Source organism: Streptomyces caeni (assembly GCF_042678285.1).
Lineage (GTDB): Bacteria > Actinomycetota > Actinomycetes > Streptomycetales > Streptomycetaceae > Streptomyces > Streptomyces caeni.
In genome coordinates this window covers 1-55,562 of sequence record NZ_JBHUDX010000008.1, presented here as the reverse complement: position 1 = coordinate 55,562, position 55,562 = coordinate 1, and the positions used below count along the sequence as shown (strand labels likewise).

Below are 55,562 nucleotides of genomic sequence, written 5' to 3'. Positions count from 1 at the left end.
TGGGCCGTGAGGGTCAACAGTCGGGCCTGCTCGGTGCGTTCCGCGGCGGCCGGGGCCGGTCCTCCGGGCCGCTGGGCTGCCGTGCCCTGGTCGTCGGACTGCTCCTCCAGGGCCTGGGCGAAGGCGCTCGCCCGCCGGTGCGCCGATACGTTCGCGATCACTGGCGGCACCTCCTCTCGTCATGACGGTCGACTCCCCAGGGGGCCTGAGGGTTGCACGCCCCGACCACGTCCACACGATCGAGTGATCGGGGGCCGTCGGGGAGTGACCGCAGGGAGCCTGTATCCCGCACAACGAGCGGCTCGGCACTTGGGTTACGGACGACGGATGATCGGACCACGAAGTCAACCGACCTGTACTTTGGGTGAGTTGAATGTCGCGGAGCGTATGCGCCGCATATGCGATCCGGTGTGGCCGTGACGGCCGGGGTGGCCGTGGTGGGCCGCGTCAGCGGGCGTCTTCGGGCAGGAGCCGGGCGAGGGTGCGGACCGCCCGGTACTGGAGGGTCTTGATCGCGCCCTCGTTCTTGCCCATCACCCGGGCGGTCTCGGCGACGGAGAGACCCTGCAGGAAACGCAGCGTCACGCATTCCTGTTGCTGTGGGTTGAGCCGGCGCACGGCGTCGAGCAGCGCGGCGTTGGAGAGGGACTCGAGGACGGAGTCCTCCGGGGAGCGCTCGACCTCGTTGGCGTCGAGCATCTCCCCGGTGGTCACCTCCAGCCGGAAACGGCTGGACTTGAAGTGGTCGGCGACCAGGTTGCGGGCGATGGTGACGAGCCAGGCACCGAAGTCACGCCCCTGCCAGGTGAAGGTCCCGATCCGCCGCAGGGCGCGCAGAAAGGTCTCGCTGGTGAGGTCCTCGGCGGTCGCCCTGCCTCCCACCCGGTAGTAGATGTAGCGGTACACGGTGTCGCTGTACTGGTCGTACAGGCGCCCGAAGGCTTCGGCCTCGCCGGCCTGGGCGCGCTCCACGAGGTCCATCATGCGGGCGCTGTCACTGTCCGCGGCCGGGCGGCGTGCGGTGGTGGCGGCCGAGGCGGGGCGGCCCCGCCTGCCGCCGACCGCGGCGCTGCCGTCCGCCAGTGCGTAGCACGGGCCGACGGGGGCAGCGGTGGCGAAGGCGGGGACGGCGTACGCGGTGGGGACGAAGCCTCGCAACAGGTCGTGGACCGTTGCGCGCAGCGTAGCCAGGCCCGAGGCGTCAACCCCGACGTGTGGGTACACGAGACTCCCAGAGGCAGAGCTTCCATCACGTGCAGTGCGGAACCATTCACCCGTCGTGGCGACGGAGGGGTACCGGTATGCGTCTGAGGAGAATAACGCTTAGTACAGGCAGCATTACACCCGGTTGCTCAAATCACCGATTACGTCGCTTCTGTAACCGATTGACGCTCGCTCAAATGCCGCACAATGACAACTTGTTGACCGAATCGGTCCGCCTTCCGGCTGGGAACGGGGCGTGTTGTGGCCGGGTGGACACGAGGGGAGTGGTGGGGAGAAGGAGGGGTGGGGCGCGTGGAATGCGCCGCCCTCCAGGCCGGGCGCACCGCGGTCACGCTGGGTGACGGAACGGCGGGTTGACCGGCGTGGTCGCCGGTGCACGGTTTGGTCACGAACCGGCAACGGTTGGTCCGGTCCCGGCCCGGCCGGCCCGGATGCCCGGCTGGGATCCGCGGCGCGTGCGGGATCAGCGGCGCCGGCGGTACAGGGTGATGGCCGCCGCCGTGCCGCCGGCCACCGCGCCGACGCCGGCCGCGGCCGGCAGTCCGACCTTCGCCGCCTTGCGGGCCGTGCGGTAGTCGCGCAGGCGCCAGTCGCAGTCGCGGGCGTGCTTGCGGAGCTTGGCGTCCGGGTTGATCGCGTACGGGTGCCCCACCAGCGACAGCATCGGGATGTCGTTGTGGGAGTCGCTGTAGGCCGCGCACCGGGACAGGTCCAGGCCCTCCGCCGTGGCCAGGGCGCGTACCGCCTCCGCCTTGGCGGGGCCGTGCAGCGGTTCGCCGACGAGCCTGCCGGTGTAGATGCCGTCCACCGACTCCGCCACCGTGCCCAGGGCCCCGGTCAGGCCGAGGCGGCGGGCGATCACCGTGGCGATCTCGACCGGCGCGGCGGTGACCAGCCACACCTTCTGGCCCGCGTCCAGGTGGGCCTGGGCCAGCGCCCGGGTGCCCGGCCAGATGCGTTCGGCCATGTACTCGTCGTAGATCTCCTCGCCGATCGACATCAGCTCGGCGACACGGTGGCCCTTCACGATCGACAGCGCCGAGTCCCGCGCGTCCTGCATGTGCTCGGGGTCCTCGACCCCGGCCAGCCGGAACCACGCCTGCTGCCAGGCGAACTTCGCCAGGTCCCGGGTCTCGAAGAACTTGCGCTTGTACAGGCCCCGGCCGAAGTGGAACAGCGCTGCGCCCTGCATGACGGTGTTGTCCAGGTCGAAGAACGCGGCGGCCCTGTCGTCGCCGAGCACCGGGAACTGGGGTTCCTGGTCGGAGACCTCCTGGGGGGCGGTGTCCTGGGAGGACTTGCGCGCCGCCTCGGCCGAGGCCTCGCCTGCCAACACGCTCCGCGCCGTGGCGGAGCGCCTACGGGGAGTGAGCCATCCTAGAGCGGCCATGACGCGAGCATAGCCATTCAGTTCGGGGCTTCCGGTCCTGAGAGGTTTGCAGGCCGTGAACTCTCCGGGGCCGTGTCGTTAAAGAAGTCACTCCGCGGGCGTGTCGCCGGGGCGTCGTCGGCGGTCGCCGGGTTATGGCGCCCGGGCGCCCTTCGGGCCCGCTGGAGCGAGAATGGCCGGCATGAGTCCCATCTTTCGGCGGAAGAACCCCCAGGACCGGCTTGTCACCCTGATCGGCAAGCCCGGGTGCCATCTGTGCGACGACGCGCAGGCCGTCGTCGAGAGGGTCTGCGGCGACCTCGGTGTTTCCTGGGAGAAGAAGGACATCACCGAGGACCAGGAGCTCCACCGGCGGTACTGGGAGCAGATCCCGGTGGTGCTGATCGACGGCGAGCAGCACACGTTCTGGCGCGTGAACGAGGAACGCCTGCGCAAAGCCCTCGCGTAGGGCCCGTCGAGGTCTCCCGCGCGGGGTCCTCCGGATTCCACGTGGCGAACACAACACGCCGGAGGGAGGGGCCGGTCATGACCCCGAATCGATACCTGACCGACCAGTCCAAGTGGTCTGGAAAGTCGCCTAGGATCGACGGCAACTGGTCTCGGGGGCATGGATGTTGAGAGGAGGGGGCGGCCTTGCCCCCAAGAGAAGAGGAACGATGGCGGCCGTGCGCCGGTTCCCTGCGGATGCGCCGGGGGCGCGTGACCCCGGTCACGTTGGCCGGGCAAATCGGACACCATCTTTGTGCACGCGTTCACAAAGACATAGCCTGCATTCGACGGGGCGGTCTGGGGACGTGTGACCGCCTGCAGCCCCGCTCTACCCGCAGGAGCACCGTGGCAACTGGCCGAACTCACCGACCGGCGACCCGTAGCCGAGGGATCCCCGAGGCCACCGTCGCCAGGCTTCCGCTGTACCTCCGAGCCCTGACCGCGCTGTCGGAGCGCTCGGTCCCCACGGTCTCCTCCGAGGAGCTGGCCGCGGCCGCCGGGGTCAATTCCGCCAAGCTGCGGAAGGACTTCTCCTACCTCGGCTCGTACGGGACCCGGGGCGTGGGCTACGACGTCGAGTACCTCGTCTACCAGATCTCCCGCGAACTGGGCCTGACCCAGGACTGGCCGGTCGTGATCGTCGGTATCGGTAACCTCGGCGCGGCGCTGGCCAACTACGGCGGGTTCGCCTCCCGCGGCTTCCGGGTCGCGGCACTGATCGACGCCGATCCCGCGCTCACGGGCAAGGCGGTCGCCGGCATCCCGGTCCAGCACACCGACGACCTGGAAAAGATCATCAAGGACAACGGCGTGTCCATCGGTGTCATCGCCACTCCCGCCGGGGCCGCCCAGCAGGTCTGCGACCGGCTCGTGGCGGCGGGCGTGTCCTCCATCCTGAACTTCGCGCCGACCGTGCTGAACGTCCCGGACGGCGTCGACGTGCGCAAGGTCGACCTCTCCATCGAGCTGCAGATCCTCGCCTTCCACGAGCAGCGCAAGGCCGGAGAGGAAGCCATGGCCGAGGCCCTGCCGGCCGTCGCCGTGGTCAAGGACTCCTCCGACCAGGGGCCCGACGGGGACGTTCCCGCCGTGATGCCGGCATGAGCCTCCTCGTCGTCGGGCTGAGCCACCGCAGCGCTCCGGTCAGCCTCCTGGAACGGGCCGCGCTGGCCGAGGACGCCCAGGCCAAACTCCTCCACGACACGGTCGCCGTCGAGCCGGCCACCGAGGCCGCGGTGCTCGCCACCTGCAACCGGATCGAGCTGTACGCCGACGTGGACAAGTTCCATGCGGGCGTCGCCGAGCTGTCCACGCTGCTCGCCCGGCACAGCGGCGTGGGCCTCGACGAGCTCACCCCCTATCTGTACGTGCACTACGAGGACCGGGCCGTCCACCACCTGTTCTCGGTGGCCTGCGGACTGGACTCGATGGTCGTCGGCGAGGGCCAGATCCTCGGCCAGATCAAGGAGTCCCTGGCCACCGCGCAGGAGCTGCACACCGCCGGACGGCTGCTGAACGACCTGTTCCAGCAGTCCCTGCGGGTCGGCAAGCGCGCCCACTCCGAGACGGGTATCGACCGGGCCGGGCAGTCCCTGGTCACCTTCGGTCTGGAGCAGCTGTCCTCCGGGGCGCCGGTCGGGGACTGGGCCAAGGGCAAGCGCGCCCTCGTGATCGGTGCCGGCTCCATGTCCTCGCTGGCCGCCGCGACCCTCGCGCGCGCCGGGGTCGCCGAGGTCGTGATCGCCAACCGCACGCTGGAGCGTGCCGAGCGCCTCGCGCAGATCCTGACGGAGACGGACGACACGGACGTGTCGGCACGTGCGGTACCGATGGAGACGGTGCCGCACGAGCTGACACGTGCCGACGTCGCGGTGTCCTGCACGGGCGCCACCGGCCTGGTCCTCACGGCCGAGGCGGTCACGGAGGCGGTCGAGGGCCGTATGGGCGGCCCGGTCACCCCCGCGGTCCGGTCCGTTCCGGCCCCGGCCACCAGGTCCGCCCGTACGGCCGGCCCGTCCCCCGTACGGGACGAGCCCGCGTCGGCCGGCCTCGGCGGCGAGGACGGCTGCCCCCTCGACGTGGCGGCCGTTCAGGGCACGGCCGGCTTCTCGGTGGCGGGCGAGGCGGCGGTCGCCGGAATGGCGACCACCGAACTGGAGCAGCACGCGGTGTGGGTGGACAAGGGCGCCGTGGAGGAGCGCGGCGGCCGCGCGGCCGCCGTCGGCGCTGCCGTGCTCGACCCGGAGGCCGAGGCCGAGGTCATCAGCGCGCTCGTGGCGACGGTCGCCACGAGCGGCCGGATCCCGGAGCGGCGCCGCCCCGAGCAGGCCGTGGAGATCCCCCGCCCCGCGCCCGTCCTGTCGCTCCTCGACCTCGCGATGCCGCGGGACATCGACGCCGCCGTGCACCGGCTGCTCGGGGTCCGCCTCGTCGACATCGAGTCGCTCGCCGAGGCGTCCGCGGACGCTCCGATGGCCACCGACGTCGACCAGGTGCGACGGATCGTCGCCGACGAGGTCGCCGCCTTCGGCGCCGCCCAGCGCGCCGCGCACATCACGCCGACCGTGGTCGCGCTGCGTACCATGGCCGCCGACGTGGTGGCGAACGAGATCGCCCGCCTGGAGGGCCGGCTGCCGGGGCTGGACCACAAGCACCGCGCCGAGATCACGCAGACCGTGCGGCGCGTCGTCGACAAGCTGCTGCACGCGCCGACCGTACGGGTCAAGCAGCTGGCGGCCGAACCCGGCGGCGCCGGGTACGCGGACGCCCTGCGCACCCTGTTCGACCTCGACCCCGAGACGGTCGCCTCCGTCTCCCGGGCCGACGACACCAAGCGCACCGAGAACACCGAGAACGCCGAGAACCGAGGGCGAGCATGAGTGAGCAGGCACTGAGGCTGGGGACCAGGCGCAGCAAGCTGGCCATGGCCCAGTCCGGGCAGGTCGCGGACGCCGTGAGCCGGCTGACCGGACGGCCCGTGGAGCTCGTGGAGATCACCACCTACGGTGACACGTCCCGCGAGCACCTCGCGCGGATCGGTGGCACCGGTGTGTTCGTGACGGCCCTGCGCGACGCGCTGCTGCGCGGCGAGGTGGACTTCGCGGTGCACTCCCTCAAGGACCTGCCCACCGCGCAGCCCGAGGAGCTGGCGCTGGCCGCGGTGCCGGTGCGCGAGGATCCGCGGGACGTGATCGTCGCGCGGGACGCCCTGAAGCTCACCGACCTGCCCCGCGGCGCCCGCATCGGCACCGGGTCGCCGCGCCGCATGGCGCAGCTGAACGCGTACGCGCGCGGCCACGGCCTCGACATCGAGACGGTCCCGATCCGCGGCAACGTCGACACCCGCATCGGATACGTCCGCAGCGGCGAACTGGACGCGGTGGTCCTCGCCGCGGCCGGGCTCAACCGCATCGGGCGGATCGAGGAGGTGACCGACTTCCTGTCGGTCGACACGGTTTTGCCGGCTCCCGGCCAGGGGGCCCTCGCGATCGAGTGCAGGGCGGGGAACACCGCCCAGGATGCCGCGCTCATCGCCGCGCTCGCCGGGCTCGACGACCCGTTCACACGGGTCGCCGTGACCGCCGAGCGGTCCCTGCTCGCCGCCCTGGAGGCCGGTTGCAGCGCCCCCGTGGGCGCGCTGGCCGACCTTCCCCCATTCTCGGCTCCGCTCGAGCGGGGGGACCTCCAGGCCGACGGGCAGATTGTCAAGGAAATGCGCCTGCGCGGCGTCGTCGGCACGCCCGACGGCCAGACGCTGGTGCAGCTGTCCACCACCGGTCCCGTGCCCGAGACGCACGACCAGGCAATGGCGCTCGGTCGCGAACTCGCCGCCGAGATGCTCGCCAAGGGCGCGGCCGGTCTGATGGGGGAGCGAGCACATTGAGCCCCACCACCCTTCCAGTCGGCCTTGAACACGGGCACGTCACCTTCCTCGGTGCCGGACCCGGGGATCCGGGACTGCTGACACTGCGCGCCGTGGAGGCGCTGGCGCACGCTGATGTCCTCGTCGGTGAGCACGAGGTGCTCGACGTGGTGCGCACGCACGCCAGAGTGGGCGCCGCCTTCGTCCGCACGGACCTGGACCCTTCCACGGGTACGTTTCCGGGCGTGGGCACGCCTCAGCTGGCGGTTGTCGACGGCGCGTCAACAACCGCTGGTGCCCCCGCAATGAGGGATGCAGCACATCTTGTCATGGAGGCCGTACGGGGCGGCAAGCGGGTCGTCCGTGCGGTGTGCGGGGACCCCGGCCTGGACGCGTACGCGGCGGAGGAGATGCTGGCGTGCGCCGCCGAGGGCATTCCGTTCGAGGTGGTGCCGGGCGTCGCGGCCGCCGTGGGCGTGCCCGCGTACGCGGGTGTGCCGCTGCGGGACGCGCAGGGCGCGGACGTACGGTTCGTGGACGCGCGGACCGCCTCGGACCGCTGCTGGACCGAGGTCGGCGCCTCCGACGGCACGGTCGTGGTCTCCACGACCCTCGACTCGGTGGCGGCGGCCGCCGGGGAGCTGGTGGCCGCGGGCCGCAAGCCGGACACCCCGATGACGGTGACCGTCGCCGGGACGACGACGCGGCAGCGCACCTGGACCGCGACCCTCGGCTCCATCGCGCAGACGCTGAAGCAGGCGAAGGTGCTGCCCTCGCCCGAGGGCGGCCGGCCGGTGATAGCCGTCGTCGGCGAGCGTTCCGCCACCTCCCGGCGGGACCAGCTGTCGTGGTTCGAGAGCAAGCCGCTGTTCGGCTGGAAGGTCCTCGTCCCGCGGACCAAGGAGCAGGCCGCGTCGCTCTCCGACCAGCTGTGCTCGTACGGGGCCGTGCCGCACGAGGTGCCGACGATCGCCGTCGAGCCGCCGCGCACGCCCCAGCAGATGGAACGTGCCGTCAAGGGCCTGGTGACGGGCCGCTACGAGTGGATCGCGTTCACGTCGGTCAACGCGGTACGGGCGGTCCGGGAGAAGTTCGAGGAGTACGGGCTCGACGCGCGCGCCTTCGCGGGCATCAAGGTGGCCGCGGTGGGCGAGCAGACGGCGAAGGCGCTGGTGGCCTTCGGCGTGAAGCCGGACCTGATGCCGTCGGGGGAGCAGTCCGCCGCCGGCCTGCTGGACGACTGGCCGCCGTACGACCCGGTGTTCGACCCGATCGACCGTGTCTTCCTGCCGCGCGCCGACATCGCCACGGAGACCCTGGTGGCCGGCCTCATCGAGCTGGGCTGGGAGGTCGACGACGTCACGGCGTACCGCACCGTCCGAGCCTCGCCGCCGCCGGCAGAGACCCGTGAGGCGATCAAGGGCGGCGGCTTCGACGCGGTCCTGTTCACGTCGTCGTCCACGGTCCGCAACCTGGTGGGCATCGCGGGCAAGCCGCACAACGTGACGGTGATCGCGTGCATCGGCCCGGCCACGGCGAAGACGGCGGAGGAGCACGGCCTGCGGGTGGACGTCATGGCCCCGGAGCCGTCGGTCCACAAGCTGGCGGAGGCCCTGGCGGACTTCGGCCTGCGCCGCCGCGCCGCGGCCCTGGCGGCCGGCGACGCGGTGACCCGTCCGAGCGAGCGGCGGCCGGGGGCGCGGAGGCGGCGGTCCACGACCTGAGCCACGCGGAGGGCCGGACAGCAGGTCTCAGGGGTGTCCCCGGGCGCGGGGCGCCCCTGAGACCTGTCCGCGGCGCGCGGCGTCGGTCGCGGATCGCTTCGCCGCGGGTTCTCCTTCGCAAGTGGAGGGTCTTGGGCCAACGCCCGGCTCGGCGTCCCTGGTGACGGCCGCCCGAGCCGGCCCAAACCCTCCACTTGACGGCCGCGGCGTCAGCGTTCTGACGCGTAGGGCAGGAAGGCGGCCCAGGCGGTGGGGGCGAGGGGGAGGCGGGGGCCGTGGGGGTTCTTGGAGTCGCGGACGAGGATGCGGTCGGGGGCGGCTGCCACCTCGACGCAGTCGGGACCGTCAGCTGTGCTGTAGCTGCTCTTTATCCACTCCACGCCGGTGTCTGCTGCTCCTGATGTCTTGGGCGTCATGTCTGCGTCTCTCCCAGTACTTTTTCGATGAAGGCCAAGGACTCCCGGGGGCTGAGAGCCTGGGCGCGGATGACTCCGTAGCGGATGTCCAGGACCGTCGTCTCTTTGGGGCTCGTCATCACACGACTGCTGAGGGGTGCCTCGCTGAAGGCGATCGTGGTCCCGTCGTTGAGCTTGAGCAGCCTGAACGAGCCGTCCGTCCCCGAGTTCTCCTCACGGTCGAGAGGCAGGACCTGGAGGTCTACGTTGCGCAGCTGCGCCACCTCCAAAACTCGTTCGAGTTGCTGTCGCATGACCATCTTTCCCCCGATGGGGCGCCGAAGCGTCGACTCGCATTGGACGAAACTGAAGACTCGCCGTCCTGTCACGGGACCGAGGATTTCCTGGCGGGCCAGGCGCGCGGTGACCTGCTGTTCCACCTCTTCCTCGGCGAACGCCGGCCGACGGGCGTTGAAGATCGCCCGCGCGTACTCCTCCGTCTGCAACAGCCCATGGATGACCGAGTTGTTGTAGGCACACAGCTCGACCGCCTCCGCCTCCAGCTTCTTCAGGTCCCGCACCTTCTTGGGGTACCGAGCCTCCGCCACGTCCCCCTTCATCGCCGCGATCTTGCCTTCCGCGCCCAGGACCTGGTCCGCCGCGTCCAGGTACTCGGGCCGGGGAATGCGCCGGCCCCGTTCCACGGACGAGACCAGTTCCTCCCCGTACCCGATGGCCGACCCGAACTCCGCCTGGGTCATGCCGGCGGCCTCCCGCCACAGCTTCAACTGCCGCGCGACGGTCCTCATCACCGCCCCGGCCTCGTCGTCCTCCAGCCCCGCATCCCAGTCGCTCACGTCGCCACCGCCCTCCACCACGCCGCCCGTGTCCAACGTCGATCGCCCGGCGCGCGTCACCCCGTACACCCCGGACAAAGGCCGGATCACACCTGGACATCCGCCATCCGCACGGGCACCGGGCCTTCACAGGCTATGCGCGCGCGGCCACGCTGTGTGACGTGACGGACCGAATCACCCGAACCAGCAGTTCCGCTACCGCACCGGCCTCCGGCGCCCCGCCGCGCCAGTTCTCCGTGCCGCTCTCCGCCACCCGCCGCGGAGCCCGCCTGGCCCGGCTCCTGGCGACGGAGCAACTGCGCTCGTGGGAGCTGCCCCTCGACCCTGCCCGGCTCGTCGTCGCCGAATTCGCCGCCAACGCCGCCGTGCACGGCCGGATCCCCGGGCGGAGCTTCCGCCTGACCCTCCTCGTCACCGCGTCCTCGGTGCTGCGCATCGAAGTCGCCGACACCCGGGGCGACCGGTTGCCCACCCGCATCCATGCCACCGGTGGCCCCCTTGCCGCGTCCGGCTACGGGCTTTTGCTGGTCGAGGAGTTGGCGGACCGCTGGGGCGTGCGGTGCGGGCCGGTGCCGTGCAAGAGCGTATGGGCGGAGATCGATCTCGCCGGGGTCATGGACGGGCGGCGTACAGGCCCCGGTTGACGGCGCGCGTATGGCAGAGAGGAACGCATCATCGCCCGTCCCGGACCGCGAGCCGGGCGGCTCGAACGGGGAGAAAGGTGCGTACCCGATGACGGTCGGGCTCCTCTCCACGATTGCCGCCGTGTTCTACGGGGGCACGGTCTCGATCCTCGCTCTCACCGCGACCTTCGCCCGCGCTGCACACTGCGGCGTGAGGCGCGCAGCACTCTTGCCGTCCTGGTGCCGGGCAGGACGGTGGAGCCGCAGCAGGCAGACGGCGTGGCAGTGGGCTCCGACCGCTGGGTCCCCGACCGGGCCGGACACGAGGGGCGGCCCCGGGGCCGACGCACCGTCGGCAAAAGGACTCCCGGGGCGGGCGTAGCGTAGAGGGCATGACGAAGTACGGATCCTTCCCCGGTGCGCGTCCCCGCCGGCTGCGCACAACCCCCGTCATGCGCCGCATGGTGGCCGAGACGCGGCTGCACCCGGCCGACTTCATCCTCCCCGCCTTCGTACGGGAGGGCGTCAGCGAGCCCGTGCCGATCGCGGCCATGCCCGGCGTGGTGCAGCACACCCGCGACAGCCTGAAGAAGGCCGCGCTGGAGGCCGTGGAGGCCGGGGTGTCCGGGATCATGCTCTTCGGTGTGCCCGAGGAGTCGAAGAAGGACGCCGCCGGGACGCCGGGCACCGATCCGGAGGGGATCCTGCAGGTCGCCATCCGCGACGTGCGCGCCGAGGTCGGTGACGACCTGCTCGTCATGTCCGACCTGTGCCTGGACGAGACCACGGAGCACGGGCACTGCGGTGTGCTCGACGCGAAGGGGCGGGTCGACAACGACGCCACGCTGGAGCGGTACGCGGAGATGGCGCAGGTGCAGGCCGACGCGGGCGCCCATGTCGTCGGGCCCAGCGGCATGATGGACGGCCAGGTCGGTGTCGTCCGGGACGCGCTGGACCAGATCGGGCGGGAGGACGTCGCGATCCTCGCCTACACCGCCAAGTACTCCTCGGCCTTCTACGGGCCGTTCCGGGAGGCCGTCGCCTCGTCTCTGAAGGGTGACCGCAAGACCTACCAGCAGGACCCGGCCAACTGGCGGGAGTCCCTGCGGGAGCTCGCCCTCGACCTGGAGGAGGGCGCCGACATGGTGATGGTCAAGCCGGCGGGACCCTACCTCGACGTCCTCGCCCGGGTCGCCGACGCCGTGGACGTGCCGGTGGCCGCGTACCAGATCTCCGGCGAGTACTCGATGATCGAGGCCGCGGCCGAGAAGGGCTGGGTCGACCGCGACCGCGCGATCATGGAGACCCTGACCGGCATCAAGCGGGCCGGCGCCCGCAGCATCCTCACCTACTGGGCCGTCGAGGCCGCGCGGAAGCTGCGCTGACGGGGGCCTTCCGAGGCCGCGCGGAAGCTGCGCTGACGGGGCGTCCCATGCCGCGCGGGCGGCACGCGGGGCGCCCTTGCCCTGTGCCTCCCGGATCGCCGGCTCGCCGTCCTTCCGTGTGAGCACCGTCCGCCGTCTTCCGCGGACGGGTCTATGCGCGTAGCCTCCCTGGAGTGTCATGACCTCGCCAAGCCACCCTGCCCGTGAGGATTCCCCATGCCCCATGACCTCCAGACCGGCCACGCCCCGCGGCGACGCCCCGGCCGCGTCCGCCGTTTCCTCGCCGCGGCGACCGGGTTGCCGGCCGCCGCGCTCTCCCTGGTCCTGGCCCTTCCGTCCCCCTCATCCGCCGCACCGGCCGCACGCCCGGCACCGGTGGTGGCGACCCACCCCGACGCCGACCACGCCGGCTCCGGGGTGCGGAAGCACGAAGGCGGTACCGGCGGCTCCGCTCCCACCCTCGCCGCCGCATCCACCCTGGCCGCCGCGCCCCAGGGGCTCGACGTGAGCGGCCACCAGGGCACCGTGGACTGGACCGCGGTGAAGAACGACGGCGCCGCCTTCGCCTATGTGAAGGCCACCGAGGGCACCACCTACACCAGCCCGTACTTCAGCGGGCAGTACAGCGGCTCCTACAACGCCGGGCTGATCCGCGGCGCCTACCACTTCGCCCTCCCGGGGAACTCCGGCGGCAGCGCCCAGGCCGACTGGTTCGTGGACCACGGCGGCGGCTGGAGCGCGGACGGCAAGACCCTGCCACCGGCCCTCGACATCGAGTACAACCCCTACGGCGCCACCTGCTACGGGCTCAGCCAGAGCGCCATGGTGTCCTGGATCCGGGCGTTCAGCGACCGGGTGCACACCCGGACCGGCCGGTACCCGACGATCTACACCACCACCAACTGGTGGAGCACCTGCACCGGCAACGACAGCAGCTTCGGCGCCACCAACCCGCTGTGGCTGGCCCGCTACTCCACCAGCCCCGGCACCATGCCCGCCGGCTGGTCCGCCCAGACCATCTGGCAGTACTCCGACTCCGGAACCTTCCCCGGGGACCAGGACGTCTTCAACGGCACCTACTCCGACCTCCAGGCGTTCGCCCTCGGCACCGGCGGCACGCCGCCCCCGGCCGCCGGCTGGCCGACCGTGAAGCAGGGGCAGACCGGCGAGCGGGTGCGGACGGTGCAGTACCTGCTCAACGCGCAGGGCGCATCGCTGACCGTGGACGGCTCCTTCGGTCCGGCCACCGACAGCGCGGTCCGCTCCTTCCAGTCCGCCCACAGCCTCACCGTGGACGGCATCGTCGGAGCCAACACCTGGCAGGCGCTGGTCGTCACCGTGCGCCAGGGCGACTCCGGCTCCGCCGTCACGGCGCTGCAGCGGCAACTCAACGCGCACGGCGCATCGTTGACCGTGGACGGCTCCTTCGGTCCGGCCACCGACAGCGCGGTCCGCTCCTTCCAGTCCGCCCACAGCCTCACCGTGGACGGCATCGCCGGTCCCATGACCTGGCAGGCGCTGGTCGCCTGAGAGGGACGCGCCCGCGTGGTGGACGGTCCGCGTGTTCCGGGCCCGCGGTGATCGGCCGCCCACCGCGCGGCGCGGCCGCCCCGGCGCCCGGGCGGGGTCCGTTCGCCGGAGAAGAGGCGACCGGGGTGCGTGGTCACGTCTCCTGAACCGGCGCGGCGTCGGCCGTGACTGCCGGGAGCGGGTGGGCGACGGGGCCGGAAGCCCGGGCCGCAGTCGCCCGCCGATGGCCGTCCGAGCCGCGGGCCGCCGTACCGTCACGGGTGGACGCGCCGGGACGGGGCCTGGAGGCCGGGTCGTGCTCAGCCATCTCACCGACGACCTGAACCCGGAGAACATCCGCGCCCTCCAGCGCACGCTCGCTAAGCGCGGTGCGCCCTTCGTGCTGCGCTCCAAGGAGCAGGTAGCCCGGTTCTTCACCGGCACCCCGGGGCTCACGCTGGACGAGCCGGGCGTCGTCCCGGTCCACCACTGGCACCCGGACGGCGCGGCGCCCGTGCCCCAGCCGGTGGACCCGGAGTACCTCGCCACCCTCGACGGCATCGACAAGATCCGCTACCGCGCCGCGTTTGACGTCACCGACGCCGACATCAACGTGTACGGGGCCGTGGGCCGCAAGGAGCAGGCGGCCCGGTACCGCTGCCGACAGGCCGGGGCGCGAGCCTCGGCCTGTCGGCAGCGGTACCGGGCCCCCTCACCGCTCTGTGCCGAACCACAGCTCCGCGAGAATGTCGAGGCGCGGCTCGGACGGGGCGGGGAGCTCGCTCAAGTACCAGGGCAGATCGCTGTAGACGTGCAGCAGCGCGTACGCGAGCAGTTGGTACGGGTCGTACGGGGCGCGCCCGTACGCCGCGTGGAAGCGGCGGAACTGACGCGGGTCGGCGCGGGTCACGAACAGGCCGACGCTCGCGAAGTCGTACGCCGGGTCGCCGATCATCGCCGGCTCGAAGTCGAACAGCCCTGTCAGCCGGCGGCCGTCGCGCATGTCGATCGTCAGGTGCTCGCGCATGAACTCGGTGTGCAACAGCGCGAGTTCGGTGGACACGGGCAGGGCAACGGAGTCCAGGAAGCCGGGGATCTGGCTCAGCCAGGGCTCGGTCACCCCGTTGACGCCGTGCTGCCGGAGCGTGCCCGCACGCTGGCGGCGCAGAAAGGAGCTCCAGTCCGAGGGGCCCACGATGTCCGTCAGCGGCTTGAAGTCCATGGCGTGCAGCGCGGCCAGCGTCTCGGCCGACTCCGTGATGATCCGGTCCTGCTCCGCCGCCGTCAGCCGGGGCCACGCCTCGGACAGGGCCAGCCCCGGCAGCCGGGACATCAACACGAACCGCCAGCCGTTCACATACTCGTCGGTGGCATGCAGACGCGGTGTGGGCAGCGGCAGTTGGCCCCATAAATGGGCCAGCACCCGTGCCTCCCTGACGGCTTCGGCCGTCTCGAACCGCGGATAGAGCTTCAGCACCAGATCGCCCCCCACCGCGTACACCGGCAGGGAACCGTCGTCGAAACGCCACAACGACATCCCGGTGAGCCCCAGTTGGGAGCACAGGTCCTCCGCGGCCGGACGCATCAGCGCCTCGTCCCGGACCATTGCTTCCAACTCGTCGTTCGTGTCCACGCTGGGCAGCATGGGCGGCATGCTACGGCCCCCTGGCGGTCGTCCGCATGGCGAAATGAGGTTGTTGTAAAGAGCAGCGATGTCCCTAAGGTGCATGAACGAGGTGTTTTCGAGTGGCGTGCTCATGGCGTACTGCGCAGTGCGGGCGCGCCCCCGCGTCCAAGGAGCCGCCGTGACCGTCAGCGACCGTGTGATCAGCAGCCGGCCACCGCCCGCGTTGGCCGGCCGGGTCGCCGTGGTCGGCGGTTCCCCCGTTCGGGACATCCTCGCGGTCACCGCCCGGCCCGAGGTCGTCAACTTCGCGGGCGGGCTGCCGGCTCCCGGGCTCTTCGACACCGAGGGGATCGCCGCCGCCTTCCAGGACGTGCTGGCCGAGGTTCCGCAGCGGGCGCTGCAGTACTCGACGACCGAGGGCGAACCCGCGCTGAGGGCCGCGCTCGCGGACCGCACCACCGTGCGCGGTCTCGCGACCGCTCCCGACGACCTGCTCGTGACCACCGGTTCGCAGCAGGCGCTGTCCCTGCTCGCCACCGCCCTGCTGGAGCCCGGCGACACCGTCCTGGTCGAGAACCCCTGCTATCTCGCGGCGCTGCAGGCTTTCGGTTTCGCGGACGCCCGGGTCGTCGCCGTGCCCGGGGACGCGGACGGGGTGGATCCGGACGCGCTGGAGGAACTGGTGGTGCGGGAGCGCCCCAAGCTGCTCTACACGGTCCCCACCTTCCAGAACCCCACCGGCCGCACCCTGCCGGCCGAACGCCGTGCCGCGATCGCGCGCGTCGCCGCCCGGCGCGGGCTGTGGGGCGTCGAGGACGACCCCTACGGTGAACTCCGCTTCGAGGGCGAGCGGGTGCCGTGGATCGCCTCGTACGAGGAGGCGCGGGACCGCACCGTGCTGCTCGGTTCGTTCTCCAAGGTGATGGCCCCGGGGCTGCGGCTCGGCTGGCTACGGGCGCCCGCGGCGCTGCGGCGGGCCTGCGCGGTCGCCAAGCAGGCTGCCGACCTGCACACGCCGGCCGTGAACCAGCTCGCCGCGGCACGCTATCTCGCCGACCGTGACCTCGACGCGCACGTGGCGCGGGTCGCCGCCGCCTACGGCGAGCGCCGGGACGCCATGCTGGCGGGCCTCGCGGACGCGCTGCCCGAGGGCTCGTCCTGGAACCGCCCCGAGGGCGGCATGTTCCTGTGGGCCCGCCTGCCGGAGGGGTACGACACCACGGCCCTGCTCCCGCGGGTGGTGGAGCAGGACGTGGCGTACGTGCCCGGCAGGCCCTTCCACGCGGGCGTGCCGGACCCGTCGACGATGCGCCTGTGCTTCGTCACGCACACACCGGAGGAGATCGCGGAGGGGCTGCGCAGGCTGGGCAAGGGCCTCGGCTGAGGCGCGACCGCGGACCCCGCCGGGTTCAGTCCCACCAGAAGGACCACACCCGCTGGTCCAGGACCGCGTGTTCGGCATACGCGCGCAGCGTCTCGTGGTGGCCCTGGACGATGTTGTCCGGGCAGCACGCGAAGTGCTCGGCGGCCAACACCTCGGCCTCGGCCCGGGTGGTGGGCGGCGCCGCCACCGACAGGACGAGCTGGTCGAAGGTGAGCGCGACGACACGTATGCCGAAGCGGTCCTCCCAGGAGCGCAGGACCGAGCAGAGGACACCCGTGTCGTTCTCGTAGTTCAGCGGGCCGGGCCAGCCGATGACGGCCGGTATGTCCGCGGAGCGGCGGGCCGGAACCAGGGCCAGGCGGGGATCCTCGAACCAGGATCCGTCGCCCAGGAGGCGGTCGGCGACCTCGGCGGCCCGGACGTCGGGGTCGGCGGCCAGGGCCCGCCCGGGGGCGAGGCCGGGCCAGTCCGGGCCGAAGGGGGCGAGTGTCTCCTGGAGCGACGCCGGCCCACCGAAGACCTCGACGGCCTTCTCCTTCTCCCGGCCCGGACGGCCACCGTCGACACCGCCCGCCTCCGCCACGTAGTCGTCCCAGAACCCGTTCAGCACCTCCCCGGCGTCGTGATCACCGGGGTAGGACATCTCCCGGGGCGCCAGCTCCCACTTGTCCGGGCCGGCCACCTTTCCACCGACCTCGACGAGCACCGGCAGGAGCCCGGCCCGGGCGGCGCGCGCACCCAGGCGCGCCCAGTTGCCGGAGGACGCCGCGCGCCCGGCGTGCCACAGCAACGGCTCACGCCACGGGCCGTCGATCGTGGCGTCGATCAGTCTCCCGGGCGGGAGTTCAAGCCCGAGCGCGCGCCCGCTCGGGTCTGCCGCCAGCCTGGGCAGCGGATTGGGAAGGGAAGCCATGCCAGTGACTGTAAGGCAGCCGCCGACAACTGCCCTAGCGGGCCGCATGGATGGCGATCGCGGCCCGGGCGGTGAGGCGACACAGCGGCCCAGGCGGTGAGGACGCACAGCGGCCCGGGCGGTGAGGCCGCACAGCGGCCACGGGGGGGCGGTCGGAGGATGTGTGCCGGCGAGAGGCCCGATGACGGGGGTCCTGCACTTGCGGCGTGGCACACATCCTCCGATCCCGGGAGATGCACGGTCCGTCAGCCCCCGGCCGGGCTTTGCGGCCGTTCTTGACTCTGCTGCGCGATCACCCGGCGTGATGACACCCTGCCGAAACGGTCTCCACAGGGCGTTGCGGAGCAGGCAGGCCGGGCGTGGCCGAGGCCCTGGAGACACGACGCGTGACCGCCCGCCGGATTGCGCAGCAGAGTCGTTCCTCGCGTCGGCCGACCCGGGGCACGCGGCTTGCGTCAGAGCCGTTCGGGCGTCCTGATGCCCAGCAGGGCCATGCCCTCGTGCAGGGTGCGGGCCGTGATGTCGCACAGGAAGAGGCGGTTCTCGACCTGCTCCGGCGTCCCGGCCTTCAGGACCGGGCACTTGTCGTAGAAGGACGTGTACAGGGACGCCAGCTGGTAGAGGTAGGCCGCCAGCTTGTGCGGGGCGTACTCCCTCGCGGCCTCCGTCACCGTCTCCGCGAACTGGTCCGCGTGCAGGCCCAGGGCCCGCTCCGCGCCGGCCAGCTCCAGCTCCGGGTGCGCGGCCGGGCGTGCCTCGCCGGCCTTGCGGAGGATCGACCGGATACGGGCGTACGCGTACTGGAGGTACACGGACGTGTCGCCGTTCAGCGACACCATCTGGTCCAGGTCGAACTTGTAGTCGCGGCTCGCCGACGTCGACAGGTCCGCGTACTTCACCGCGCCGATGCCCACCTGGGCGCCGCGCTCGGCGATCTCCTCCTCGGACAGCTCCTGCGCCTTCTCCCGCACGACGGCACAGGCGCGCTCGATCGCCTCGTCCAGGAGGTCGACCAGCCGTACCGTCTCGCCCTCACGGGTCTTGAACGGCTTGCCGTCCTTGCCGAGGACCGTGCCGAAGGCGAGCTGGACCGCCTTGACGCCGTCGTTGAGCCAGCCGGCCCGGCGGGCGGTCTCGAAGACCATCCTGAAGTGCAGCGACTGGCGGGCGTCCACGACGTACAGGAGCGAGTCGGCCTTCAGGTTGAAGACGCGGTCGCGGATCGCGGAGAGGTCCGTGGCCGCGTAGCCGTAGCCGCCGTCGGACTTCTGCACGATCAGCGGGACCGGGTTGCCGTCGGGGCCCTTGATGTCGTCGAAGAACACGCACAGCGCGCCCTCGGAGCGGACCGCGACGCCGGACTCCTCCAGCAGGCGGCACGTCTCCTGGAGCATCTCGTTGTAGCCCGACTCGCCGACGATGTCCGGGTCGCGGATCTCCATGTCCAGCTTCTCGAAGACCGAGAAGAAGTAGATCTTCGACTCGTCCACGAACTTCTGCCACACGGCGAGCGTGTGCGGGTCGCCGGCCTGGAGGTCCACCACCCGGCGCCGCGAGCGCGTCTTGAACTCCTCGTCGGAGTTGAAGAGCCTGCGGGCCGCCTTGTAGAGCCGGTCGAGGTTCGACATCGCCTCCTCGCCGGTGACCTCGGCGGCCTTGTGGTCCAGCTCGTGCGGGTGCTCGTCCAGGTACTGGATGAGCATGCCGAACTGGGTGCCCCAGTCGCCGATGTGGTGGCGGCGGATCACGCTCTCGCCGGTGAACTCCAGGAGCTTGACGACGGAGTCGCCGATCACCGCGGAGCGCAGGTGGCCGACGTGCATCTCCTTCGCGACGTTCGGCTGGGCGTAGTCGATGACCGTCGTGCCCGGGTTCTCGGCGTAGGGCACGCCGAGGCGGCCGTCGGGGTCGGCGGCGCGGGCGGCGAGGTTCCCGGTGATCGCCTTGTCGGTGACCGTGATGTTGAGGAAGCCGGGGCCGGAGACCTCGACGTCCTTGATCACGTCACCGGTGACGACCCTGTCCACGACCTGGCCCGCCAGCTCGCGCGGGTTCGCCTTCGCCTTCTTGGCGAGCGCCAGGATCCCGTTGGCCTGGTAGTCCGCCCGGTCGCTTCGTCGCAGCAGCGGGTCCGCGTCGGCGGCCTCCGGCAGGGCAGCCGAGAGGGCGGTCGCGAGGCGCTGGTGGACGGAGGCGGTGAGGGACGTGACCGAGGCCATAGGAGTGGGTGCCGTTCTCCTCGTGCGAATGGATAGACCCGGCCAGTATCCCATGGGGGGTAAAGCGAATTTTCCGGTCGCCGGGTGAACCCCGGCACGCGTCCGCTCGTCCCCGGGTGAGGGAGCGGTACGGCGTTGAGAAGCCGTTTTCGTGGATGTGGGTGTGGCTGGGACAATGGAGCGGTCAGCCGTGCGACCGTCCGGCTGCTCATGGAGAACCTTCAGAAAAAGAGGACGTGCCGATCGTGGCTCAGAGCACCGAGACCACCGACTGGGTCTCCCGTTTCGCGGATGAGGTCATCGAGGAGTCGGAGCGCCGGGCCCCTGGCAAACCGGTCGTCGTCGCGTCCGGGCTCTCCCCCTCGGGGCCCATCCACCTGGGCAACCTGCGGGAGGTCATGACGCCCCACCTCGTCGCCGACGAGATCCGGCGGCGCGGGTACGAGGTGCGCCACCTGATCTCCTGGGACGACTACGACCGGTACCGGAAGGTGCCGGCCGGTGTCACCGGCACCGACGAGTCCTGGGCCGAGCACATCGGCAAGCCGCTGACCTCCGTCCCGGCCCCGAAGGGCTCCCCGCACCCCAACTGGGCGGAGCACTTCAAGGCCGCCATGATCGCCTCGCTGGCCGAGCTGGGCGTGGAGTTCGACGGCATCAGCCAGACCGCGCAGTACACCTCGGGCGTGTACCGGGAGCAGATCCTGCACGCGATGAAGCACCGCGGTGAGATCGACGCGGTGCTCGCCCAGTACCGGACCAAGCCGAAGCCCGCGAAGAAGCAGCAGCAGAAGCCCGTCGACGAGGCCGAGCTGGAGGCCGAGGAGGGGTCGGGCGCGGCGGCCGAGGACGACGGCAGCTCCGGCTCCTCCGGGTACTTCCCGTACAAGCCGTACTGCGGCGCCTGCGAGAAGGACTTCACCACCGTCACCGCCTATGACGACGACACCACCGAGATCACCTACGTCTGCACCGCGTGCGGCTTCTCGGAGACGGTCCGGCTCAGCGAGTTCAACCGCGGCAAGCTGGTGTGGAAGGTCGACTGGCCGATGCGCTGGGCGTACGAGGGCGTGATCTTCGAGCCGAGCGGTGTCGACCACTCCTCTCCCGGATCCAGCTTCCAGGTGGGCGGGCAGATCGTCGGGATCTTCGGCGGCAAGCAGCCCATCGGGCCCATGTACGCGTTCGTGGGCATCAGCGGGATGGCGAAGATGTCCAGCAGCAAGGGCGGGGTCCCCACCCCGGCCGACGCCCTGCGGATCATGGAACCCCAGCTGCTGCGCTGGCTCTACGCCCGCCGCCGGCCCAACCAGTCCTTCAAGATCGCCTTCGACCAGGAGATCCAGCGGCTCTACGACGAGTGGGACAAGCTGGCGGCCAAGGTCGCCGACGGCTCCGCGCTGCCGGGTGACGTGGCCGCGTACACCCGGGCGGTCGGCACCGCCTCCGGGGCGCTGCCCGCCACCTTGCGCCCGCTCCCGTACCGCACGCTCGCGTCCGTCGCCGACATCACCGCGGGCCACCGGGACCAGGCGCTGCGCATCCTGTCCGACCTCGACCCGGCCGACCCGCTCACCTCGCTCGACGAGGCCCGTCCGCGGTACGACAGGGCGGAGGCGTGGATCAACACCCACGTCCCGGCCGACCAGCGCACCATCGTCCGCGACGAGCCCGACGTGGAGCTGCTGAAGTCCCTCGACGAGCAGGCGCAGCAGTCGGTGCGGCTGCTGCTCGACGGGCTGGAGGAGCACTGGTCCCTGGACGGGCTCACCCACCTCGTGTACGGGGTTCCCAAGGTCCAGGCCGGGTTCTCGGCCGACGCCACCCCCAAGGAGCTGCCGCCGGAGATCAAGACCTCCCAGCGGTCGTTCTTCGCGCTCCTCTACCACCTGCTGGTGGGGCGGGACACGGGGCCACGGCTGCCCACGCTGCTGCTGGCCGTGGGCCAGGACCGGGTCCGGAGGCTGCTCGGGGAGTGAACCCCGCGCGCGAGGCCCCCGTGCGTTCCCGTACGGGGGCCTCGCGCACGCAGGCGCTCACGCGATGTGGTCCTCTTCGAGTTCCATGGAGTGGCGGTTCTGGAAGCGCATGACCATCCGCTTGGCGTCCGCGTCCAGGACGGGAACCCCGTACGTCGCCTCGACGTTGTCGCTGAACTCGCGCGGGGTCGGGTAGCCGCTGCCGCTGATCGACTGCTTGAAGACCTGGTAGTAGGCGTCCTCGTCCGGCTCCGTGCCACCGCCCTCGCCGAGCTCGCGGGTGCGGTTGCCGGAGACGGGGATGGGGAAGCTGCCGGTCTCCTCCGGGGAGGGTTCCCCGGCGGGCGGCTGCTGCGGCTGTTCGTCGCGCTGCCGCTCCTGGTACCGAGCCTGCAGGTACTGCTCCCGGGCGTACTGCTGCTCGGCGTACTGCTCCTGGGCGTACTGGTCCTCTTGGTACTGCGCCTGCTGGTACTGGTCCTCCTGGAGCTGCTGCTCCTCGTACCACTGCCAGTGCTCTTCTTCCGGCTCGTACGACGGGTCCGGGTCGAAGTTCGGGTCGTAGCCGCCGTGGTATTCGACCTGCTGGGGCCGGAACCAGGGGCTCTGGTCGGGGTCCGGGACCTGTTCGGGCTGGCCGGGGTTCCCGCCGCCGTCCAGCTGCGGGCGCCGAGCACCGACGGGCAGCCCCTGCTGCGGGACGGGTGCCGCCCCGGCGTCGTGGTCGCCGACGGCCGGGTCGAGCCGGGGCGCCGGGGGTATCAGCGCCGGCTCGATGCCGGCCGCCGCCAGACCGGCGGGCGCGGTGTCGGCGAGCGGGACCCCGTACCGGGCCAGCCGCAGCGGCATCAGGGATTCCACCGGGGCCTTGCGCCGCCAGGCCCGGCCGAAGCGGGAGCGCAGGCGGGCCTGGTAGACGAGACGCTCCTGCTCCAGCTTGATGACCTGGTCGTAGGAGCGCAGCTCCCACAGCTTCATCCGGCGCCAGAGCAGGAAGGTGGGTACGGGGGACAGCAGCCAGCGGGTCAGGCGGACGCCCTCCATGTGCTTGTCCGCCGTGATGTCCGCGATCCGGCCGATCGCGTGGCGGGCCGCCTCGACCGCGACCACGAACAGGACGGGGATGACCGCGTGCATGCCCACGCCCAGCGGGTCCGGCCAGGCCGCGGCGCCGTTGAACGCGATCGTCGCCGCCGTCAGCAGCCATGCCGTCTGCCGCAGAAGGGGGAAGGGGATGCGGATCCAGGTCAGCAGCAGGTCCAGGGCGAGCAGGACGCAGATGCCCGCGTCGATGCCGACCGGGAAGACGTAACTGAAGTTCCCGAAGCCTTTCTTGATCGCCAGTTCGCGGACGGCCGCATACGAACCCGCGAAGCCGATGCCGGCGATGACGACGGCACCGGTGACGACCACGCCGATGAGAACCCGGTGCATCCGTGTCAGCTGGAGTGGCGCGGCCACCTGTACTCCCCTCCCCTTGCGTGTTGTTGCGCGCAACAGGGTGGCACACGTGTGCGGCGAACGGGTGGCCGGTGTGGACGAAGCCCGGCCCGGCAGGGCGCCGGGCCGCGCCGACAACCCTGTCTGAGCTGCGGGTACGGCGGAAGGAGGTCAGCTCTTCCCGGTGCCCGAGGAGGCCGTCGGGGAGGCGCTCTTCGCGGCGCTCTCCGACGCGCTGGGCGACGGCGACTTCGTCGCGGAGGCGCCCTTCGACGGTGAGGCGGCCGGTGGGGTGCCCGCGCCGCCGCCCTCCCCGTTCGCCGCCGACACCGCGGCCACCGCGTCCTTGACGGCCTTCTCCGCCGCCTTCGTCAGGTCGTCGGCGTTCGGAGTCTTGTCCCCGGCCAGGCCCGCGCCGTTGTAGTCGAGCGTGATGACCACGTTCTCCACACGCGCCACGACGGTCTGCTGCTTGAAGGCGCCTTCCTTCTTCTTCAGGTCGTAGCGCACCGCGGTCGCCTCGTCGCCGGTCCCGGCGACCGGTTCCGAGCGGGTGTTCTGCGCGTCCGGCACGGACCGGGCCTCCCGCACCTGCTTGGCGTAATAGGCCCGCGCCAGCTTGTCGCCCTCGCCGCGCGTGGCGTCGGACTCGAAGCGCAGCAGCGAGACGTTCAGCCAGCGGAACTGCGAGCCCTTGATGCCATTGTTCTGCAGGCTGCTCCACGAGCAGCTCGCACGCGTCGCCGTGTCCTCCGACCTGCCCTCTTTGCCTGACTTTGCCCCCTTCGGCACCAGTTCCTCCAGGGTCTTCCCGGGCAGGACGGCGCAGGCCGCGGGGAGCTTCGCGTACGCCGCCGGCCGCACGGTGTTCGCCGAGGCGCTCTCGCCGGGAGACGTGCTCGACTCCTGCGGCTTCGCGTCGCCGCCGGAACCGGAGTCCGAGGAGCAGCCGGCGGTGACGAGCACCACCGGGACGGCGGCCGCGCAGACAAGGAGGCGGTTCAGGCGCGGGCCCCGCCGGGCCGGCCGCTGCTCGCGCTGATCTCGCTGGTCTCGCTGTGCAGGTCGGTGCATGGTTCCTTCACTCATGACGCTCGTGGGTGTGCGGTCGGATCGGGGTCCGAGGGGCCACGGTACGCGGTGGGAACGCATGCGGTGTGCGGATCGGTTCCGCTGCCGGGGCGGCCGGCGGGCGCGCGTCAGCCCAGTGAACCGTCCAGCTCGCCGGCCAGTTTCCTGGCCTTGTCCTGCATGTCCTCGCTGCTCGGTGCCTGTCCGACGGTCGTCGACTGTTCGTCGTACTCGATCGTCACGACCACGTTGGACGTGCGGAACACCACAGTCACGGTGCGCTGTCGGCCACTGCCCTGCTGGTCGTTCAGGAACGCCTCGTCACCGAGGTCGTCGAGTGCGCGGGGCTGGAGGTCGGCCGGGGTTCCGGTGGCCGACGGGCTGCCCGAGGCCGCGGCGGAGCCGGAGCCGGAGCCGGAGGCTGACGCGGAGGGGGAGGGCGGGGCGCTCGTGCTCGCGGAGCCGCCGTCCGGGGAGGCCTGGCGGGAAACGGGCCCGGGAAGGCCGGCGGCCTTCTCCTTGGCGGCGAACACCTGCTGGGCACGGCTGTCATCGCTGATCGCGCCGTCGTACGACACCACCCGCTCGAAGTCGACGAACAGATGGTCCGTCGCGCCGGGGGCCTCGGCCTTCCACCGGCAGCCGGAACGGCGGTCGTTGTTGTAGGTGAGCGCGGCCTCGCCGGCGTACGCCTTGTCGCGCTGCTCCCGGTCGATCATCTGCTTCAGGCCGGGCAGAAGCGATTCGAGTGTGTCCCGTTTCACCGCGCCGCAGGCGTCGGTGAGGGTGCGGTACTTGCCGGGCTGGGCGGCCGTCGAGTCCGCGGCCGAGCCGGACGCCTTCGAGTCGCCGGCCGCGCCGCCGCCCGAGCCGCCGCTGCAGGCGGTCAGCAGGGCCGCGAGGAGCGCGGCGGCGCCCGGAACGTACGCCTTCCGCTGCACGGTGAGGCTCCTCTCGACGGTTCAGCGCGGTGCGGGCGCCGGTTAATCGGTTGCCGCGTGGGGTGGACCCCTGCAGACAATGTGTATCGCACGCACTGCCGTGGACGCCGGTCCGTTGTCCTTTACGTTGACCCTGGCTCCGGTTTTTGCGCTTCATCATGAGTATGGGCTTTCCAGGGGAATGAGGGCGAGATGTCGTATGTGGAGGTGCCCGGCGCCAAGGTCCCGATCCGCATGTGGGCGGACCCGGCCACGGTCGAGGGCGCCGCGATGCAGCAGCTGCGGAACGTGGCAACACTGCCGTGGATCAAGGGCCTTGCCGTGATGCCGGACGTCCACTACGGCAAGGGGGCGACGGTCGGCTCGGTCATCGCCATGCGGGACGCGGTGTGTCCGGCGGCGGTGGGGGTGGACATCGGCTGCGGTATGTCGGCGGTGAAGACGTCGCTGACCGCGAACGACCTGCCCGGGGACCTCTCGCGCCTGCGTTCGAGGATCGAACAGACCATTCCGGTCGGGCGGGGCATGCACGACGAGCCCGTGGACCCGGTGCGGTTCCACGGGGTGGCGACCTCGGTGTGGGACGACTTCTGGGGGCGGTTCGGGTCGGTCGCGGAGGCCGTGAGGTTCCGTCAGGAACGCGCCACCAAGCAGATGGGAACGCTCGGCTCGGGCAACCACTTCGTGGAGGTGTGCACGGACACGACCGGCGCGGTCTGGCTGATGCTGCACTCCGGTTCCCGGAACATCGGCAAGGAACTGGCCGAGCACCACATCGGCGTCGCCCAGAGGCTCCCGCACAACCAGGGCCTGGTCGACCGCGACCTCGCGGTCTTCGTGGCGGACACCCCGCAGATGGCCGCCTACCGCAACGACCTGTACTGGGCGCAGGAGTACGCCAAGTACAACCGCACGCTGATGATGGCGCTCCTGAAGGACGTGATCCGCAAGGAGTTCAAGAAGGCGAACCCGGTCTTCGAGCCGGAGATCTCCTGCCACCACAACTACGTGGCCGAGGAGCGGTACGAGGGCATGGACCTGCTCGTGACGCGCAAGGGCGCGATCCGGGCCGGCTCGGGCGAGTACGGCATCATCCCGGGTTCGATGGGCACGGGTTCGTACATCGTGAAGGGCCTCGGCAACGAGAAGGCGTTCAACTCGGCGTCGCACGGCGCGGGCCGGCGCATGAGCCGCAACGCGGCGAAGCGCCGCTTCACGGCGAAGGACCTTCAGGAGCAGACGCGGGGTGTGGAGTGCCGCAAGGACTCCGGCGTGGTGGACGAGATCCCGGGCGCGTACAAGCCGATCGAGCAGGTCATCGAGCAGCAGGGCGACCTGGTCGAGGTCGCGGCGAAGCTGAAGCAGGTCGTCTGTGTGAAGGGCTGACCCGAGACCCGGCGCCCCGCCGTCTGGTGTCCCGCCGGCAGGCGCCGGAGTGCCGGGCGCCGGGGTGTCAGGCCAGGAGGTGCGCGCGCAGCCGCCCGGACAGGGCCGGGGCGTCCAGCCCCAGGACCTCCGTCACCTATTTCTTGCGGTTCCTCCCCGGACTTCAGGCCGGGGAGGAACCGCATCCGCCCGCGCCGATGCCTCGATCAGTCCCAGGGCCTGGCGCAGTTCCTCGGCGCCGTCCTCCGCGACCTCCAGGAAACGGGCCGCCGGATACGGGCCCGGGGCCACCTCCGGGCCCAGGGCCGCCTGGTCGTAGGGGCGGTGCTTGATGCTCAGGTTGTGGTAGGCGAAGGACGCGTGCCCGGGGACGCGGCCCTGGCGCTCGATCTCCCAGAGGTAGCGCAGGCGCCCGAAACGTATCTGCCCGTCCATGGGACACGACGCTGGGGGCGCGCGCCCGCCGTTCCGCTTCCCGCTTCGGGTCTTCTACTTGGCGTGGCGCACGGCGAAGATCATCACGAAGGCCACGACGTGGATGCCGAAGAGGAAGTAGCCGAGGTATATCCAGACGTAGCGCTCACGCTTCTTCTCCAGGGACAGGCGCTGCTGTTCCGCTGTCTGCTCGGGCTCGCCCGCCGGTATCGGTTCGGGCATCACGGCTCCCGGTGGACCTTCGTGTTCGACGCCTGGGCGCGCGGGCGGAGCACGAGAAGGTCGACGTTGACATGGCTGGGGCGGGTGACGGTCCAGGTGATCGTGTCGGCCACGTCGTCCGCCGTCAGAGGCTCGGCGACGCCCTCGTACACCTTCGCCGCCTTCTCCGCGTCCCCGCCGAAGCGGGTCAGCGCGAACTCGTCCGTCCTCACCATTCCGGGGGCGATCTCGATCACCCGGACCGGGGTGCCGACGATCTCCAGGCGGAGCGTCTCGGCGAGGACGTGCTCGCCGTGCTTGGCGGCGACATAGCCGGCGCCGCCCTCGTAGGTGGCGTGGCCCGCGGTCGACGACACCACGACGATCGTGCCGTCGCCGCTCGCGGTGAGCGCCGGGAGCAGGGCCTGGGTGACGTTCAGGGTGCCGATGACGTTCGTCTCGTACATCAGGCGCCAGTCCTCGGGGTCGCCGGTGGCGACCGGGTCGGCGCCGAGCGCGCCGCCCGCGTTGTTGACCAGGACGGCCAGCGTCCTGAAGGCCGTCGCGAACTCGTCGACCGCCGCACGGTCCGTGACGTCCAGAGGGTACGCCGTCGCCGAGTGGCCGGCCGCGGTGAGTTCCTCCGCGAGCGCCTCGATGCGGTCCTTGCGGCGGGCGGTGAGGACGACGCGGTAGCCGGCGGCGGCGAGCCGCCGGGCCGTCGCGGCGCCGATGCCGCTGCTCGCGCCCGTGACGACGGCGATGCGGGACGCGGCGGGTGGTGCGGCGGTCATGGGGCGGCTCCTCGGACGGCGGGCTCGTCGGTACGGCGTACGAACGACTTCCGCCAGGATAGGCGGAGGGGAAAGCGGCCCTGCGGGATGCCCGCAGGGTGGGCGGCGTGGTGTTCGACGGGCGGTCAGCGGCCCCGCGGCGCCCACATGATCACGGTCATGCCGGCGAGGCAGACCAGCGCGCCGGTCACGTCCCAGCGGTCGGGCCGGTAGCCGTCCGCCACCATGCCCCATACCAGGGATCCGGCCACGAAGACACCGCCGTAGGCGGCGAGGACGCGGCCGAAGTGTGCGTCCGGCTGGAGGGTGGCGACGAAGCCGTAGACGCCGAGGGCCGTGACACCCGCACCGATCCACCCCCAGCCGCGGTGTTCGCGCACGCCCTGCCAGACGAGCCAGGCGCCGCCGACCTCGAAGAGCGCGGCGACGGCGAAGAGGGCGGCGGAGCGGAGGACCGGCATGCGGTCAGCCTCGCATGCCGGTCCGGAGCCCCGGACGGCGGCGCCCGCTCCGGTGTCCGGGGCTTGGTGTGTGCCTCCGGCGTCCGGGACCTGGTACCCGCTCCGGCGTCCGGATCCGGCGCTCGGCCTGGCGTCCGGGGCCGGCGCTCGGACTTGGCCGCTGCCCTGCGCCCGGCCCGGCGTTCGGGGTCCGGCGTCCGGGGTCCGGCGTCCGGGACCTGGCGGCCGTCCCGGTGCCCGGGCCTGCGCTCACCCCGGCCTCCGGTGCCCGGTCCGGGTGTGCTCCGGGTGACTCACCTGCCCGGCGGTGCCTGTTGCGCCGTGTGCGTGGGATACATGCGGTGATCAACGGGGCCGACACGGAGGATGTGGGCGTAATGCGAATGCGGATCGCCGGCGCGCTGGGCGCGGCCGGGACGGTGGGCATGACCCTGTGGGCGGGTGCGGCCGCGCCCGCGGTGGCCGCGCCCTTGGAGGCCGACCTCGCCTATCACGGGGTCGTGGCCATGACCGCCGGGCAGGTCGATGTGCTGCTCACCCCGCAGAACCACGGTCCGGCCGATGTCCCCGACGCGACCGTACGGCTGCGCTGGTCCCGGCCGCTGGCGCAGCATCAGCGGCTGCCCGAGGGCTGCGCGCGGTACAACGCGGCCACGGTGCTGTGCGACACGGGTCCGCTCGCCGCGGGCGGCGCAGGCCGGCAGATCCACCTGCGGGTGGGGCTCGCGGACGCCTCGGCCGACGAGGTGCGACTGCGGATCGACACCTTGTGGGACGGCGGCGCCGCCGACCGGGAGCCGGGCAACGACCGCCGGCGGGTGCTGGCCCTCGACACCGGGGACGAGTACTCCTTCTGAACACGGTCAGGCTCATGCCCGCCCGGACCTTCACGGCGGACAGGAGCGTGCGGAGGCTGTGGCCCAGGGGCTTGAGTCCCGTCCCGCAGACCCGTTCCGTATGCAGCCGTGGAACCGCTGGCGTGGGTGAGGGGTGGGCCGCCACCGTCGTACCGTTCCCGGCCCACCCCTTCCGCCGCGGCCGGCCCCGGGCCGGGGAGGGACCGGGACCGGCCGGACGGCCCCGAGACCCGGCGTGCCCTGGGATGGCGTGCCGGGTGGGCTCGCGGGCCGCAGACCCCGCGCGGGACGCGGCAATCTGACATAGCCGACAGAATGCCTCTACCGGGTAAGTCGCCGCGCGCGCAGCGGTGAGAGGCGGGTAAGAAGCCCACCCGCGGCTCGGCCCACCAGGTGGTTCACGGCGGCGATCTTGGCAGACTGGGGGCGTGCCCCAGACAGTGCTGCTCGCCGAGGACGACCGCGCCATCCGTCATGCCCTGGAACGCGCGCTGACGCTGGAGGGTTACGAGGTGACCGCCGTGGCCGACGGGGTGGAGGCCCTCGCCCAGGCCCACCGCGCCCAGCCCGACGTGCTCGTTCTCGATGTGATGATGCCCGGCATCGACGGCCTCCAGGTGTGCCGCGTGCTGCGCGCCGAGGGCGACCGCACCCCCATCCTGATGCTCACGGCGCTCGTGGAGACCGCCGACCGGATCGCGGGCCTGGACGCGGGCGCCGACGACTACGTGGTCAAGCCGTTCGACGTCGAGGAGGTCTTCGCCCGGCTCCGGGCCCTGCTGCGCCGAAGCAACGGCGCCGTCTACGACGCCCCCAAGGACGACCAGAAGATCCCCACCGGGCAGGTGTCCGTGGCCGGGCTGCGCATGGACGTGCAGGCACGCCGCGCCTGGCGTGGCACCCGCGAGCTGGAACTCACCCGCACCGAGTTCGACCTGCTGGAACTGCTTGCCCGCAACGCCGGCATCGTCCTCGACCACGCCACCATCTACGACCGCATCTGGGGCTACGACTTCGGCCCCGGCTCCAAGAACCTCGCCGTCTACGTGGGCTATCTGCGGCGCAAGCTCGACGAGCCGGGGGCCCCGGCGCTCATCCACACGGTGCGTGGCGTGGGGTACGTACTGAGGGAGGACTAGTGCCCCCGCCGCTGCGGCCGGGCACCGATGCCGGCGCCGGGGTGTGGCTGTGCCTGTGGCGGCGGCTGCCGTCCGAGCTGCGCCGCCGGCTGCGGCTGCGGTCCCGGCTGCGGCGGATCTCGTCGCTGCGGACCACCTTCACGGTGTCGTTCGCGGCCGTGGCCGCCGGTGTCACCGTCCTCGTCGGCTTTCTGAGTTACGACGCCGCCGCCCGCCTCGTGCGCGTCGACCAGCGGAGCGTGTTCGCGCAGGTCGTGGAGGACCTGCGGGAACAGGTGCGCCAGCAGCAGCTGATGCCGGACGACTACGCCGTCTCGAAGACGGACCAGGACACCCCGCGCGACGACATCGTCCGGCCCAGCCGCACGGTCGTGCAGGTGCTCGGCCCCGGCGGCGCCGTCGTCGAGCACTCCGAGCCGTCGCTGCCGGTGGGCGCCGACGACCGGCGGATCGCCGACACCTCGGAGGCGGGCAGACTGGTGGAGCACAGGAACGTGAACGTCGGCGGCGACGTGTACCGGGTCGCCACCGTCGCGCTCGGCCGAGGCCAGGGCGCGGTGCAGGTGGCTCAGGAGCTCAGCAGCACCGAGGACCTGCTGCGCAGCCTCCAGCAGCGCACGGGCCTGCTGGTGGGGGCGGTCGTGACCGCGGCCGGGCTGTTCGGCTGGTGGCTCGCGCGGCGGATCACCCGGCGGCTGGTGCGGCTCGCCGGCGCCGCCGAGGACGTGGCGCGCACGGGGCGGCTAGGCATCCAGGTGCCCGTCACCGGGAACGACGAGGTGGCCCGTCTCGGCCGTTCCTTCGACCGCATGCTCGGGCGCCTGGCGCAGTCGGAGGAGGACCAGCGGCGCCTGGTGCAGGACGCGGGCCATGAACTGCGTACGCCCCTGACGTCGCTGCGGACGAACATCTCGCTGCTGCACCGGATCGACGAGCTGCCGCCCGCGGCCCGCGAGGAACTGGTCGCCGACCTCGCCCAGGAGTCCCGCGAGCTGACCGACCTGGTCAACGAGCTGGTCGACCTGGCGGCCGGCCAGTCGGACACGGAACCGCCACAGCGGCTGACGCTCGCCGAGGTCGCCGAGGACGCGGCGAAGATCGCCCGCCGCCGCACCGGCCGGAAGGTCGTCGTGCGCGGCAGCGGCGACACCACGGTCGAGGGGCGCGTGACGGCGCTGCAGCGGGCGGTGTCCAACCTGGTGGAGAACGCCGCGAAGTTCGACCGTGGCGGCGACGCGCCGATCGACGTCGTCGTCACGGGTCCCGAGCGCCCGTCCCGGCCGAGGGAGCCCGAGGGGCAGCGGGCCGGGCGGCCGCCGGGCAGCGTGCGCGTCGAGGTCTTCGACCGCGGGCCCGGAATCGAGGAGAGCGACCTCGTCCGTATCTTCGACCGCTTCTACCGCGCCGCGGACGCCAGGAGCCTGCCCGGCTCGGGCCTCGGACTGTCGATCGTGCGGGAGGTGGCGACGTCGCACGGGGGAGCGGCGTTCGCGTTCCCGCGCGAGGGCGGCGGGTCCGTCATCGGGTTCACGGTCGGCGGCGGGGCGAAGGCCGGGGACGGGTGACGGGGCCCGGGTCGGCGGGGACCCGGCCGCCGCCCGCGCGGAACTGGAGCGGTGCGTGGCGCTGGCGTGCGGCGGACCCGTGGCTGCGGACGCACCCGGCGGTCGTGACATGGCCCGGCGGGCAGTTCGCCAGCGGGCGGCTGCCGGCGGGCCACCCGCTGCGGGAGACGGTCGCCGCGGCGTACGCCGACGCGACGGGCGGCCCCCGCCGCGGAGCGCGGGGCGCCGTACGGCAGCGATCTGCGGCTGTACGCGGCGGAGGGCATCCCCACCCTGCAGTACGGGCCCGGCGACGTACGGCTCGCCCACAGCGCGCGGGAACGGGTCTCGGTCCGGGAGACCGCGACCGTGGCCCGCGCGCTCGCGCTGACGGTGCTGCGGACGGCCGGAACGATGTGAGGGTGACCGTGGCGCCGCCCTCATCCCTTCACCGCGGAGGAGGCGACGCCCTGCACGAACCAGCGCTGGAAGAACGCGAAGACCACCAGGACGGGCAGCACCAGCAGGACGCCGAAGGCGAGGATCTGTCCCCAGTCCGGGGGCTGTTGGCCCTGGAAGACGCTCATCTCCAGGGGCAGGGGGCGGACCGACGGGTCGGAGACCATCAGCACGGGCCACAGGAAGGAGCCCCACTGGGTGAGGAAGGTGAGGATCGCCACCGAGGCGAAGGCCGGCTTCGACATCGGGACGACGATCGCGAAGAAGGTGCGCCAGGGCCCGGCACCGTCCAGGCGCGCGGCCTCCTCGATGCCGGGCGGGATCTTCCGGAAGAACGTGTGGAACTGGTAGACGGAGAAGGCGTTGGCGATGAAGGGGATCGCCTGGATGAAGAGGGTGTCGCGCTGGTCGTTGAACATGTAGAAAAGCGGCACGGCCACCGACTCGAACGGCACCAGCATCAGCAGCAGCACGAGCGTGAAGACCGCCTCGCGGCCGCGCCACTTCAGCCGGGACATGCCGTACGCGGCCATCGAGTTGACGAAGAGGCCACCGGTCACCACCACGAACGCGACGAGCAGTGAGACGCCCATGAAGCGCCAGAAGTAGCCGGTGCTGTCGGAGTCGAGACTGGCGAGGACCTTCGCGTAGTTGTCGAAGGACAGATGCGTGGGCAGGAAGCCGGACAGACCGCCCAGCACCTCGTCGGAGGGCTTCAGGCTGCCCAGGAACAGGTAGAGGACGGGCAGCACGAAGATGAACGCCGGCACGCTCAGGACGGCGTAGTCGGCGATGCGGCGCACACGCCCGCGGGTCATGGCCATGGGGGGTCAGTCCTCGTTGTCGGGCCGGACGACGCGGCGCTGGACGACGGTCAGGACGACCACGATCAGGAAGAAGACGACGGTGATCGCGGACGCCTGGCCGATGTTGTTCTGGGCGAAGGCGGTGGTGACGGCCTGGTACATCACGGTGCGGGCGGCGTCCTCGTCGAGACCGCCGCCGTGGATGAGGACGTAGACCTGGTCGAAGACGCGGAAGGACAGCACCGAGGTGAGCATGGCGACGAAGACGAGGGTGCCGCGGATACCGGGCAGGGTGACGTGCCGGAACCGCTGCCAGCGGCCGGCGCGGTCGAGCTGGGCGGCTTCGTAGAGCTCGTCGGGGATCTGCTGCAGACCGGCCAGCAGGATGACCATCTGGAAGCCGACGCCCTGCCACACGGACAGCACGATGACCGAGGCCATCGCGGTGGCGGTGTCGCCGAGCCAGTCGAAGGCGCCCCAGTGGCCGAAACTCACCGCGTGCAGTGCCGAGTTGAGCATGCCCTGGTCGCTGCGGGCCAGGATGAGCCGCCAGATGACGGCGACCAGCGTCATCGGGAAGACGACCGGCATGAAGAACAGGGACCGGAACACGCCGATGGCCTTGAGCTTGCGGTTGAGCAGGATCGCCAGCATCAGGGCGAGGCCGGTCTGCAGGGGGACGACGACCGCGGCGAAGGTCAGGTTGTTGAGCAGGGCCCGCAGGAACGGGCCGGACAGGTCGGGGTCGGTGAACAGACGCCGGTACTGCTCGAGCCCGAAGAAGGACGGCGCCAGCGGGGAGCCGAGACGCACGTTGTAGAAGGAGAGCACGACGGCGTAGCCGAACGGAACGCCGACGAAGGCGACGAGGCCGGCGACGGCGGGTGCGGACATCAGCAGTCCGTGCAGCCCGTCCCGGTTCCTGCGCCCGCGCCGGGCGGGTCTGCCGGTGCGCGCGGGCGGAGCCTGGTCCCGGCCCTGGGGTGCGGCCTGCGCGGATTCCACGGTTTTCACGGGGGGTCCTGTTCCCGGCGGGGCGGGCGCCGCTCGCGACGCGCCCGCCCCGGCCGATGCGTCCTACGGGATCTGGTAGCCGGCGTTGTCGGCGAAGTCCCGGTCGATGGCGCGGGCGGCCTTGCCCAGCGCGATCTTGGGGTCCGCGCCGCCGTAGACGGAGTTGAGGGCCTCGCTGAACTTTGCGGTGACGGTGGGGTATCCCGCGGTGACCGGGCGGGTGACGGCGACGCAGGACTTGTCGATCGCGCGGTCACCGCACGGCTTGGCGAGCTGGTCGGCGAAGAGCCGCAGCGGGCCGCCCGGCTTGTAGAGGGTGCTCTTGGCGAGGGCGGAGCGGGTGGCGGGCGGCGCGCCGTTGGCCGTCGTCATCGCGGTGACGTTGGTGTCGTCGAGGAGGGCGTCGAGGAAGGCGCCGGCGGCCTTGGCGTTCTTGGAGCCGGCGCCGATGCCCCAGGCCCAGGAACCCTGCCCGCTCTTGGGGCCGTTGCCGAAGTCGGGCAGCGGCAGCACGACGAGGTCGTCGCCGAGGGCCTTGCTGTACGCGGGGTACATCCAGTGGCCGACCCAGCTGAGCGCGACGCGGCCCTTGGCGAAGGCGTTGCCGTCGGTGTTGGGGTCGACGTAGGGCTTCCAGGACTGCCAGGTCTTCAGCGCCGAGACCACGGCCGGGGCGTCGAGGACGCCTTCCGCCTTGCCGTTCTTGAGGAGGGAGCCGCCGGCCGACCAGACGACGGGGGAGAAGCCGTAGGTGCCCCACTCGGTGGCCAGGCCGTTGCCCTCCTGGATGTCGAGGACCTTGCCGTCGGGGTCCTTGGCCTTCAGCGCCTTGAGCGCCGCGGTGAACCCGGCCGCCGTCCAGTCGTCGGACAGGCCCTTGGGATACGCCACCCCGGCGGCGTCCAGCAGCTTCTTGTTGCCGTAGATGCCGAGCCCGGAGTCGTACATGCCCAGCCCGTAGTGCTTGCCGTTGATCTCGCCCTGTGCCTTGCTCGCGTCGGTGGCGTTGGCCATGGTCCGGACGGAGACGTAGTCGTCGAGCGGGGCGAGCCGCTTGGTGTAGACGAAGTTCGCCATGGTCGGGCCGTCGAACTCCATGACGTCCGGCAGCTCGGCGGCGGGGGTGGCGGTGATGACCTTGGTGTAGTCGTTGCTGGGTATCAGCTTGAGCTTGACCTTGATCCTGCTCTGCGAGGAGTTGAAGGACTTCACCGCGTTCTGCAGCGCGGTCGCCTCGCTCGTCTCGCCCTGGTGGGCCCAGACGCTGATCGTGCCCGTGCCGCTGCCGGCCTCGGCCGAGGCGCCGCCGCTGCCGCCGCCCGGGCCGCAGGCCGCCAGAGCGGCCAGCGGCAGAGCGAGGGTCAGGCCCGTACAGGCCGTACGACGGTACCTTCTGTTTCCGGCGGTCATGCTGGGTGCCTCCGTGCGTCGGTGCTGGGGTGATGGTTCGGTACGGCGGTGCTTCCGGCGTGGGGGTGGGGGATCCTGGGGGATGCTCCGGGTCGTCACCGGGGTGCGTGGGGGATGCCTCGGGCGTCTACTGGGGGCCGCGGGGGCTGGGCGGGGCGGTGGTCTCGCGCAGGATCAGGCGGATGGGCATCTGCACATGGCCGGGCGGCTCGGCGTCGGGTGCGTCGAGCTGTTCCAGCAGCAGCCGGGCGGCCTCGGCGCCCTGGCCGGTGACCGGCTGGGCGACGGTGGTCAGCCCGATCACCTCGGCGAGTTCGTGGTCGTCGAAGCCGACGACGGACACGTCGTCCGGCACCCTCAGCCGGTGGCGGCGCAAGGCGCGCAGAGCGCCCATCGCCATCTCGTCGGACTGGGCGAACACCGCGGTCGGCGGTCGGGAGGCGGCCAGCAGTTCGGTCATGGCCTGTTCGCCGCCCTCGACCGTGTAGCCGCCGTCGGCCTCCAGCTTCGGGTCGTGCTCGATGCCGGCGTCGGCCAGGACGTCCAGGTACGCCCGGCGGCGGGCGAGGGGGGTGGTCCAGTGCAGCGGCTCGCTGGCTCCGGAGATCATGCCGATCCGGCGGTGGCCGAGGTTCACCAGATGGCGTACGGCGCTCGCCGCCCCGGCGTGATCGTCGATGCCGACCACGGTGAAGCCCTCCCGGGCGCCGCCGACCGTGGAGGCCAGCGGCACCTCGAGGGAGCGCAGCGCGGCGGCCTCCTCCTCGTCGGGGATCAGCAGCGAGAGCACCGCGTCGACCCGCTTGCGCACCGGCAGCCTGGTGAAGAAGCGCTTGCGTGTCTCCGGCGTGCCCAGGTTGTACAGCAGCACGTCGTAGCCGGCGGCGCTGAACACCTTCTCCGCCGCGTCGAGGACGGTGCCGAAGAACCAGCGGCCGATGTACGGGGCGATGACCCCGATGGTGAAGGTGCGCCCGCTGGCCAGGCTGGACGCCGACCGCGACGCCGTGTAGCCGAGCTGTGCGGCGACCGTCGCGATCTGCGCCCGCACCTCGTCCGACACGCCCGGCCGGCCGCGCAGCGCGCGGGACACGGTGGATGTGGAGACCCCGGCGGCGCGGGCGACGTCGGTGATGCTGACCGTCACGGCGCTCTTCCTCCTCGCTGGTGGCATCGGCCCGGATTTCACGTGGGTGTGACCTGTGAGTGACGTGACCGTAAACCCGGCCGCCTTGTTGCGCAAGCGTTTGCGTTCAGTTTTACTGGGCTCGATTCTGAAGTGAGACCTTCGTGGTCACTGGTCAGCGCATGCGTTTGAGCGCTGCGAGCCGACAGGAACTGTGCATGCGATACGCCCCGCCCGGCCTCTGTGTGAACGACTTCGCGCTGCTGCGCGACGACGACGGCACCTACGCGGTACTGCATCTGCAGGGCCCGTGGACCGCCGAGTTCGACCATCTGCGGATGGAGACGTCCTACGGCCGGGCCACCTCCGCCGACCTGGTCCGCTGGACACCCGAGGGGACCGCCTTCGGCAACGGCCTGCCCGGCCGCTTCGACCAGCAGGCGGTGTGGACCATGCACCCCGTCCGGCACGGCGAGGGAATGGCGATGTTCTACACCGGTGTCTCCGGCCTCACCCCGGGCGGCTGGCCCCTCCAGTCGGTGGGGCTCGCCTACTCCGACCGCACCGACGGGACCGGCTGGCGCCGGCACGGCACGGGCCCGGTGGCCGAGGCCGACGCCCGGTGGTACCGCACCGGTGAACACATGGGCTGGCGCGACCCGTTCGTCGTACCCGACGACGAGTCGGACGGCTGGGTCATGGTCGTCTGCGCCACCGACGCCTCCCGGCCCGTCGAGGCCGGCGGCTGCGTCGGCTGGGCGACCTCCGGCGACCTGGAGCACTGGACCGTGCACCCGCCGCTCATCTCACCGGGCGACGTCGACGAACTGGAGTGCCCGGTCCTGGAACGCCTCGACGACGGCGGCTGGCTGCTGCTCGGCTCCATCGGCTCCACCCGGGGTTTCGAGGCGTGGACCGCGCCCCGGCTGCGCGGGCCCTGGACCCGCCGGGGCACCCTCGGCCCGACCGGTTCCTACGCCCCCCGCGTCATCACCGCGCCCGACGGCTCCCGCGTCGTCCTGCACACCACCCCCCGGCGCGTCGGCCTCACCGACTCCGGCGACCGCTGCCGTGGCATGCTCGCCCAGCCGAAACTCCTGGTCACACCCGTGGACGGGGCACCGCGCCTGGAGTGGTGGCCCGGCCTGGACGACTGGCTCGGCGAGGAGACCGAGCGGCCCGTGCTGCACGCGGTCGGTGACCTCGACGTCTCCGGCCGGGTCGAGATCACCCTGCGCACCGACACCGACGGAGGCGGAGGCGGCCGGCCCGCCGTCACCGTCGGCTGCGACGGCAAGAACATCTGGGCCACCGGCCCCGACGGCATGCGGCTGGGCGAGACCGTCCTCGCCGAGCCGGCCGCGACCCTGCGCATCCTCACCATCGGCGAGTACATCGAGGTCTACGCCGACGGCGTCTTCGCCCTGACGACCCTGTGCTACTCGGGCCGCCCCGCCCCGTGGACGGCGTTCTCGGAAGGCCGCACCCGCACGATCCCCGTCCGCCCGGTCCGCCTGCCGGACCCCGCCCGCGACGACGCCTCGGCGGTGTGGCCGGGCCCCAGCGTCTAGGGGGTGTTTCGAAAGTCCCGCACAGCACCCACGGCGCCCGGCACGCTCCCCCAGGCTCTTCGAGCAGGGGGCACCCCCACTCGCCGCACCGGCCGAAACCCCGAGTACGTCCAGTACGAGGGCTTTCGTCCGGCACGCCGAGAGCACGCACCGGACACCGCGGGCACCGCACAGGACCTTCGAAACACCCCCTAGGGTTCGAGCGCCAGCCGCAGCCCCAGCGCGACCAGCACGGCCCCGGAGATCTGCTCCATGCGGCGCCGCACGGACCGGCGCCGGAACGCATCCCGGGCCCGCCCGGCCAGCCAGACCAGCGGCAGGTACCAGACGAGGTCGATCACGGCCCAGATCACCGAGAAGGCGACCAGCGTCGGCAGTACGGGCGCCCCCTGCGGAACGAACTGGGGCAGGAAGGACACCGCGAACACGCCCGCTTTCGGGTTGGCGAAACTGGTGACCAGGCCCTGCCGGTACGCCCGGCCGTGGGACACCGCCGCCGCCACGCCCGCCGGTTCTGCCTCCGGGGCGCCGGCCCGCCGCGCCTGCCACACCGCGCGCGCCCCCATCCACACCAGCACCGCCGCCCCCGAGATCCGCATCGCGTCGTAGGCGAGCTGCGAGGCCAGCAGCAGGGCCGAGAGGCCGAACGCCGCGGCGAGGCCCCAGAGCACGACCCCGCACTCGTTGCCCAGCACGGTGGCCATGCCGTTGCGGCGGCCGTTCACCACCGCGCGGCGCAGGATCACGGCCGTACTGGGCCCGGGGACCATCGCGATCAGGAAGGCCGCCCCGATGAACGCCATCACTGAGGTCAGCATCGCGCCATCATCACGGGGCGCCCGGAGGCCTCACAAGCCGTTTGCCCGGCCGGGTCGTGGCACCGGCCGAGCGGGCGAGGGCGCGCGTTCACCCAGCGGTGCGGCGCCCGATCAATCCGCGTCGGCGACGACGGAACCGACCCGGTCGGCCAGGCTCGGGTCGCGGCGGACCAGGAGCGTCGCGTAGCCGATGGAGCCGATCAGGGCGGCCAGCGCCGCGACGGGGAACCAGCTGTACGGCGCGGGCTGCCCTGGCTTGGCGAGGTAGTAGAGCGGAACCAGGATGGCCAGGGTGCCGATCGCGGGCAGCACCAGATGCCGGATCGTGCGGAACTCCTTAGGACGGTACCGGCGGTAGTACACCGGCAGGGCGATGTTGGACGCCAGGTAGACCAGCAGGATCAGGATGGAGCCGAGGCTGGAGGACTCGGTGAAGAAGACCACGGGGTTCATCGGGCCGCCGTCGGCCCCGAGCAGATGGCCCAGACCCCAGCCCCCGATGATCAGCAGCGAGATGGCCGCGAAGGTGACGATCGCGTTGGTCGGGGTGCGGCGGGTGGGGTGCACATAGCCGAAGAAGGACGGGAGCAGCCCCTCGCGTCCGGCGTTGAACACCAGGCGGGCCTGGGAGTTGATGCCGGCGATCAGCACGCCGAGGGTGGAGGTCAGGCCCCCGATATAGGCGACGAAGGCCAGCGCGCCGAGCGTGTCCTGGGCGACGTCGATGAAGGGGATGCGGGAATGGCCGAGCCTGGCCACGTCGTAGTCGAAGCCGGTCACCGTGGCGTAGGAGAAGAGGATGTAGCTCACGGTCATGGTCGCGATGGAGAAGAACACGGCGCGGCCGACGTTGCGGCGCGGGTTCTCCGTCTCCTCGGCCAGCGCCGCCGAGTTCTCCCAGCCGATGAACAGGTACACCGCCAGCGGGAAACCCGCGGCCAGGCCCGTGACGCCGTGGCTGATGTGACCGGGCAGGAACGGGTCGGCGGAGAGGTGGCCGCGATGCCCGGCGATCGCCGCGACCGAGACGACGACCAGCATCACCATCTCCACGCCGAAGAAGTAGCCGGCCCACTTGGTGGAGACCACCACCCCGCGCAGCATCAGCACCACCGACAGCCCGGTCAGCAGCAGCGTCCAGATGATCCACGGCACGTCGACGCCGGTGTAGTGGTGCAGGGTGATCTCTACGAACCCGCCCGAGATCGCGATGACGGCGGCCATCCCGATGATGTAGCCCAGCCCGGCCAGCAGCGCCGTGGCCACCGCGCTGACCGGCCCGAAGGACTTGCCGACGAAGGTGATGAAGCTGCCCGCGGAGGGATGGGCCCGGGAGAACTCGGCGAGCGTGTTGCCCAGCAGCGCGACCGCGATGCCCGCGGCGACGATGGTCAGCGGGGAGGCGACACCCGCGGTGCTGGCGAGGAAGGCGAAGCCGAAGAAGAAGCTCATGGCCGGGCCGACGTTGGCCATCGTGGCGGCGGCGATGTCCGCCATGCCGAGGACGCCGCCGCGCAGGCGCTGGGGCGTGCCGCCGACGGGGCCCGGCGGCGACGACGGGCCGACGGCTGGGGGGTCAGTCATGGCGGCAGCTCCTTCTGCAGGTGGCGGCGCGAGGGGCGCGCGGGGCCGTCGGCATCCGGGCCGACGCCACCGGAGGTCAGCTCGGGCGGGCATGCTGGTGTGCCTTCACCGCCCGCACCGCCGGGTCCATGGCGCCGCGGCCGAGTTCGCTGAGCAGCTCGGCGTGGCAGCGGTTGCGGGCCCGTACCACCGCGGGTGCCGGAGCGGGCAGCAGCACGCAGAGCCGGCCGAGCACGTCGGCGGCGAACTCACGGATGCCGGCGCCGCCGAGCGCCTGCGCGAGGTCGAGATGAAAGCGCGTCTCCAGTTCGAGGAGCCGTGCCGGGTCCTCGGCCCGGTCCATCTCGTCGACCAGCGCCTGCAGCCCGTCGAGGTGACCGGCCGGGACGTCGCCCGTGCCGCGCGCCACGAGACCGCATTCGAGCAGCAGGTGGAAGGCGTCCAGCGACGCCGCCTCCTCGGCGTCGTGCATCAGGGCGACGACCGCGTCCCAGCCCGGTGCGACGAACGTGCCGCCCGCCCGCCCTCGCCGGCGGTCGAGCAGGCCGTCCTGGCACATCCCCTCCAGCGCGCGGCGCACGGTGATCTCGCTGATCCCCAGTTCCTCCGCGAGGACGCCGGCGTCCGGCAGCCGGTCTCCCGGTGACACGGACCTCAGACGCACCCGCAGTGCGATCCGCGAGCGGACGAGTTCCGATCCCGTCTGGCCCCTGCCTGGCAGGACGCGGGTGTCACGTACCCCGCCGACCGTCGCCGGCCGCGCCGGGCCCGGCTGGTTGTACGGGCCGAACTTGCCCGCTGGATTCACCACGACGCCACCCTAACGGCCTGCTGGTCGGGGTCACGGCCCGCGGGTGACGACGCCCGGCCGGGCCCCGGACGGTCAGGGCTCGCTCTCGGTCCGCCGGGCGGACCGGGCCGGCTTCCCGGCGCCGACGCCGTCGCCCGGGGGTGGCCGACGCCGGGTCAGCGGCGGCTCTCGCGACCACGCTGCGGTGTTGTGCACAGGGAGCTCCCACGGGGCCGGAACACGCGAGACAGGACGGCGCGGTGCCCACGACGGACGACGGGGTTCCGCGACGCTCGGTAAATTAGGGCATGGTGAACACTTAAAACAACCCCCGGGTGGGCGGTGCTGCGCGCTGCCGTCGCGCCGCGCGCCGAGGGTGCGCGGGTGTCGCGAGGAAGGCGCCCGGCGGACGCCCTTGTTTTTTTCGATCGTCGTGAACTATTTTCCTGTCGGTCACCCGTGCCCGCTCCCGCGGACACGGGCCAGGAGGCCGCGACTCACTGTGCCCGCACGGCAGCCGTGATCGCGACCCGCGACGCGTCCGACCTCCACACCCCGTCCCCCTTCGGCGAAACCCGTGCGGTCGTCCCCGCCCGGGCCCGCCGACGCATGTCCTCGTCCGCACTCCCTCCCTGGATGGATGTCGAGATGACCACACGTCCCCCTCTCTCCGCCGCAGACCCGGCGACCACCGCCGAGAGCCCCTCCGTGGGCTCCGGCCTGCGCGCCGGGCTGAAGAACCGCCACCTGTCGATGATCGCGATCGGCGGTGTCATCGGTGCCGGCCTGTTCGTCGGCTCCGGCTCCGGCATCGCCGCCGCGGGCCCCGGCATCCTCGTCTCCTACGCCCTCGTCGGCGTCCTCGTCGTCCTCGTCATGCGCATGCTTGGCGAAATGGCCGCGGCCAACCCCACCTCCGGTTCGTTCTCCGCCTACGCGGACCGCGCGCTGGGCCGCTGGGCCGGATTCACCATCGGCTGGCTGTACTGGTTCTTCTGGGTCGTGGTGCTCGCGGTCGAGGCCACCGCCGGGGCCAAGATCCTCTCCGGCTGGATCCCGGCGGTCCCGCAATGGGGCTGGGCCCTGATCGTCATGATCGTCCTCACCGTCAGCAACCTGGCCTCGGTCAGCTCCTACGGCGAGTTCGAGTTCTGGTTCGCCGGTATCAAGGTCGTCGCCATCGCCGCGTTCATCGTGCTGGGCTCCCTCGCGATCTTCGGCCTGCTGCCCGGCTCGGACCACCCGGCGAGCGGCTTCTCCAACCTCACCGCGCACGGCGGGTTCCTGCCGCACGGACCGGGGGCGATCCTCACCGGCGTCCTGATGGTGGTCTTCTCCTTCATGGGCAGCGAGATCGTCACGCTGGCGGCCGGCGAGTCCGAGGACCCGCGGGGCGCGGTCACCAAGGCCACCAACAGCGTGATCTGGCGGATCGCGGTGTTCTACCTGGGCTCGATCCTGATCGTCGTCTCGCTGCTGCGCTGGGACGACCCGGCGATCCTCAAGGACGGCTCGTACGTCGCCGCACTGAGCTCCATCGGCATCCCGCACGCGGGCCAGATCATGAACGCCATCGTGCTGACCTCCGTGCTGTCCTGCCTCAACTCCGGCCTGTACACGGCGTCCCGGATGGCGTTCTCCCTCGGCGGGCGCAACGACGCCCCGGCCGCCTTCGGCCGCACCACGGAACGCGGCGTGCCGCGCACGGCCATCCTGGCCTCGGTGGTCTTCGGCTTCGTCGCGGTCGCCTTCAACTACCTGTGGCCGGACACGGTCTTCCAGTTCCTGCTCAACTCCTCCGGCGCGATCGCCCTGTTCGTCTGGCTGGTGATCTGCTTCTCCCAGCTGCGGATGCGCAGGATCCTCCAGCGGGAGGCGCCGGAGAAGCTGACGGTCAAGATGTGGCTCTTCCCCTACCTGACCTGGGCCGCCATCGCCCTGATCACGTTCGTGCTGGGCTACATGCTGACCGACACCGCCGACGGCGGCGGTCGCGACCAGGTGGTCCTGTCCACCGCGGTCGCGGCGGGCGTGGTGGCCGTCGCGCTGGTCCGCGGACGCCTGGGCCGCGGGCGCGAGACCGTCACCTCGTCGTAAAGACCGGGGCCTGAGGGCCCGTCCGCCCGGCGGCGGTGGTGCGGCGCTTCTGCCGCACCGCCGCCGCGGGGTCGCCGCGCATCTCCGGTCCGGTGGGGAACGCCGGCCGGCGCCACCGCCCTCACACCGGCGCGCGTCACGCTCCGCACGGACTCGGCGCGCTGACGCCGGTGAGAGATGCCGAGCCGGCGTACGGCTCCGCGCCGGGCGGGCGCGGCGGTGTTCCCATGACGAGAGCGGAGCCGGAAGGCCCGCCCCAACCTCATGAAACCCCCGCTCAGGGCCACACAAGGCAGTACGGCTGATGCCCCGCTTCATGCAGCCGATGGCTTTTCCACAGCCTGAACGCCCAGCGGGCCAGGCCGGAGACGAGGAGACAGCCTACGGTCCCGTAGATCCATGTCGAGGCCGACGGAGCCTGCAGCAGAGGGTCTTGAGGGCTGCCTGCCGGGGGTTGCATGCTCCTGAGGAGGCGACTCCCAGCCAGGGAGAGCGCCATGACGCCCACCACCAGCAGGGCAGCCAGATGGATTCGGAGCGCTGCCACCGCGCGCACGACATGAGTGGCGACCGTTCCCGGCTTCTTATTCATAGCCTCGGCGGTCTCGGCCTGCGTGTAGTCCAACGCCTTGGTCGCCCACACAGCGGTCCGCTGCTGCGCAGGCAGGTCGTGCAAGGCCCTGTACACAGCCACACGATTGCTAACCAAGTCGCTGAAGTCTGCGACGTGCCCGTCTGCCGACTGCGCCTGGTGGGCGGGCACTGCGGCCAGGACCGCGCGCCGTCGGCTCTGACGGCCTGCGGTCCGTACGTCGCTGCGTATCACGGCATAGAGATAAGCGCGCAGATCGTGGATCTGTTCAGGGGCGCGCAGAATCTTGGCAAATGCGGTCTGCACCGCGTCCTCGGCGGACAGGACGGACTCCGGCAGGCGCTCCTCGGCCAGGAGCCGGCGCGCAAGCCCCTGCATCTCACCACGGTGATCCCGATACAGCGACTCCAGGGCTTCACTCACCAGGGTCTCGGGTTTCTCAGGCACGGCTCTGCCCCCGCTTGCCGAGCTGCTTTGCGCTACCGCCGTCATCCCCTTGCCCACGGCGGGCCCGAATCAGAGCCGCTCTCGCTTGCACCCGATTGCGATAGGACACGCTGTCCACCCACCCCTTCAGGCTCGGAGCCAGGACCACGACGATGGACAACAACGCGCCCGCGATCTCCACGGAACTCCTCCTCATAGTTAGCGGCCTCCCGCCCTGGGGTCCAGAGCAGAGGCTGTACACGTCTGGAGAGGCGCGGCAGGCCCGATCTCATGACAAGGCCGGAGAATTTTTCTACTCGGCCACGACCGGGGCCAGCACACGGGAGCTGAGAACTCGACTTGGACGCAGCAGGCATGTGGGCGGGGCACTTCGGTCGTTGGCGGCTGCGGCGAGTGGGTGCGGGACGGGACATCACGGTGGCCTTGATGGCTCCGGTGAAGGCGATGCCGTCCTCGCGGCTTGGGAGGCGGACACCTCGGATGGGCGGGTTATTTCACGTCCACAGGGCCCAGTCCCGTACGCGCGCGAGCTCCGCCGCCCGCTTCGCCATCCCCAACTTCCATGGTGTCCCCTCCACTTCAGCAATCTCCCGCCACAGTGCCGCCGTGGCCGAGCTGAACGCTGCGAGCGCCTCGGCCTTTGCATCCCGCCAGGACGGAAACCGACTAGCGAAGGCGAGCGCCTCCTCCACGGAGTGCCCGGCGTCCATGAGCTGGAGGAGAAGGGTGCAGGGGTCGATCCAGGCCGCCCCTCGGGTCGGCCAGGCCCAGTCGATGAGTCGCGCACGTTCACCGGTGATCAGAACGTTGTCCGGGGCGAAATCGGTGTGCAGGAGAGTGTTGCCCTCGAAGTAGTGCAGGGAGCCCGGCGGTGCGTAGTCTGCCCACCGGTCAACGGCGTCCTTGAGACCGATGCCCGGGGGTGCTGTGACGTCCTGCAGCTCGGCAAGCGCGGCTTCCACTAGCGGCAGGTCGGGCGAGCCTGGTGTGTAGTCGGCGTGGCGGCCGTCGATCACCTCGTAGCCAAGCAAGCTCCAGCCGCCGAACTCCAGGTGCCAGTACAGACGCGGACAAGACGCTGGCAAGTACGAGGCGACGGCTGCCTCGCGGCGTTGGGCAGCGACCTGGGGATGGTCGGACGGGATGCCCTTTACGAAGACCCTGCCGCTGTTCGTCTCCAGGACGGAGGCGATGCCGGAGTTCATTCCGTCCTGCGCAGTCAGCGAGCTGTGCACGGCACCGATCTTGTCAGCGACGGCTTGGCGGACGTCGGCGGGAAGCTGCTCGTAGGCGATGCGGGACATGGACACGCGCGGTTTCCTCAGGGTGCTCGGATAGGGGGAGTAGCGCCCCGGCCAGGGTACGGCCGGGGCGCTACTGAGGGGATGGAACGAGAGGGTGGCACGCGCGCCACCCGTGGTGGATTTAGTACGGCTGGTCGTCACCGGCCGAGCAACTGCACTCGGCGCCCTCGGCAGCCTCGTCCAGGTTGGCGATGATCTGGAACTCGTCGTCCTTGATCGACAGGGCGGTCAGCTGCACCGGTAGGGCACTGGTCGGCGTTTCCATCGGACGTCGGCCGATGGTGAGCATGACCGGTTCGCGGGGCGGGGTCAGGGTTGCGGTGGGCGGAGTCATGATCCGTAACCTCCATGCTGGCAGTAGAGCTCTCGTCGGTCCCCCGCCTCCTGGTAGAGCCTGGCCAGCGGCCGGCACGTGCGGCACGTGCCGACCTTCGTGCAGCCGGAGCATCCACCGGTGCGGAGCTGTAGGGACTCGGCGATCACGCCGAGTCGGGGGAGGGCTTCGACGCCCTCGGTGATGAGGTTCACGCTCGGGTCACGGCCGACCTTGCAGATTGACGCGATGCCGTGCGGGTTGACGTGGAAGAACGAGTGGCCGGCGTTGCAGCCAGTGAAGATGCTCCGGGCCTTGAGGTGGCCCAGTGCCTGCGTCGCCAGCGGGTTAGCCTCGCCGTCGATCGTGGGCGACATGTTCGTGAAGACCTGGTGCGGGAAGCCGTACGACTTCGCGAGGCGCACCATTGCGTCTGTCTCATGCGCGTTGTCGTCCGAGACGATCACGTTCAGCCGGACTGGCAGTCGGTCCTCGCGGGCGGCGTCCAGACCCATCAGGAACCGGTTGAACGCCCCGCGGTTCCGCGTGACCTTGTCGTACGTCTCGGCGGTCGCGCCGTACACGCTCAGGGTCAGCCGGTACGGCCGGTGGCGGGCGAACAGGTCCCGGATCGGTTGCTTCCGCAAGCTGGAGCCGTTGGACGAGACCTGGACCATCATCCCGAGCTGGTGGGCGTACTCGTACGCCGCGCCGAACTCGTGGTCGATCAGCGCCTCACCGCCTGTGATCTGCAACCACAGGACACCGGCGTCCCTCAGTGTCTGGAGCAGCGTCTGCTTGCCTGCCCAGTCAAGGCCCTCGAACCGCTTCTCGCCGAGGTAGCAGAACTCGCAGTCGTAGTCGCAGCCGAGGTTGATCTCCCACGACGCCTTGCCGTACCCGTACCGGGACCGCTCGCGGACGAGGACGATGTCGCCGACTGGCGACGAGGGCAGTTCGGTCCCCCACGCCTCCCTCGCCGCGTCGGTCAGCCAGTCCGGGACGGATCGTCCCTCCGCCCCCGAAGCCCGCAGCTCCTCGTAGCGGACCTCCGGGATGCGCACGCCTGCCGCCAGGCCGGGCTGGACAAGGAGGTACTGGGCGAGAAACGGGCTGGCCACGAGCCGAGGAGCTGTTTTGGTCGTCAGCCTCTCGGCGCTGGTGTTCGTCTCGGTCATGGGACCTCCACGGGTTGGGTAGGAAGGGTTGGTCGGACCTGGTGGTGGGCGGTGATCAGGCTGGCCGCCAGCTCGGCCAGTGGACCCCTTCGCCAAGCGCGGGTCATGGCGCGATCCGTGCGGTCGAGGTGACCACGCCGATCACGAGGCCGCACGCGGCGGACACGAGCACGATCAGCAGTGGTCCGGTGCAGCGGGCGGCCCAGGCGTCCCGGCCGGCCCGGGCGGCGACACGGCCGTTCACGGCTTCCACCAGGCCCTCCACGGGCGGGTGATGATCTCCCGGTACGTATGGTGCGAGGGATTGCGGCCACCGTGCGTGAACACCCAGCTCTGCGGATCGGCGAAGTCGGTGCCGGGAGGCGAGGTCTCGCCACAGACCGCGCACTGCATGGCGTGCGTGGTGGGCTCGGCGTCGGGTTCCCGGTCGGGTTGGAGGGTCCACTCCTGGTGGCACATGATCGTGCGGCTGGTCATCGAACCGCCTCCAGAGTTGTGGCGACGTAGGGGTGCTGGAGAGCAGCGCGGAGGACGTCCGTGTCGGTGAGGGTGTCGTCGTCGGGTAGTTCGCACCATCCGCCGAACCAGTCGTCGAGCCGCTCCAGGCCGGGGGCGACGAGCCAGGAGTTGGTGGAGAGGTGCCGTACCGGCAGATCGACCCAACTGGCTGCGGAGCCGGTCGGGACGGCGTAGTAGAGACGCCCGTTGGGCCTGTCGTAGAGCACGGGGCCCACGGACGTACCGATGCAGCGCAGGTAGGCCAGGGCCAGGAGGCCGATCTCGGCGGAGGTGCGCACGACGTCCCAGCCATCGCCGACCTTCAGCAGCCGCAGCCCCGGCACGTCGTTCACCATGGGCGCGCTTCGCAACGCGTCACGCACGGACATCACGCGTCTCCCTGCGGCCGGAAGCTGTGGCTCGCGCCGAGCGAAGAGGGGGACCCCCTGGTCGGCGTGAGGGGGCGGACCACGATCAGACGAGCGCCAATTGCTGTTATCTGCCGCTTGCGCTCGGTGCCGAGGTCCTTCGGGCCGAGGTGGCTGAGCGCCGGAACCACGGCGCCGTAGGCATCGGGGAGTTCGAGCACGTCGAGCAGACCGACGAAGGCGGGGGAGCGGATGATCATCGTGGAGTCGCGTTCGGCGAAGACGCCGCACAGGGCCAGTTCGTGCCGGTCGCAGTACTCGGTGAGGCAGTCGACGAGCGCCGCGTGGCGGGGCAACCCGCCGGTGACGTGGCGTAGGTAGCCGAAGACCTGAGGGAAGGCGACGGGGCGGTGTTCGGTGATGAGGTCGTCGTCCATGCCCACAGCGTCGGCGGTCGTGAACGGCCTCGAAATGACCTGCTGTTGTACTTCCGTTGCACTTCCCACCCCACGTCGTCACCGACAGTGCTTCCATACGTGACGGAGGGAGGTCATCCGTGGTCAGCGTGCAGCAGTGGACAGGTCGGGAGGCGAGCGCCCTGCGCGCCGCGTTGCGCATGAGCACGCGCGCTTTCGCCGAGCACCTCGGTGTCGCGCTGCGCACGGTTGCGAAGTGGGAGAGCCTCGGCGCGGAGACGCAGCCCCGACCGGACACCCAGGCCATCCTCGATACCGCACTCACACGGGCGGATTCCGCCGCCCAAGCCCGCTTCGAGGCAGTGCTGTTCCCTGAGCGGAAGAGCGCGCGGCCGGCGGATTACGAGACCTGGACCGACGACATCGAGCGCGCTGTTGTCTGCATCAGCCGCCAGGACTTCCCGTTCGCCTCGACCTTGTTGAACCGTTGGTTGGGCAACCGTGCACCGCATCAGCTGGACGGCAAGGGCCTCTACTTGTACGGCCGTTCCCTCGTGCTCCTTGGCGACCTCCAGCGCGATCAGGGCGCGATCCTCGGCCCACTCTCAGCCCGGCACTCCTACTTGACCGCTCGCGGTATGTTCACCGAGCTCGACATCCCGCGCCGGGTGGTTCAGATCGAGCTGTCGCTGGCCGTCGTCCAGGAGATGTCGGGCCAGTTGGAATCCTCCGCTCGCCACTACGAACTCCTCGCCGGGGACCAGCGCCTGAGCCCGCGCGACCGTGCCAGGGCGCGGCTGTGGGTGGGTACGGCGCTGAGCAAGGAGGGCGACAACGAGTACGCGACCGGCGTCATGGTCGAGGCCACCCGCTCCTTCGAGGAGCTGGGCGAGCCGGAGGACTGGTCGGTCGCCCACCAGAAGCTGGCCCTGGCCCACCGGGGCGCCGGCGACCTGAAGCAGGCCCTGCATTACATCGACATCGCGCGGACCACCGGCACGGTCGACTCCCCGATGCAGCGGGTGCGGTTGGACACCGCGTACGGGCACATCCTTCTGTCGGATGCGGCGACCCGGAATGATGGGCTGTCCGTCCTCGATCAGGCGGCACAGGTGGCTCGCCAGTACGGGCTGAGCCACCAGCTGCGCAGCATCGAGGGCATCCGGAAGGACCAGCAGGGATGAGCCAGGGAGTGCCAGTGCCGGAGCACGAGCAGCGCCAGATCACCGACGAGCAGTTCCACGACGCGACGCTGATCTGGAACTACCACCAGATGGGCCACGAGCAGCGGCCCTGCTCGGCGGCGATCGGCCTGGGCAGCCACGACCTCGGTGTCGCCACGGCGGCCGCCGACCTCTACCGCGCCGGCCTCTTCCCGGTCGTGGTCTTCAGCGGCGGCAACAGCCCCACCACCCGGGCCCGCTTCCCGCGCGGCGAAGCGGTCCATTACCGCGAGCACGCTCTGAGTCTGGGTGTGCCGAACGAGGCGATCCTGGTCGAGGCGAAGGCGGCGAACACCGGCCAGAACATCACCTTCTCCCGTGAGCTGCTGGCCGGAGCCGGTATCGGGGTCGAGTCGCTGCTGCTGATCTCCAAGCCGTACATGGAGCGTCGCTCGTACGCGACGTGCCGCAAGTTGTGGCCGGAGGTCGAGGTCGTGTGTGCGTCCGAGCCGCTGGAGCTGGACGACTACATCAAGTCGATCGGCGACGAGAAGCTCGTTGTCGACATGCTCGTCGGTGACCTGCAACGGGTGATCGAGTACCCGAAGCTCGGGTTCGCCGTCGAGCAGGACGTACCGGGGGATGTGCATGACGCTTACGAGCGCCTTCTGCACGGCGGATTCGACAGCCGCCTCATCAGCACCTGAGTCACCGCGCGTCGGGCCGCCGGGCGGGGTGTGTGCGATCCACCAGCCGAACCTGTTTCCGCGGCTGTCCACGTTGGCGAAGCTCTTCGCTGCCGACCGGTGGATCGTCCTGGCCGACGTGCAGTTCGCCCGGCGCGATTTCCAGCACCGTGCCCGGATGGCTTCCTTGGACGATCCTGGGCGGCAGCAGTGGCTCACGCTCCCGACGCACCTTCCACATGGGCACCCGACGCTGATCAGCCAGGCGCGGCTCGTTGATCCCTGCCGCTCGCGCCGGACGGTCGAACTGCTCGTGCGCCAGTATTACGGCCGTAGCCGCCACTGGGGTGCCGTGCGTGACGTCTTGGACGCGGTCCTGGACACACTCGACACCTCAGAATGCGTGGCAGGCGTCGCGAAAACATCAACGATTGCCCTGCTCACGGCTCTTGGCTGGTCGGGGGACGTGCTGGATAGTAGCGAGATCCCGACCCGCCAAAGCCGGTCCGAGCACCTTGCCGACCTCGCCGCGGCCACCGGCAGCACCCACTATCTGTGCGGCCCCGGTGGCTTGCGTTACCTCGACGTGGGTCCCTTCGATGCCCACGGCATCCCCGTGCTGCCTTTCCGCACCCCTGTGGATACGCATGACCCGCTCTGGCAGTGGAGCCGGCGGATCAGCAGCCTCTGGGCCCTGAGCAAGATCGGGCCCGGGGCGCTGGCGAACCGACTGGCTGCCCGACGAGGAGCGCGCTTCCTTGAAGCCTGGGCGTGACTGAGCCGCTACTGCACGAGGCGTAGAACGGGGCGCTGTTCCTGGACGTCGAGCAGTTCTCGGACGCGCTTGGTCGTCCAGGCCAGCTCGTGCGCCAGCGCAGCCACTGAAAGATCAGCTTCCTTACAGGCAAGTTCGAAGGCTTGGCGCAGCAGTGACGGCTGCTCGCCGGAGTAGTTTGCAACCGACTCCGGAATGAAGCCCGGTTGGCCGTCCAGGGCTCGGAGGCGTTGGTAAGTACGGCTTGTCGTGGCATCGGAGATGAGCCCGAGTTCGCGACACCGGTAGACGAGTGAGTGGATGGAGACGCCCCAAACCTGCCTGAGTTCGGCCAGGCGGGCGAGGTCCATTCGCTTGGGCAGGAGGGGCAGGATGCTGTCCTGCGGAGTGAGGAACTCGGCGGCGAAGGCGTCGGCCTCCTTCTCCTGACGGCTGTCACCGGTGGCGTCCCCGTGGAGTACGAGGTGCCCCAGTTCATGGGCGGCCGTGAAACGGTGGCGGTAGACGTCGTCAGCGCGGTTGGCGGTGAGGACCACAAGCGGCCTCGCTGCACGCGTGGAGAATGCGTCGACCGTGGCGGCCGAGGGGTCGGATGCGGGAGGCATCACGACGACGATGCCGTGGGATTCCATGCGTCGGACCAGGTGGGTGACGGGGCCGTCTCCCATGCTCCAGCGTCGCCGCAGCTCGCGTGCTGCTGCGGCAGGGTCCGTGGGCAGTGCCGGCCTCCTCTGGATCCGATACCTCGGATCGCAGCCTTGATCACAACTCCACACACGCCCTGGCCCTGGGACTGGTTCCGGCGGCCGACTACGGGTCACCGGCGGCGTTGTCCGCCCGGCGGGGACCGCTCTGGCCGCCGCTGGGGTGATTCCTCCCCGTGAGCGCGGCGCGAGGTACCTCCAGGCGGCCCCGGAAGACGGGATGCACGCCCTCCGGCACGCGTACGCCTCCGTGCTCCTGGACGCGGGGGAGAGTATCAAGGCGCTCTCCGAGTACCTCGGCCACTCGGACCCGGGCTTCACCCTGCGGACGTATATGCACCTGCTGCCGTCCAGCGAGACCCGCACCCGCAAGGCGATCGACGACGCCTTCACGGAAGCCGAGCGGAAGGACGACGGCGACCCGGCCGCCGACCAGGGCACATCAGTGCCCCCGTCCAAACCCATGTGCCCTCAATGTGCCCTGGCGGCCTGATGGCCCCTCCCGGCACATGACGAGGGCGGGGTCCGAAAACCCCGCCCACTACCCGAGAAACCCCAGGTCAGGGCCACACCAGGCAATAAGGCTGATGCCCCGCCTCATGCAGCCGATGGCTGAAGTCCTGCCACTCGTGCAGCAGCTGGTACACGTTGAACGCGTCCCGTGGCCCGCCGCGGTCCGGGACCGTCGACCAGATGAAGGCCGCGGCGCCCACCGCCTCCTCGCCGATGTCGCGCAGGGGGTCCACGACGGTCATGGGGAGTTTGACGACCGCGTAGTCGGGGTGCAGGACCACCAGTTCCAGCGGTGGGACCTTGTGCAGCGGGACGCCCTCGATGCCCGTGAGGACCATCGCCGCCATGGTCTCCGGCTTGATCTTGGTGAACATGCCGCCCATGCCGAGCTCGTCACCGCCGAGCTCCTCGGGCCGCATCGAGATCGGGACGCGGGCTGCCGTGGCGCCGTCCGGCGCGCCGAAGTATTTGTACGTCACCCCCACCCGACCACCATTCCCGCTCCCTGTCCTGAGCCGGTCGACCGCACGCTCTCCACGGTCCATACGGGCCGCCCGGCCGATTCGCTCAGGATCTCCCTGCGAACGCTGTGAGCCCGGCGAAAGCGGCGAGCTCTGTGAACTCTGTGAACCCTGTGAAGTATGGGAGCTCTGCGTGCCCCGCGAGCCATAAGGGTCGCGCGCCTCCTGCGGCTCCTGTGGCCGACGTGTCTCGGTCGTCTCCTCCGCTTCGCGCCGGTGCCTTCCCCGCCGGGCACGCCGAGGACCCAGGTCATCGGTCCCCTCGCCCAGTCCGCCACCGCGATGCATATCTCCACCCGACTGCTTTTCTAGGACGCGTGGCCCCCGCCGCGCAACCCGATCATCGTGTCAGTGACCTCCCCCGCGGCTGCTCGCCGAAACGTGCGTGCAAACACCTGTCCGCGGGACCTTCGAGGGCTCTGACACCATGGCTAGTGTGAGCTATCCGTACGAAGCCCCAGTTTCGCAGACTCTTTTCGAGCGCGCGGCGGCCGTCACGCCCGGCGGCGTGAACTCTCCGGTGCGCGCCTTCCGCGCCGTGGGCGGTACGCCCCGGTTCATGGTGTCCGGCAGCGGCCCTTATCTCACCGATGCCGATGGACGTGAGTACGTCGATCTAGTGTGTTCGTGGGGGCCCATGATCCTGGGCCATTCCCACCCGGAGGTGATCGCCGCCGTCCAGGAGGCCGTCTCCCGCGGGACCTCCTTCGGTACGCCGGGTGAGGGCGAGGTCGCGCTCGCCGAGGAGATCGTCGCCCGGGTCGGGCCGGTCGAGCAGGTGCGGCTCGTCTCCAGCGGGACCGAGGCCACCATGTCGGCGATCCGGCTCGCCCGCGGGTTCACCCGGCGGTCCAAGGTGGTCAAGTTCGCCGGGTGCTACCACGGGCACGTCGACTCGCTGCTGGCGGCCGCCGGGTCCGGGGTCGCCACCTTCGCGCTGCCCGACACCCCCGGCGTGACCGGCGCCCAGGCCGGCGACACCATCGTCCTGCCCTACAACGACCTCGACGCCGTCCGTGCCGCCTTCGCCGCGCACCCTGGTGAGATCGCCTGTGTGATCACCGAGGCGTCGCCCGGGAACATGGGCGTCGTGCCGCCGCTGCCCGGGTTCAACCAGGGGCTCAAGGACCTCTGCCGGGAGAACGGCGCCCTCTACATCTCCGACGAGGTCATGACCGGGTTCAGGACCAGCAGGGCCGGCTGGTACGGGATCGACGGGGTCGAGCCGGATCTCATGACCTTCGGCAAGGTCATGGGCGGCGGCTTCCCCGCCGCCGCCTTCGGGGGGCGGGCGGACGTGATGGCGCACCTCGCCCCGGCCGGGCCCGTCTACCAGGCCGGCACCCTCTCCGGGAACCCGGTCGCCACCGCGGCCGGCCTCGCCCAGCTGCGGCTGCTCGACGACGCCGCGTACGACACGGTGAACGCGGTCTCCGCGCAGATCCGCACCCTGGTCACCGAGGCGCTCGGCAAGGAGGGCGTCGCCCACCAGGTGCAGACCGCCTCCAACATGTTCTCCGTGTTCTTCACCGACCGCCCGGTGCGGGACTACGAGGACGCCAAGGCGCAGGAGTCCTTCCGGTTCACCGCCTTCTTCCACTCCCTCCTCTCCCAGGGCGTCTATCTGCCGCCCTCGTCCTTCGAGTCGTGGTTCGTCTCCACCGCCCACGACGAGCGGGCTATCCAGCGGATCGCCGACGCCCTTCCGGCGGCGGCCCGGGCAGCTGCGGAGGCCACGGCAGCATGAGTGACATCACCGTCGTCCACCTGATGCGGCACGGCGAGGTCGCCAACCCGGACGGGATCCTCTACGGGCGCCTGCCCGGCTACCACCTGTCCGAGCTGGGCCGGCGGATGGCCGACCGGGTCGCCGAGCACCTCGCGTCCCGGGACGTCACCCACGTCGCCGCCTCCCCGCTGGAGCGGGCGCAGGAGACGGCCACCCCGATCGCCAAGGCGCACGGGCTCGACCTCGCCGTCGACGAGCGGCTCATCGAGGCCGGCAACGTCTTCCAGGGGAAGACCTTCGGTGTCGGCGACGGGGCGCTGAGACGGCCCGAGAACTGGAAGCACCTGGTCAACCCCTTCAAGCCGTCCTGGGGGGAGCCGTACGTGGAGCAGGTCGTACGGATGATGGGGGCGCTGGACGCCGCCAAGGACGCGGCGCGCGGTCACGAGGCCGTGTGCGTCAGCCACCAGCTGCCGATCTGGATCGTGCGCAGCTTCGTGGAGAAGCGGCGGCTGTGGCACGACCCGCGCAGGCGGCAGTGCACGCTCGCCTCCCTGACCACGTTCACCTACCAGGGCGACAAGATCGTGTCCGTCGGGTACACCGAGCCGGCCCGGGACCTGGTTCCGGCTCATCTGCTGGCGGGGGCCAAGCCGGTGAAGGGGAAGGACAAGGCGTTCGGGGCCTGACAGGCTCCGCTTCGCGCTTACCCCGGGCCCCGACCCCGGCTTCGGCCCCGGCCTCGGGCTCAGGCCCCGGCCCCGGCCTCGGGCTCAGGCCCTGGCCCCGACCCCGGCTTCGGCCCTGGCCCCGGGCCCCGGCCCCGGGCCC

General features: G+C 71.2%; 53 protein-coding genes and 4 pseudogenes (1 of these 57 running past the window's edge). 25 read left to right on the top strand and 32 right to left on the bottom strand.

What is annotated here, in order from left to right; all coding sequences use genetic code 11:
* The 3 genes from ACFSL4_RS03395 to ACFSL4_RS03385 form a co-directional block, all read right to left on the bottom strand.
* Positions 1-161, bottom strand: partial view of a DUF5667 domain-containing protein gene (locus ACFSL4_RS03395; protein WP_381078210.1) — the start only. The gene continues 1,060 nt to the left of window position 1, outside the view; the window shows 161 of its 1,221 coding nt (coding positions 1-161); the start codon lies at positions 159-161; the stop codon falls past the left edge of the window.
* 286 nt (positions 162-447) lie between these two features.
* Positions 448-1,224: an ECF subfamily RNA polymerase sigma factor, BldN family gene (locus ACFSL4_RS03390; protein WP_381078207.1), complete on the bottom strand. Its 777-nt coding sequence runs from the start codon at positions 1,222-1,224 to the stop codon at positions 448-450.
* Positions 1,225-1,687: 463 nt separating this feature from the next.
* Positions 1,688-2,614: an HAD family hydrolase gene (locus ACFSL4_RS03385; RefSeq protein ID WP_381078204.1), complete on the bottom strand. Its 927-nt coding sequence runs from the start codon at positions 2,612-2,614 to the stop codon at positions 1,688-1,690.
* Between the two features lie 172 nt (positions 2,615-2,786).
* Here ACFSL4_RS03385 and ACFSL4_RS03380 point away from each other — a divergent pair, with 172 nt between their 5' ends.
* The 5 genes from ACFSL4_RS03380 (at position 2,787) to ACFSL4_RS03360 (ending at position 8,689) form a co-directional block, all read left to right on the top strand.
* Positions 2,787-3,062, top strand: coding sequence for a glutaredoxin family protein (locus ACFSL4_RS03380; RefSeq protein WP_381078201.1), 276 nt, complete (start codon positions 2,787-2,789; stop codon positions 3,060-3,062).
* A gap of 386 nt (positions 3,063-3,448) precedes the next feature.
* Positions 3,449-4,207 (top strand): redox-sensing transcriptional repressor Rex, encoded by a 759-nt coding sequence (locus tag ACFSL4_RS03375; protein WP_381078198.1) that lies wholly within the window; start codon positions 3,449-3,451, stop codon positions 4,205-4,207.
* Positions 4,204-5,982, top strand: coding sequence for a glutamyl-tRNA reductase (locus tag ACFSL4_RS03370; protein ID WP_381078196.1), 1,779 nt, complete (start codon positions 4,204-4,206; stop codon positions 5,980-5,982). Before ACFSL4_RS03375 ends, ACFSL4_RS03370 begins: the two co-directional genes overlap by 4 nt.
* Positions 5,979-6,986 (top strand): hydroxymethylbilane synthase, encoded by a 1,008-nt coding sequence (gene hemC / locus ACFSL4_RS03365; RefSeq protein WP_381078193.1) that lies wholly within the window; start codon positions 5,979-5,981, stop codon positions 6,984-6,986. The genes ACFSL4_RS03370 and hemC overlap by 4 nt, the downstream gene beginning before the upstream one ends.
* Positions 6,983-8,689 carry a bifunctional uroporphyrinogen-III C-methyltransferase/uroporphyrinogen-III synthase gene (locus ACFSL4_RS03360; RefSeq protein WP_381078191.1) on the top strand — a complete coding sequence of 569 codons (1,707 nt, stop codon included), beginning with the start codon at positions 6,983-6,985 and terminating at the stop codon, positions 8,687-8,689. The genes hemC and ACFSL4_RS03360 overlap by 4 nt, the downstream gene beginning before the upstream one ends.
* A gap of 209 nt (positions 8,690-8,898) precedes the next feature.
* Here the strand turns inward: ACFSL4_RS03360 and ACFSL4_RS03355 are convergent, their stop codons facing one another.
* Together ACFSL4_RS03355 and ACFSL4_RS03350 are read right to left on the bottom strand one after the other, a co-directional pair.
* The gene (locus ACFSL4_RS03355) at positions 8,899-9,105 is read right to left on the bottom strand and encodes a DUF397 domain-containing protein (protein WP_381078188.1); all 207 of its coding nucleotides are present in this window, start codon (positions 9,103-9,105) and stop codon (positions 8,899-8,901) included.
* Positions 9,102-9,941, bottom strand: a complete 840-nt coding sequence (locus ACFSL4_RS03350; protein WP_381078185.1) for a helix-turn-helix domain-containing protein — start codon at positions 9,939-9,941, stop codon at positions 9,102-9,104. The genes ACFSL4_RS03355 and ACFSL4_RS03350 overlap by 4 nt, the downstream gene beginning before the upstream one ends.
* Before the next feature lie 161 nt (positions 9,942-10,102).
* On the opposite strand from ACFSL4_RS03350, the gene ACFSL4_RS03345 reads away from it, so the two are divergent.
* The 5 genes and pseudogenes from ACFSL4_RS03345 to ACFSL4_RS03325 form a co-directional block, all read left to right on the top strand.
* Positions 10,103-10,585, top strand: coding sequence for an ATP-binding protein (locus ACFSL4_RS03345; protein ID WP_381078182.1), 483 nt, complete (start codon positions 10,103-10,105; stop codon positions 10,583-10,585).
* Positions 10,586-10,956: 371 nt separating this feature from the next.
* Positions 10,957-11,949 carry a porphobilinogen synthase gene (hemB, locus tag ACFSL4_RS03340; protein ID WP_381078180.1) on the top strand — a complete coding sequence of 331 codons (993 nt, stop codon included), beginning with the start codon at positions 10,957-10,959 and terminating at the stop codon, positions 11,947-11,949.
* A gap of 216 nt (positions 11,950-12,165) precedes the next feature.
* Positions 12,166-13,056: pseudogene (locus ACFSL4_RS03335) on the top strand (lysozyme); the annotation flags it as partial.
* Between the two features lie 39 nt (positions 13,057-13,095).
* Positions 13,096-13,479, top strand: a complete 384-nt coding sequence (locus tag ACFSL4_RS03330) for a peptidoglycan-binding domain-containing protein (RefSeq protein WP_381078234.1) — start codon at positions 13,096-13,098, stop codon at positions 13,477-13,479.
* A 283-nt stretch (positions 13,480-13,762) separates the two neighbouring features.
* Positions 13,763-14,095: pseudogene (locus ACFSL4_RS03325) on the top strand (SAM-dependent methyltransferase); the annotation flags it as partial.
* A 75-nt stretch (positions 14,096-14,170) separates the two neighbouring features.
* Here ACFSL4_RS03325 and ACFSL4_RS03320 read toward each other — a convergent pair.
* Positions 14,171-15,103, bottom strand: a complete 933-nt coding sequence (locus ACFSL4_RS03320; protein ID WP_381078178.1) for a phosphotransferase family protein — start codon at positions 15,101-15,103, stop codon at positions 14,171-14,173.
* Positions 15,104-15,263: 160 nt separating this feature from the next.
* On the opposite strand from ACFSL4_RS03320, the gene ACFSL4_RS03315 reads away from it, so the two are divergent.
* Positions 15,264-16,469, top strand: coding sequence for an aminotransferase-like domain-containing protein (locus ACFSL4_RS03315; protein WP_381078176.1), 1,206 nt, complete (start codon positions 15,264-15,266; stop codon positions 16,467-16,469).
* 25 nt (positions 16,470-16,494) lie between these two features.
* On the opposite strand, the gene ACFSL4_RS03310 is transcribed toward ACFSL4_RS03315, so the two are convergent.
* Both ACFSL4_RS03310 and argS read right to left on the bottom strand, forming a co-directional pair.
* Positions 16,495-17,382, bottom strand: a complete 888-nt coding sequence (locus ACFSL4_RS03310; RefSeq protein WP_381078173.1) for a DUF4253 domain-containing protein — start codon at positions 17,380-17,382, stop codon at positions 16,495-16,497.
* A 455-nt stretch (positions 17,383-17,837) separates the two neighbouring features.
* Positions 17,838-19,601 (bottom strand): arginine--tRNA ligase, encoded by a 1,764-nt coding sequence (gene argS / locus ACFSL4_RS03305; RefSeq protein ID WP_381078171.1) that lies wholly within the window; start codon positions 19,599-19,601, stop codon positions 17,838-17,840.
* A gap of 236 nt (positions 19,602-19,837) precedes the next feature.
* Here argS and lysS point away from each other — a divergent pair, with 236 nt between their 5' ends.
* Positions 19,838-21,580 carry a lysine--tRNA ligase gene (gene lysS, locus ACFSL4_RS03300; RefSeq protein WP_381078169.1) on the top strand — a complete coding sequence of 581 codons (1,743 nt, stop codon included), beginning with the start codon at positions 19,838-19,840 and terminating at the stop codon, positions 21,578-21,580.
* Between the two features lie 57 nt (positions 21,581-21,637).
* Here the strand turns inward: lysS and ACFSL4_RS03295 are convergent, their stop codons facing one another.
* From ACFSL4_RS03295 to ACFSL4_RS03285, 3 genes are all read right to left on the bottom strand, one after another.
* On the bottom strand, positions 21,638-23,041 hold the full coding sequence (locus ACFSL4_RS03295) for a DUF2637 domain-containing protein (RefSeq protein WP_381078166.1): 1,404 nt from the start codon (positions 23,039-23,041) through the stop codon (positions 21,638-21,640).
* A 150-nt stretch (positions 23,042-23,191) separates the two neighbouring features.
* Complete coding sequence (locus ACFSL4_RS03290; RefSeq protein WP_381078164.1) at positions 23,192-24,094, bottom strand: DUF3558 domain-containing protein; 903 nt, start codon at positions 24,092-24,094, stop codon at positions 23,192-23,194.
* 125 nt (positions 24,095-24,219) lie between these two features.
* Positions 24,220-25,032: a DUF3558 domain-containing protein gene (locus ACFSL4_RS03285; RefSeq protein ID WP_381078161.1), complete on the bottom strand. Its 813-nt coding sequence runs from the start codon at positions 25,030-25,032 to the stop codon at positions 24,220-24,222.
* 192 nt (positions 25,033-25,224) lie between these two features.
* Here ACFSL4_RS03285 and ACFSL4_RS03280 point away from each other — a divergent pair, with 192 nt between their 5' ends.
* Entirely contained in the window at positions 25,225-26,418 is a 1,194-nt protein-coding gene (locus tag ACFSL4_RS03280; protein ID WP_381078159.1) for an RtcB family protein, read from the top strand.
* A 132-nt stretch (positions 26,419-26,550) separates the two neighbouring features.
* Here ACFSL4_RS03280 and ACFSL4_RS03275 read toward each other — a convergent pair whose 3' ends face one another.
* From ACFSL4_RS03275 to ACFSL4_RS03260, 4 genes are all read right to left on the bottom strand, one after another.
* Positions 26,551-26,853, bottom strand: a complete 303-nt coding sequence (locus ACFSL4_RS03275; protein ID WP_381078157.1) for a hypothetical protein — start codon at positions 26,851-26,853, stop codon at positions 26,551-26,553.
* 54 nt (positions 26,854-26,907) lie between these two features.
* Positions 26,908-27,075, bottom strand: a complete 168-nt coding sequence (locus ACFSL4_RS03270) for a hypothetical protein (protein WP_381078155.1) — start codon at positions 27,073-27,075, stop codon at positions 26,908-26,910.
* Positions 27,075-27,848, bottom strand: coding sequence for an SDR family NAD(P)-dependent oxidoreductase (locus ACFSL4_RS03265; RefSeq protein ID WP_381078152.1), 774 nt, complete (start codon positions 27,846-27,848; stop codon positions 27,075-27,077). The genes ACFSL4_RS03270 and ACFSL4_RS03265 overlap by 1 nt, the downstream gene beginning before the upstream one ends.
* 125 nt (positions 27,849-27,973) lie before the next feature.
* Positions 27,974-28,309 carry a YnfA family protein gene (locus ACFSL4_RS03260; protein WP_381078150.1) on the bottom strand — a complete coding sequence of 112 codons (336 nt, stop codon included), beginning with the start codon at positions 28,307-28,309 and terminating at the stop codon, positions 27,974-27,976.
* 377 nt (positions 28,310-28,686) lie between these two features.
* On the opposite strand from ACFSL4_RS03260, the gene ACFSL4_RS03255 reads away from it, so the two are divergent.
* The 4 genes and pseudogenes from ACFSL4_RS03255 to ACFSL4_RS03240 form a co-directional block, all read left to right on the top strand.
* On the top strand, positions 28,687-29,166 hold the full coding sequence (locus ACFSL4_RS03255; RefSeq protein ID WP_381078231.1) for a hypothetical protein: 480 nt from the start codon (positions 28,687-28,689) through the stop codon (positions 29,164-29,166).
* 428 nt (positions 29,167-29,594) lie between these two features.
* Entirely contained in the window at positions 29,595-30,305 is a 711-nt protein-coding gene (locus ACFSL4_RS03250; protein ID WP_381078148.1) for a response regulator transcription factor, read from the top strand.
* 65 nt (positions 30,306-30,370) lie between these two features.
* Positions 30,371-31,870 (top strand): HAMP domain-containing sensor histidine kinase, encoded by a 1,500-nt coding sequence (locus tag ACFSL4_RS03245; protein WP_381078229.1) that lies wholly within the window; start codon positions 30,371-30,373, stop codon positions 31,868-31,870.
* A 1-nt stretch (position 31,871) separates the two neighbouring features.
* Positions 31,872-32,269: pseudogene (locus ACFSL4_RS03240) on the top strand (M20/M25/M40 family metallo-hydrolase); the annotation flags it as partial.
* Positions 32,270-32,289: 20 nt separating this feature from the next.
* Here ACFSL4_RS03240 and ACFSL4_RS03235 read toward each other — a convergent pair.
* The 4 genes from ACFSL4_RS03235 to ACFSL4_RS03220 all read right to left on the bottom strand — a co-directional run bounded on the left by ACFSL4_RS03235 (position 32,290) and on the right by ACFSL4_RS03220 (position 36,685).
* Positions 32,290-33,132: a carbohydrate ABC transporter permease gene (locus ACFSL4_RS03235; RefSeq protein WP_381078145.1), complete on the bottom strand. Its 843-nt coding sequence runs from the start codon at positions 33,130-33,132 to the stop codon at positions 32,290-32,292.
* A 6-nt stretch (positions 33,133-33,138) separates the two neighbouring features.
* Complete coding sequence (locus tag ACFSL4_RS03230) at positions 33,139-34,128, bottom strand: carbohydrate ABC transporter permease (RefSeq protein WP_381078143.1); 990 nt, start codon at positions 34,126-34,128, stop codon at positions 33,139-33,141.
* A 63-nt stretch (positions 34,129-34,191) separates the two neighbouring features.
* Complete coding sequence (locus tag ACFSL4_RS03225) at positions 34,192-35,538, bottom strand: ABC transporter substrate-binding protein (RefSeq protein WP_381078140.1); 1,347 nt, start codon at positions 35,536-35,538, stop codon at positions 34,192-34,194.
* A 127-nt stretch (positions 35,539-35,665) separates the two neighbouring features.
* A complete protein-coding gene (locus tag ACFSL4_RS03220; RefSeq protein WP_381078137.1) occupies positions 35,666-36,685 on the bottom strand; it encodes a LacI family DNA-binding transcriptional regulator in 1,020 nt (339 codons plus the stop codon).
* Between the two features lie 197 nt (positions 36,686-36,882).
* Here ACFSL4_RS03220 and ACFSL4_RS03215 point away from each other — a divergent pair, with 197 nt between their 5' ends.
* The gene (locus ACFSL4_RS03215; protein WP_381078134.1) at positions 36,883-38,235 is read left to right on the top strand and encodes a glycoside hydrolase family protein; all 1,353 of its coding nucleotides are present in this window, start codon (positions 36,883-36,885) and stop codon (positions 38,233-38,235) included.
* A 191-nt stretch (positions 38,236-38,426) separates the two neighbouring features.
* Here ACFSL4_RS03215 and ACFSL4_RS03210 read toward each other — a convergent pair whose 3' ends face one another.
* The 3 genes from ACFSL4_RS03210 to ACFSL4_RS03200 form a co-directional block, all read right to left on the bottom strand.
* Positions 38,427-39,053 (bottom strand): LysE family translocator, encoded by a 627-nt coding sequence (locus ACFSL4_RS03210; RefSeq protein WP_381078131.1) that lies wholly within the window; start codon positions 39,051-39,053, stop codon positions 38,427-38,429.
* Between the two features lie 111 nt (positions 39,054-39,164).
* Complete coding sequence (locus ACFSL4_RS03205; protein ID WP_381078128.1) at positions 39,165-40,637, bottom strand: APC family permease; 1,473 nt, start codon at positions 40,635-40,637, stop codon at positions 39,165-39,167.
* Positions 40,638-40,713: 76 nt separating this feature from the next.
* Positions 40,714-41,448: a FadR/GntR family transcriptional regulator gene (locus ACFSL4_RS03200; protein ID WP_381078126.1), complete on the bottom strand. Its 735-nt coding sequence runs from the start codon at positions 41,446-41,448 to the stop codon at positions 40,714-40,716.
* A 627-nt stretch (positions 41,449-42,075) separates the two neighbouring features.
* Between ACFSL4_RS03200 and ACFSL4_RS03195 the strand changes: the two genes are divergently transcribed.
* Complete coding sequence (locus tag ACFSL4_RS03195; protein ID WP_381078124.1) at positions 42,076-43,524, top strand: amino acid permease; 1,449 nt, start codon at positions 42,076-42,078, stop codon at positions 43,522-43,524.
* Between the two features lie 277 nt (positions 43,525-43,801).
* On the opposite strand, the gene ACFSL4_RS03190 is transcribed toward ACFSL4_RS03195, so the two are convergent.
* The 8 genes from ACFSL4_RS03190 to ACFSL4_RS03155 all read right to left on the bottom strand — a co-directional run bounded on the left by ACFSL4_RS03190 (position 43,802) and on the right by ACFSL4_RS03155 (position 48,661).
* Entirely contained in the window at positions 43,802-44,563 is a 762-nt protein-coding gene (locus tag ACFSL4_RS03190; RefSeq protein ID WP_381078122.1) for an RNA polymerase sigma factor, read from the bottom strand.
* Between the two features lie 494 nt (positions 44,564-45,057).
* Positions 45,058-45,867, bottom strand: coding sequence for a phosphotransferase family protein (locus ACFSL4_RS03185; RefSeq protein ID WP_381078227.1), 810 nt, complete (start codon positions 45,865-45,867; stop codon positions 45,058-45,060).
* Positions 45,868-45,988: 121 nt separating this feature from the next.
* Entirely contained in the window at positions 45,989-46,201 is a 213-nt protein-coding gene (locus tag ACFSL4_RS03180) for a hypothetical protein (RefSeq protein ID WP_381078120.1), read from the bottom strand.
* Positions 46,198-47,358: a radical SAM protein gene (locus tag ACFSL4_RS03175; RefSeq protein ID WP_381078117.1), complete on the bottom strand. Its 1,161-nt coding sequence runs from the start codon at positions 47,356-47,358 to the stop codon at positions 46,198-46,200. Before ACFSL4_RS03175 ends, ACFSL4_RS03180 begins: the two co-directional genes overlap by 4 nt.
* A gap of 103 nt (positions 47,359-47,461) precedes the next feature.
* Positions 47,462-47,611, bottom strand: a complete 150-nt coding sequence (locus tag ACFSL4_RS03170) for a hypothetical protein (RefSeq protein ID WP_381078114.1) — start codon at positions 47,609-47,611, stop codon at positions 47,462-47,464.
* A complete protein-coding gene (locus ACFSL4_RS03165; protein WP_381078112.1) occupies positions 47,599-47,835 on the bottom strand; it encodes a DUF7848 domain-containing protein in 237 nt (78 codons plus the stop codon). The genes ACFSL4_RS03170 and ACFSL4_RS03165 overlap by 13 nt, the downstream gene beginning before the upstream one ends.
* Positions 47,832-48,245, bottom strand: coding sequence for a hypothetical protein (locus ACFSL4_RS03160; protein ID WP_381078110.1), 414 nt, complete (start codon positions 48,243-48,245; stop codon positions 47,832-47,834). Before ACFSL4_RS03160 ends, ACFSL4_RS03165 begins: the two co-directional genes overlap by 4 nt.
* Positions 48,245-48,661, bottom strand: coding sequence for a hypothetical protein (locus ACFSL4_RS03155; RefSeq protein WP_381078108.1), 417 nt, complete (start codon positions 48,659-48,661; stop codon positions 48,245-48,247). Before ACFSL4_RS03155 ends, ACFSL4_RS03160 begins: the two co-directional genes overlap by 1 nt.
* Before the next feature lie 119 nt (positions 48,662-48,780).
* Between ACFSL4_RS03155 and ACFSL4_RS03150 the strand changes: the two genes are divergently transcribed.
* From ACFSL4_RS03150 to ACFSL4_RS03140, 3 genes are read left to right on the top strand one after another with little or no spacing between them, the layout of a single operon-like run.
* On the top strand, positions 48,781-49,824 hold the full coding sequence (locus ACFSL4_RS03150) for a helix-turn-helix domain-containing protein (protein ID WP_381078106.1): 1,044 nt from the start codon (positions 48,781-48,783) through the stop codon (positions 49,822-49,824).
* Entirely contained in the window at positions 49,821-50,510 is a 690-nt protein-coding gene (locus ACFSL4_RS03145; RefSeq protein WP_381078105.1) for a YdcF family protein, read from the top strand. Before ACFSL4_RS03150 ends, ACFSL4_RS03145 begins: the two co-directional genes overlap by 4 nt.
* A 28-nt stretch (positions 50,511-50,538) precedes the next feature.
* Positions 50,539-51,264 (top strand): WbqC family protein, encoded by a 726-nt coding sequence (locus ACFSL4_RS03140; protein ID WP_381078224.1) that lies wholly within the window; start codon positions 50,539-50,541, stop codon positions 51,262-51,264.
* A gap of 8 nt (positions 51,265-51,272) precedes the next feature.
* Here the strand turns inward: ACFSL4_RS03140 and ACFSL4_RS03135 are convergent, their stop codons facing one another.
* A complete protein-coding gene (locus ACFSL4_RS03135; RefSeq protein ID WP_381078103.1) occupies positions 51,273-51,932 on the bottom strand; it encodes an ImmA/IrrE family metallo-endopeptidase in 660 nt (219 codons plus the stop codon).
* Positions 51,933-52,113: 181 nt separating this feature from the next.
* Between ACFSL4_RS03135 and ACFSL4_RS03130 the strand changes: the two are divergent.
* Positions 52,114-52,461, top strand: a pseudogene (locus tag ACFSL4_RS03130) (tyrosine-type recombinase/integrase); the annotation flags it as partial.
* A gap of 67 nt (positions 52,462-52,528) precedes the next feature.
* Here the strand turns inward: ACFSL4_RS03130 and ACFSL4_RS03125 are convergent.
* Positions 52,529-53,026 carry a hypothetical protein gene (locus ACFSL4_RS03125; RefSeq protein WP_417820016.1) on the bottom strand — a complete coding sequence of 166 codons (498 nt, stop codon included), beginning with the start codon at positions 53,024-53,026 and terminating at the stop codon, positions 52,529-52,531.
* 403 nt (positions 53,027-53,429) lie between these two features.
* Here ACFSL4_RS03125 and hemL point away from each other — a divergent pair, with 403 nt between their 5' ends.
* Both hemL and ACFSL4_RS03115 read left to right on the top strand, forming a co-directional pair.
* Positions 53,430-54,749 carry a glutamate-1-semialdehyde 2,1-aminomutase gene (gene hemL / locus ACFSL4_RS03120; protein WP_381078098.1) on the top strand — a complete coding sequence of 440 codons (1,320 nt, stop codon included), beginning with the start codon at positions 53,430-53,432 and terminating at the stop codon, positions 54,747-54,749.
* Positions 54,746-55,420 (top strand): histidine phosphatase family protein, encoded by a 675-nt coding sequence (locus tag ACFSL4_RS03115; protein ID WP_381078095.1) that lies wholly within the window; start codon positions 54,746-54,748, stop codon positions 55,418-55,420. The genes hemL and ACFSL4_RS03115 overlap by 4 nt, the downstream gene beginning before the upstream one ends.
* The last annotated feature ends 142 nt before the right edge of the window (positions 55,421-55,562 follow it).

Excerpts from the sequence above, each read along its gene's own strand:
- ACFSL4_RS03275 (WP_381078157.1), bottom strand. The coding sequence starts at position 26,853 with ATGGACGGGCAGATACGTTTCGGGCGCCTGCGCTACCTCTGGGAGATC.
- ACFSL4_RS03265 (WP_381078152.1), bottom strand. The coding sequence starts at position 27,848 with ATGACCGCCGCACCACCCGCCGCGTCCCGCATCGCCGTCGTCACGGGC.
- ACFSL4_RS03260 (WP_381078150.1), bottom strand. The coding sequence starts at position 28,309 with ATGCCGGTCCTCCGCTCCGCCGCCCTCTTCGCCGTCGCCGCGCTCTTC.
- ACFSL4_RS03135 (WP_381078103.1), bottom strand. The coding sequence starts at position 51,932 with ATGGGAGACGGCCCCGTCACCCACCTGGTCCGACGCATGGAATCCCAC.
- ACFSL4_RS03145 (WP_381078105.1), top strand. The coding sequence starts at position 49,821 with ATGAGCCAGGGAGTGCCAGTGCCGGAGCACGAGCAGCGCCAGATCACC.
- hemL (WP_381078098.1), top strand. The coding sequence starts at position 53,430 with ATGGCTAGTGTGAGCTATCCGTACGAAGCCCCAGTTTCGCAGACTCTT.
- ACFSL4_RS03290 (WP_381078164.1), bottom strand. The coding sequence starts at position 24,094 with ATGCACCGACCTGCACAGCGAGACCAGCGAGATCAGCGCGAGCAGCGG.
- ACFSL4_RS03205 (WP_381078128.1), bottom strand. The coding sequence starts at position 40,637 with ATGACTGACCCCCCAGCCGTCGGCCCGTCGTCGCCGCCGGGCCCCGTC.
- ACFSL4_RS03320 (WP_381078178.1), bottom strand. The coding sequence starts at position 15,103 with ATGCTGCCCAGCGTGGACACGAACGACGAGTTGGAAGCAATGGTCCGG.
- ACFSL4_RS03270 (WP_381078155.1), bottom strand. The coding sequence starts at position 27,075 with ATGCCCGAACCGATACCGGCGGGCGAGCCCGAGCAGACAGCGGAACAG.
- ACFSL4_RS03370 (WP_381078196.1), top strand. The coding sequence starts at position 4,204 with ATGAGCCTCCTCGTCGTCGGGCTGAGCCACCGCAGCGCTCCGGTCAGC.
- ACFSL4_RS03355 (WP_381078188.1), bottom strand. The coding sequence starts at position 9,105 with ATGACGCCCAAGACATCAGGAGCAGCAGACACCGGCGTGGAGTGGATA.
- ACFSL4_RS03310 (WP_381078173.1), bottom strand. The coding sequence starts at position 17,382 with ATGGCTTCCCTTCCCAATCCGCTGCCCAGGCTGGCGGCAGACCCGAGC.
- ACFSL4_RS03115 (WP_381078095.1), top strand. The coding sequence starts at position 54,746 with ATGAGTGACATCACCGTCGTCCACCTGATGCGGCACGGCGAGGTCGCC.
- ACFSL4_RS03125 (WP_417820016.1), bottom strand. The coding sequence starts at position 53,026 with ATGGACCGTGGAGAGCGTGCGGTCGACCGGCTCAGGACAGGGAGCGGG.
- ACFSL4_RS03155 (WP_381078108.1), bottom strand. The coding sequence starts at position 48,661 with ATGGACGACGACCTCATCACCGAACACCGCCCCGTCGCCTTCCCTCAG.
- ACFSL4_RS03215 (WP_381078134.1), top strand. The coding sequence starts at position 36,883 with ATGCGATACGCCCCGCCCGGCCTCTGTGTGAACGACTTCGCGCTGCTG.
- ACFSL4_RS03385 (WP_381078204.1), bottom strand. The coding sequence starts at position 2,614 with ATGGCCGCTCTAGGATGGCTCACTCCCCGTAGGCGCTCCGCCACGGCG.
- ACFSL4_RS03225 (WP_381078140.1), bottom strand. The coding sequence starts at position 35,538 with ATGACCGCCGGAAACAGAAGGTACCGTCGTACGGCCTGTACGGGCCTG.
- ACFSL4_RS03160 (WP_381078110.1), bottom strand. The coding sequence starts at position 48,245 with ATGTCCGTGCGTGACGCGTTGCGAAGCGCGCCCATGGTGAACGACGTG.
- ACFSL4_RS03235 (WP_381078145.1), bottom strand. The coding sequence starts at position 33,132 with ATGGCCATGACCCGCGGGCGTGTGCGCCGCATCGCCGACTACGCCGTC.
- ACFSL4_RS03255 (WP_381078231.1), top strand. The coding sequence starts at position 28,687 with ATGCGAATGCGGATCGCCGGCGCGCTGGGCGCGGCCGGGACGGTGGGC.
- ACFSL4_RS03195 (WP_381078124.1), top strand. The coding sequence starts at position 42,076 with ATGACCACACGTCCCCCTCTCTCCGCCGCAGACCCGGCGACCACCGCC.
- ACFSL4_RS03175 (WP_381078117.1), bottom strand. The coding sequence starts at position 47,358 with ATGACCGAGACGAACACCAGCGCCGAGAGGCTGACGACCAAAACAGCT.
- hemB (WP_381078180.1), top strand. The coding sequence starts at position 10,957 with ATGACGAAGTACGGATCCTTCCCCGGTGCGCGTCCCCGCCGGCTGCGC.
- ACFSL4_RS03210 (WP_381078131.1), bottom strand. The coding sequence starts at position 39,053 with ATGCTGACCTCAGTGATGGCGTTCATCGGGGCGGCCTTCCTGATCGCG.
- ACFSL4_RS03180 (WP_381078120.1), bottom strand. The coding sequence starts at position 46,201 with ATGACTCCGCCCACCGCAACCCTGACCCCGCCCCGCGAACCGGTCATG.
- ACFSL4_RS03380 (WP_381078201.1), top strand. The coding sequence starts at position 2,787 with ATGGCCGGCATGAGTCCCATCTTTCGGCGGAAGAACCCCCAGGACCGG.
- hemC (WP_381078193.1), top strand. The coding sequence starts at position 5,979 with ATGAGTGAGCAGGCACTGAGGCTGGGGACCAGGCGCAGCAAGCTGGCC.
- ACFSL4_RS03165 (WP_381078112.1), bottom strand. The coding sequence starts at position 47,835 with ATGACCAGCCGCACGATCATGTGCCACCAGGAGTGGACCCTCCAACCC.
- ACFSL4_RS03280 (WP_381078159.1), top strand. The coding sequence starts at position 25,225 with ATGTCGTATGTGGAGGTGCCCGGCGCCAAGGTCCCGATCCGCATGTGG.
- ACFSL4_RS03185 (WP_381078227.1), bottom strand. The coding sequence starts at position 45,867 with ATGTCCCGCATCGCCTACGAGCAGCTTCCCGCCGACGTCCGCCAAGCC.
- argS (WP_381078171.1), bottom strand. The coding sequence starts at position 19,601 with ATGGCCTCGGTCACGTCCCTCACCGCCTCCGTCCACCAGCGCCTCGCG.